Consider the following 57,472-nt stretch of genomic DNA (forward strand, 5'->3'; position numbering starts at 1 on the left):
TTGGCACGCTGTTGAGTTCTCAAGGTGCGGACGCTTCCTTCAGTCCCGTTTCCGGGCCCTCCGGGCGCTTCCTTCGTTTCCGACTCTATCAGATCTTTCCGATCCGATTTCCTCGGTGCTTTCCGGTCCCGATTCTTTTTCTTTCCTCGGGGCCTTCCGGCGCTTTCCGACTTTATCAGAACCATTTCCGGCTACCTAATCGGCGGCTTTTCGTGATTCGAAGATGAGAATCGGAAGTGAGTCAGACTCTAGTTGATTGCTGCCGAGTTTGTCCAACTCCAGGCAACCACACGAATCTACCTCCCCACGCATGCCGTGTCAACGGCTTTTGTGGGTACTGGAGGACCCTAGCAGCTCGTCAGGGTGCCTCGCACATCGGGCGGCTCAGCCGGCCGGGGGAAAGTCGGGGGGAAAGACCGAGGGCGGGGTGTCGAGGTCTTCCAGTTCGATGCCGGGGGCCGCGAGGACGACGTCGCCGGCGATGTGAACGGTGTGCCGCTCCCCCGTGTCGAGGGTGTCGACCCGGTACTCGTCGACGGTCAGGGGGCCGGTGTCCGTGGGGTGCTCCGCGCTTTTCAGCAGGGTCCAGGACTGGTCGACCGTGAGGGGGGCGAGGACCGGGTCCGTGAAGGCGACCAGCCGGACGCGGGTTCCGGGGGAATCCGGGGTGAGGCGGAGGAGGCGGGTCAGGGCGACCAGGAAGGCCGGGGACGTACCGGTGAAGGCGTGGGCGCGGACGTTTCCCTCGGTGGCCTCGGCGCCGGTGGGGTCGGTGCGGACCCAGGTGACGCCGTCGAGGGCGGCGGCGCGGACCTGCCAGCCGCCGGACTGGAGTTCCAGGCGGATCGGGCGGCCCAGCCCGTCGATCGCCAGGTCGGCCGAGCCACGGTGTTCGCCGGCGGGGGTGGTGAGCCGGGAGACGTACCGCCAGCCGGAAGGGCCGGGGGCGCAGTGGAAGTGCTCCTCGCCGAGGGGGGTGTGGTCGTGCGGGTCGTGGAGCGAGTAGCGGCCGCGGGGCATGGGTCCTCGGGTGGGTCGGAGGGACGGGGCAGGCCCCCGGCACGGGGTGCCGGGGGCCTGCTGGGGTGCGCTGCGGAGATCCGGAGGGGATCAGTAGCGGTAGTGGTCCGGCTTGTACGGGCCCTCGACCTGGACGCCGATGTAGGCGGCCTGCTCCGGGCGGAGGGTCGTGAGCCTCACGCCGAGCGCGTCGAGGTGGAGACGGGCGACCTTCTCGTCCAGGTGCTTGGGCAGCGTGTAGACGTCCGTCGGATACTCCTCCGGCTTCGTGAAGAGCTCGATCTGGGCCAGCGTCTGGTCCGCGAAGGAGTTCGACATCACGAAGGACGGGTGGCCGGTGGCGTTGCCCAGGTTCAGCAGACGGCCCTCGGACAGGACGATCAGGACCTTGCCGTCCTCGAAGGTCCAGGTGTGGACCTGCGGCTTGACCTCGTCCTTCACGATGCCCGGAATCTTCGCCAGACCCGCCATGTCGATCTCGTTGTCGAAGTGACCGATGTTGCCCACGATCGCCTGGTGCTTCATCCGGGCCATGTCCGAGGCCATGATGATGTCCTTGTTGCCCGTGGTGGTGATGAAGATGTCGGCGGTCTCGACCACATCGTCGAGGGTGGCGACCTGGTAGCCGTCCATCGCCGCCTGGAGGGCGCAGATGGGGTCGATCTCGGTGACGATCACCCGGGCACCCTGGCCACGCAGCGACTCGGCGCAGCCCTTGCCGACGTCGCCGTAGCCGAACACCACCGCCGTCTTGCCGCCGATGAGGACGTCGGTGGCGCGGTTGATGCCGTCGATCAGCGAGTGGCGGCAGCCGTACTTNGGTACCGGCCTGCATCATCTCGTAGAGACGGTGGACGCCGGTGGTGGTCTCCTCGGTCACGCCGCGGATCTCGGACGCGAGCTGGGTCCACTTCTGGGGGGACTCGGCAAGGGTGCGGTTGAGGAGGCGGAGGATGTAGCCGTACTCCTCGCTGTCCGCGGTGGCCGGGTCCGGGGCGGCGCCGGCCTTCTCGAACTCGACACCCTTGTGGACGAGGAGGGTGGCGTCACCGCCGTCGTCCAGGATCATGTTCGGGCCGCCGGTGGGGGTGTTCGGCCAGGTCAGGGCCTGCTCCGTGCACCACCAGTACTCCTCCAGGGTCTCGCCCTTCCAGGCGAAGACCGGGACGCCCTGCGGGTTCTCCGGGGTGCCGTTCGGGCCGACGGCGATGGCCGCGGCGGCGTGGTCCTGGGTGGAGAAGATGTTGCAGGAGGCCCAGCGGACGTCGGCGCCGAGGGCGACCAGCGTCTCGATGAGGACGGCGGTCTGCACGGTCATGTGCAGCGAGCCGGTGATCCGGGCACCGGCCAGCGGCTGCGCCGCGGCGTACTCGCGGCGGATCGACATCAGACCGGGCATCTCGTGCTCGGCGAGGGTGATCTCCTTGCGGCCGAACGTGGCCAGGGACAGGTCGGCGACCTTGAAGTCCTGCTGTGCGGCAGTCGTCATGACGGGTGCTGCTCCTCGTGGATCGGATGGGCGAGGGTCGGTCGGTGGCGCCTGACACCGCGGTCGAGGCACCTGCGGGCACACGAATGCCCGGGTGGTGCGCGGTGCAGTCGTCGGAGGCCCTCTCTCCCTCGGCCGGTCCCCTGGGGAACCGCCCGACCGCCATCAGCAGCGACGTCTGGCTCGTCTCGAATCTACACCGATCGGCCGCACGGACCACAGTCCGCACGGGTGAGGCCCCCGGGGCGGCGCGGTGCGCTCCGGGGGCCTCGGCCGGGTGTTCGGCGGGTGGTGCGGGGGTTCGTACGGGAGGCGTACGAAGGTCTGTGGGGTCCGTGGAGTCTGCGGGGTGTGCCGGGTGGCGGCGGGCTCAGTGGCCGGTGCCGCCGGGGCTCTTGGCCGGGTTGGAGCCGGTCGCGGCGGCGGAGTCGCTGTAGATGTCGGGCTCCAGGTAGATCACCCGGGCGATCGGGACGGCGGCGCGGATGCGGGCCTCGGCATCGTTGATGGCCTGGGCGACCTCGGTGGCCGAGTCGTCGTGCTGGACGGCGACCTTGGCGGCGACGAGGAGCTCCTCCGGGCCGAGGTGGAGGGTGCGCATGTGGATGAGGCGGGTCACGGTGTCGCCGTCGACGATCGCGTCCTCGATCTTCTTGACCTCGTCGAGGCCGGCGGACTCGCCGAGCAACAGCGACTTGGTCTCGGCGGCGAGGACGAAGGCGATGAGGACGAGCAGGACGCCGATGCAGAGGGTGCCGATGCCGTCCCAGACGCCGTCGCCGGTGGCGAGGGCCAGGCCGACGCCGCCGAGGGCGAGGACGAGGCCGATGAGGGCGCCGAAGTCCTCCAGGAGGACGACGGGCAGCTCGGGGGCCTTGGCGCGGCGCACGAACTCCTTCCAGGAGAGGTTGCCGCGGATCTCGTTCGACTCCTTGATCGCGGTGCGGAAGGAGAAGGACTCGGCGATGATCGCGAAGACGAGGACGCCGACCGGCCAGTACCAGGCCTCGATCGGGTGCGGCTCCTTGATCTTCTCGTAGCCCTCGTAGAGCGCGAACATGCCGCCGAGGGAGAAGAGGACGATGGAGACGAGGAAGGCGTAGATGTACCGCTCGCGGCCGTAGCCGAAGGGGTGCTGGGGGGTGGCCTCGCGCTGGGCCTTCTTGCCGCCGAGCAGGAGGAGGCCCTGGTTGCCGGAGTCGGCGAGCGAGTGGACGCTCTCGGCCAGCATCGACGACGAGCCACTGAAGAGGAACGCCACGAACTTGGCTACGGCGATCGCGAGGTTGGCGGCGAGGGCCGCCACGATCGCCTTGGTTCCGCCTGACGCGCTCATCGGTCTGCCTGTTCCCTTCGTCGGTGCTCCGGCCGGGCGGCCGTACGGCCGGTCATTGTCGCATCAGGCCACGACGGTGGCGCGGAACACCGTGCCCGCTCCGGAGAGTTCGACGGATTCACCGGCCGGGACGAAGACGGATTCGCCCGGTGTGAGGGGGATTGCCCCGGCGGTGGGGCGGCCCGCGGTGGCGAGCAGGATCTGCGGGGTGCCGGTGGTGAGGTCGGTGGGGGCGGCGCCCTCGGACCGTACGAAGCGGGAGAGGCGGAACTCGTCGATGGGGGTCTCGTAGACCTCTTCTCCCGTCGGGGACGCCTCTGGGCGGAGCACGGCGGGCTCGGCGGGGTCGAAGCGGACGATCCGGAGGAGTTCGGGGACGTCGACGTGCTTGGGGGTGAGGCCGCAGCGCAGCACGTTGTCGCTGTTGGCCATGATCTCGACGCCGAGGCCGGAGACGTAGGCGTGCGGGACGCCCGCGCCGAGGTAGAGGGCCTCGCCGGGCTGGAGCCGGATGTGGTGCAGCAGCATCGCGGCGATGACGCCGGGGTCGCGCGGGAAGTGGTGGGCGAGGACGGCGTACGGGGCGTGGGCGCCGCCGAGCCGGGCGGCGGCCTCGGCGGCCTCGGTGACGGTCCCGGCCATCTCCGCCGGGTCGGCGGTGAGCAGGGCGGTGAGGACCTCGCGGAGGGCGGCGTCCTCGGGGTGGGCGAGGAGGAGGTCCGCGTAGGGCTTGAGGGAGTCGACGCCGAGGGCGGCGAGGGTGTCGGCGGCGTCGGCGGGGGCGCGGAAGCCGCAGAAGCCCTCGAAGGGGGTGAGGGCGCAGATCATCTCGGGCTTGTGGTTGGCGTCCCGGTACGTGCGGTGGGGGGCGTCGAGCGGGATGCCTGCGGCCTCCTCCGCGGCGTATCCGGCACGGGCCTGGTCGAGGTCGGGGTGGACCTGGAGGGAGAGCGGGGCGCCGGCGGCGAGGACCTTGAGGAGGAAGGGCAGGCGGGGGCCGAACTTCGCCTCGGCGGCGGCGCCCAGTTCGCGTACGGGGTCGGCCTCGATCAGCTCGTCGAGCGGCCCGCGCGGGGTGAGGGAGGGACCGCCGGGGTGGGCGCCCATCCACAACTCGGCCTGCGGCTCGCCGGTGGGGGCGGTGCCGAGCAGCTCCGGGAGGGCCGTCGTGGATCCCCAGGCGTAGGGGCGGACGGTGTTGACGAGGCGGTCCATGGTGCCTTCCAGCTCCTCGGGGCGGGGACGGTGGTGATGACGGTGCCGGACGCGGCGGCGCGGTGCCGGGTCTGACGGTGTCAGACGCCAGGTGACAGGGGGCGGGTGACGGGCGGGGGTCCGGGACCTGGCGCGGGGGTGGCCGGGGGCGTGCGCGGGGGTGTGCGCACGGGTGCGGCCCGGGGGTGTGCGCGAAGGTGTCGCGCCTCGGGTTCGGTGTGCGGCGCGCCGTACTCCGTGCTCCTCCGGGGCCGGGGCCTGGTTCCCGGTGGCCGGTTTCTCCGGGCTCGGTGCCCGGTGGCCCGTTCCTGGTTCCCGGTGGGGTCGGCGGGGGTCAGGGGGCGGGGTGGGCCGGGGTGGCGAGGGAGAGGTAGACGGCGGCGAAGTCGGTGACGGCGAGGAGCTCCGCGAGGGTCTCCAGCGGGTCGCCCTCCTCCGGTTCCAGCTCGCTGAGCGCGGTGTCGTGGCCGAGGGCGAGTTCGCGGGCGGCGGGGGCGGCGCTGAGGCCGCCCGCCGGGCGGTCGCGGAGGAGGACGACGCGGGCGCGCAGGGCCTGGGGCTCCTCGACACGGTCGCGGAAGAAGTCGTCCGGGTCGGCCGCGGCGGCGTATGCGCCGGCGAGGAGGACGCCGTGGGCGGGGAGCGCCTCGGGAAGCTCGGCGGCGAGGGCCGGGAGGCCGGCGAGTTCGGCGAGGACGGCGGCGAAGCGGCGGCCGGCCGGTCCTGCGGCCTCGCCCTCGGTCCAGACGAGCGGGAGGGTCTCGGAGAGTTCGGTGGCGAGGGTCTTCGCCGGGTTGGAGTACGTGGCGATGGCCGGGCCGCAGCGTTCGGCGGTGCGGTCGAGGCGGTCGGCGACCCGCTCCAGGGCCTCGGGCGGCGCTTCGAGGAGGCCGACGCGGTCGAGGAGGGCGAGGAGCGGGGTGAAGAGGGCCCAGAGGGCGCCGGGGCTGGCGGCGAGGTTCTCGCCGTACTCGTCGGGCTGCTCGTGCGGGGCCATCGCCATGGGGACGAAAAGGCCGCGGGAGCCGCTGACGGCCTCGGAGAGGGGGCAGTCGCGGGGGGCGACGGCGACGACGGTGATGCCGCGGCGGTACGCCTGCTCGGCGAGGAGCGCGAGGCCGGGCTCGGAGCCGTCGGTGGTGGGGAGCAGCAGGAGGTCCACGGAGCCGGCCCAGCCGGGGAGGGCCCAGCGGAGGGCGCCGGCGGCGGGGGCGACGCCGGTGGGCGCGAGCCGTACGACGGGGGCGGAGGCTCCGGCGAGGGCCCCGATCAGGTCGGCGACGCCCGCGGCGGCGGTGCCGGGTCCCGCGACGAGGACGGCACGGGGGCGGCCCTCGGGGCGGAGGGCGGCGATGCCGGCCTCCGCGGCGTGGCGTGCGGCGGTCCTGACCCGGGCGCCCGCTTCGGCGGCGCCGCGCAGGAGGCCGCGGCGGTCGGCCAGGGCGAGGGCGTCCGGCGCGTCGAGCAGGGTCTCGTCCAGCATGGGGGCCTCCGGGGCGGGGTCCGGGTCGAGGATGTCCGGCCAGGGCGCCTGGTCCGGGGCCCAGGGTGGCTGGCCTGAGGGGTCGGCCGGGGTTGTCGGCCTGGATGTCCTGGTGCTGGTGGCCGGGCTTGGAGCCAGGATTTTGGATCCAAGGTCCGGGATCTCGGATCCAAAATCCAGGATCCAGGAGCTTGGATCCGGGATCCGGAATCCGAGGTCGTGGAACTTGGATCCTGAACCTTGGATCCACGATCGCGGATCTTGGATCCAAGACCATGGATCTGGAATCCAGGAGCCGTAATGCAGGATCCGGGATCCGGAGCATTGGATCCGGGATTCCGGACGCCGGATCCAGAAGTCGGGATCCGGGATCCAAAATCCAGTGGTCCGGAGCATCCGTCCGGCCGGGCCAGGGCCCCCGGTCAGGAGGGGCGGCGGGCCTCGTCGACGAGGAGGACCGGGATCGCGTCGCGTACCGGGTAGGCGAGGCCGCAGTCGGCGGAGGCGCAGACCAGTTCGGGGGTCTCGTCGGCCGTGCGGTCGTTCAGCGGAGCGTGGCAGGCCGGGCAGGCCAGGATCTCCAGGAGGCCGGCTTCGAGCGGCATGGGGTGTCCCTTCGTACCAGAGAACAGTGCTGGTCAGCCTACCGCCGGGGGCGGGGGGACGCGGCTCGGCGAGCGGTCTTCCCCCGGGGCCCCGGCGGCGGGCGGGTCAGGCGCGGACGAGGGCGAGGACCTCGTCGCGGACCGCGGTCATGGTGGCCTCGTCGCGGGCCTCGACGTTGAGGCGGAGCAGCGGCTCGGTGTTGGAGGCGCGGAGGTTGAACCACCAGTCGGCGGTGGTGACGGTGAGGCCGTCGAGCTCGTCGAGGGTGACGCCGTCGCGGTGCTCGTACGCGGCCTTGATCGCGGCGGTCCTGGCGGCCTGGTCGGCGACGGTGGAGTTGATCTCACCGGAGCCGGTGTAGCGGTCGTAGGCGGCGGTCAGCTCGGAGAGCGGGCCGGGCTGGCCGCCGAGAGCGGCGAGGACGTGGAGCGCGGCGAGCATGCCGGTGTCGGCGTTCCAGAAGTCCTTGAAGTAGTAGTGCGCGGAGTGCTCGCCGCCGAAGACGGCGCCGGACTTCGCCATCTCCTCCTTGATGAAGGAGTGGCCGACGCGGGTGCGGACGGGGGTGCCGCCGTGCTCGCGGACGACCTCGGGGACGGACCAGGAGGTGATCAGGTTGTGGATGACCGTGCCGCCGGGGTGCTTGGCCAGCTCGCGGGCCGCGACGAGGGCGGTGATCGCGGACGGGGAGACCGGCTCGCCGCGCTCGTCGACGACGAAGCAGCGGTCGGCGTCGCCGTCGAAGGCGAGGCCGAGGTCGGCCTCCTCGGCGCGGACACGGGCCTGGAGGTCGACGATGTTCTTCGGGTCGAGGGGGTTGGCCTCGTGGTTCGGGAAGGTGCCGTCGAGCTCGAAGTACATCGGGACGACATCGAGCGGGAGGCCGTCGAGGACGGTGGGGACGGTGTGGCCGCCCATGCCGTTGCCCGCGTCGACGACCACCTTGAGGGGGCGGATCGCGGTGAGGTCGACCAGCGCCTTGAGGTGGGCGGCGTAGTCGGCGAGGGTGTCCCGCTCGGTGACGGTGCCGGGGGTGGCGGCGGCCTCGGGGGCGCCCTCCTCCAGCCAGCGCTCGGCGAGGGCGCGGATGTCGGAGAGGCCGGTGTCCTGGCCGACGGGGGCGGCACCGGCGCGGCACATCTTGATGCCGTTGTACTGGGCCGGGTTGTGCGACGCGGTGAACATGGCGCCCGGCAGGCCGAGGCTGCCGGAGGCGAAGTACAGCTGGTCGGTGGAGCAGAGCCCGATGAGGGTGACGTCGGCGCCGAGGCGGGTCGCGCCGCGCGCGAAGGCGTCGGAGAGGCCGGGCGACGAGGGGCGCATGTCGTGGCCGACGACGATCGCGTCGGCTCCGGTCACCTGGACGAAGGCGGCGCCGAACAGCTCGGCGAGCCGCTCGTCCCACTGGTCCGGGACCACCCCGCGGACGTCGTACGCCTTCACGATCTGCGACAGATCGGCAGTCACGGATCCACCCTCCTGAGTTCTCGGCACGCGTGTGCGGCGCGCGTACGGAACGCCCAAACTACCCGGGGGCGGGACGGGGCACCCCGGCGGCGGTCCGCGGGGGCCGGTATCCGCCGTCGGTCGGCGGAGGAACGATCCCCCTGGCGGCGGATCGGAACGGGGCGCGGTCCCGTGCCGCGGAGGCGGACGGTGTCAGTTGTCGGGGGAGCGCAGGACGCGGAGGTGGCCCCGGCGACCCACTTCCATGGGGTCGCCGTTGCGTCCGGTGCCGGGTTTGCCGCCGGGCTCGGCGGCGCGCTCCTGGGGGCGGGCCGCTTCCCTGACCGCGTTGGCCAAGGCTTCGAGGTCGTCGCCGCTGGGGCGGCCGGGGGCGGATCCGTCGGAGAGCCGCACGACCTCCCAGCCGCGCGGGGCGGTGAGGCGCTCGCTGTGCTCGGCGCACAGGTCGTAGCAGTGGGGCTCGGCGTAAGTGGCGAGCGGGCCGAGGACCGCGGTCGAGTCGGCATAGACGTACGTCAGTGTCGCGACGGCAGGGCGGCCGCACGCGGTGCGCGAACAGCGACGTACAGGGCTCACGACGTTGGACGGTACCGCACTCTTGAGCGGGCCGCGACGACTCTCCCCCAGGTCACTCCACCGTGTCGCGGTGTGACGTCCGACACCCCCCTTCGGGTGAGGGCCGTTCCGACCTGCGGACGAGCGGTTCCAAGGGGGGTCGGGCGGAGGCCGATCCGGACAGCCGAACGAGGGTTTCCGGTCAGGCGCGGCCAGATGGCCGATCCTCGACCGCTCCCGAATCGTGCCCTTGACCGCCCGGATTGTTCAGGTTCGGACAGCGGGTGGCGGGGACCGGGGGCCGGAACCCGGCGTCCGGCGGGGACGCGCCACGGTGCGGAGTGACCCAGGAGAGTTACGCTGCGTCAGTGATGGACACTCCTGGGCCGCCCGTGCCGCCGAGCCCCCCGCAGGGCTCCGCGCAGCCTCCGGCCGAGCCGCGGGTCCGCCGCCGCGACCGGCACGGCCGCGGCATGCGGGGGCCGGTCGCACCGCCGCAGGTCCCGCTCTCCGTGAGCCGTGCGGACACCTTCCGCGATCTGGTCCTGGACTCGGTGGAGCGGCTGGAGCGGCGCTGGCCGCAGCTCCAGGACGTCGAGTTCATGATCATGGACGTGCCGCCGCCGGTGCCGGGCGAGTCGGTGCCGCTGGGCGGTTCGACGCCGGCCGAGAAGCGGGAGCCCGCCCGGGTGGTCGTCTACCGGCGGCCGGTCGAGCTGCGCTCCAAGACGCGAGACGAGCGTGCGGCGCTGGTCCACGAGGTCGTGGTCGAGCAGGTCGCCGAGCTGCTGGGCCTCTCCCCCGAGTCGGTCGACCCCCGGTACGGGCAGGACTGAGCCTCCCTCGGTACGGGACCCGGTACGGGTTCTGTCGGTACGGGAAGGCGCCGCACCTCGTGGCCGGGTCTCGTGACCGGACCCCGTGGCCGGGCCCTGTGGCCGGGTCTCGTGGCCGGGTCTCGTGAAGGGCCGAGCCCCGCGTCCGGTGCGGGCGCGGGGCTCGGGGGTGCGGACACCGGGCGCCGCGCGGGGGCGCGGGCCGGGCCGTCGGGGTCAGTCGAGGACGCCGAGGTTCTGGCGGGCGGTCGGGACCCGGACGGTGCCCCGGTCGTCGACGAGGTTCTGGATCGTGAACATCGGGACGCCCTCCTCCGTGACGGCGAGCATCCGCGAGCCGTGGACCGGGCCGCCCGAGACCGTCTCGACGGTGAGCGCGAAGCTGCCCTTGACGTCCTTGGGCGCCAGGTCCGCGAGGACGGTCGTGGTGCCCGCCTTGAGGTCGACGGTCCGGGTGGCGGGGGTGCCGCCCTCGGTGCCGGCCGAGGCGGTGACCTTCACCTGGGCGGCGGCGTCGGGGGCGCTGAGGACCAGGGTGGTGCCCTGGGCGCGGTTGTCGGCGAGCGTGGCGCGGGCGGTGACGGGCGCGGCGGCCGGCACGAAGGCCGTCTCCTGGGCCTCGCCCTTGCCCCGCAGGACCCGCAGCGCGGCCACGACCGGCACCGGCTTCTTGGGGTCGGCCGGGGTGAGCAGCAGGGAGCCGGCGGCGCCCCGGTTGAGCTCGGGCAGGTCGATCGAGGCGGTCATGCCCGCCTTGACGTGCAGCGAGTCCCCGGCGGCCGGGACGATCTTCCCGCTGGGGGTGACCAGCTGGATCTTCAGGTTGGCGTCGGACTCGCCGGGGGCGAGGGCCATCAGGCGGACGCCGGTGGCGTCGGCCGGGATGCCGGGGAGGACGGCGCTGGGCGAGGGGTCGGCGGAGGCGGCGAGCCAGTCGCTGCCGAGGCCGTCGGCGGCGGCGCCGAGGACGGCGCCGACCCGGCCACTGCGGGTGGTGACGTGGGCGGTGAGGATCTCCTGGGAGCCCTCGGCGAGGAGCGGGCCGAGGAGGACCGGGACGGTGGCGCGCGGCGGCACCTGGACGCCCTCGGGGATGGAGGTCTTCAGCTTGCCCTCGGGGCCGTACAGCTCGATGTCGGCGACGGCGAGGGTGTCGTCGGGGTTGGTGAGGTGGATGTAGTCCGCGCGGCCCTTGGCGGTGGAGGCGCCGGGGAACCAGAAGTCGGTGTCCGGGGCGGAGCAGGCGACGCCGAGGAGGCCGCGGGCGGAGCCGGCCGGGACGAGGGTGGTCTGCTGGACGGTCCAGCCGGGGGCGAGGGCGCCGGTGGCGGTGCCGGTGAGGCCGTGGGCGACGGGGCCGTCGGTCTTGGTGGAGACGGGCTTGCCGGGGGCGGTGACCGGGGCGGGGGCCTTCGGCTCCTTGGCCTTCTTGTCGTCCTTCTTCTTGTCGTCGGCGCCGGCGCCGCCGGCCGGGCCCGGGTTCGGCGCGGGGGTGAGGACGGCGGCGGACTTGGCGGCCGTGCCGTCGCCGCCCGCCGCCGGGGCGGTGCCGGGCGGGGTGTAGGCGGTGGTGAGGGTCTCGCCGACCTCGGAGGAGGTGGGCGCGGGGCAGAGCAGGGAGGTGCGCTCCACCGGGAGGCGGGCCGCCTGGGGGGCGGGTCCCGCGGCGGCCGCGGCGGGCTCCTCGGGGGCGGTCAGCGCGGCGAAGCCGGTGACGGCGGCGAGGGCCGTGGCGGCCGCGATCAGGGAGAGGGTGGTGCGCTTCACTGGTTGCTGCTCCCGTCGGGACGCTGCTCGGTCTCGTGGCCCTGGGGGTATCCGTAGCCGTAGCCGGCGTAGGGGTCGTACGCCTGCGGGTTCTGCGGGTCGTACGCCTGCGGGTCGTGGCCCTGGGCCGGGTCGTACCCCTGCGCGGGGTAGCCCTGCGGGTCGTAGCCCTGGGCGGCGCCGTAGCCGTCCTGGGGGCCGTAGCCCTGGTCGTAGCCCTGCTGGGGGTACGCGTACGCCTGCTGCTGGTACGGGTCGGCGGCGTACTCCTGACCGTATTCCTGGCTGTAGTCCTGGCCGTACGCCTGCTGGGCGTGGGCCGGGTCCTGGCCCGTGGTGTCCCACGCGTCCGGCTCGGCGGTCTGCTGCCCGGGGACGGAGGCGGGGACGGGGGCGGGCCCGGCGGGGTGCGGCGGGTCCTCCGGGTCGTCGGGGAGGGTCTCGGCGGCGGCTTCCGCCTCGGCGGCGGCGCGCAGGCGGCGGGCGCGGCGGCCGTCGCCGTCGGCCTGGGCCGGGAGGACGGCCTCCTCCTCGGGGAGGTCGTCGTCGATCTCGCGGCGGCGGCCGGGGAGGGCGAGGACCACGAGGAGGAGGGCGAGGCCGAGCTGGGTCCAGATCCAGACGGTGTGCGTGAACGGCTCGTCGTGGGTGAGGTCCAGGCGGCCGCCCTCGGCGGGGAGCTCGAAGCCCTGGGCCCAGCCGCCGACGGTGGTCGGGGTGAGGGCGGTGCCGTCCAGGGTGGCGGTCCAGCCCTCGTCGGCGCGGTCGGCGAGACGCAGCACGCGGCCGGCGGGGCCCGCCGGGATCTCGGTGTGGGCCTCGACCGGGCCGGAGGGCACCAGGACGGCCTTGGCGGCGTCCGCCCCGGCGGGGGCGGCGTCCTTGGCGGTGGGCGGGACGATCATGACGCGGGCGATCTCGCGGTCGACCCGCCACAGGGCGGCGCCGTCGAGCTGGCTGAGCCGGGAGAGGCCCGGGGTGGTGTCGAGGACGCGGCTCATCTGGCGCGGGGCGCCGTCCTTGACGAGCACGTACCGGATGGCGAAGCCGCTCAGCTCCTCGGTCTGGTCGGCGCCGGAGCCGGCGACCAGTTTGGCGACGACGGAGTCGAGGCGGGGGTCGGGGTCGGCGCCGGCGGTCAGCTCGGCGTCGCCGAGGCGGGCGCCGGAGCCGCGGACCAGGGTGTAGTCGACCTCGCCCGCGGAGGCGCCGGCGAGCACCAGGGTGCGGGGCTGGTCCTCCTGGCCGCTCTCCTCGGCGACGAAGGCGGGGACCTGGACGGGGTCGCGGCGGGTCAGCGGGCCGTCGGCGCCGCCGATCATCCAGCCGGCGGCGGCGACGGCGGGGCCGACGGCGCAGGCGAGGGCGATGAGGGCGGCGACGGGCTGGCGCCAGCCGAAGCCGTGGGCGGCGACGCGGGTGCGGCCGCCCTCGGCGCCGACCATGCCGGCGGCGATCAGGGCGGCGCCGTAGACGAGGGTGGCGGGGCCGGCCCAGCCGGTGCCGCCCGCGCCGTTGGCCAGGGCGGCGAAGAGGAGGCCGGCGAGGGCGGCGGCCCAGGCGACCAGGACCGGGAGGCGGCGCTCCTCGCGCAGCAGGGCGGCGAGCGCGGCGAGGACCAGGCCGAGGAGGAGGAGTCCGCCGGTGGTGCCGGGGCCGCCGGGGCCCGCGGCGAGCAGGTCGAGGGCGGAGGCGGTGCCGGTGCGCAGGTCCGCGCCGGCCTCGTGGAGGAAGCCGGAGGGGCTGGTCAGCAGGGAGAGCGACCAGGGGGCCAGGACCAGCATCGGGGTGCCGGTGGCGGCCAGGAAGCGGAGCCCGTACGCGGTGATGTCGTCGCGGCGGACGGCGAGGACGCCGAGGCCGAGGAGGACCGCGAGCGGCCACACGATCGGGGTGAAGGCGGTGGTGGCGGTGAGCAGCAGGGCGTACGCCCAGGTGGCGCGCCAGCTGCCGCGGTCGGGGCGGTTGAAGCCGTGGGCGGCGACGGCGGCGCGGGCGAGCAGCGGGAGCAGGACCGCGAGGACGGCGGTGCCGAGGCGGCCGGTGGCCAGCGCGCCGGTGGCGGCGGGCAGGAAGGCGTACGCGACGGCGCCCCAGGCCAGCAGGAGGCGGGAGCCGACGAGGCCGCGGGCGGCGAAGTAGGCGGTGCAGCCGGCCAGCGGGACCGAGCAGACCAGGAGGACGGTCAGCGCGGTGGAGGTGGAGCCGAGGAAGAGGGCGGAGAGCGCGGCGAGGACGCCCAGGTAGGGCGGGGCGGCCTGGGTGCCGCCGGTGCCGAGCGCGTGCCACGCGTCCGCGTACCGGTTCCACAGGTCGGAGACGGTGTCGGGGGCGGGCAGCAGGACGCCGCCCGCGAGGGAGCCGCCGGCGAAGAGGTTGCGGCAGGCGGCCAGGGAGACGAGGAGGAGGAGCGCGAAGAGGACCGGGCCGGGCCTGCGGGCGATCTTCTTGAGCCGGGCGAACTGCTCGATCTCCAGGAAGTCGGCGTCGTCGCCGCCGGGGCCCGACTCGACGGCGCCGTGGCGGGATCCTGAGTCGGCCTCGTCGCCGCCGAAGTGGGAGGCGAGCTGTTCGGCGGCGGCGCGGACGGTGGCGCCGGGCGGCGGGAAGAGGGGGCGGAGCTCGCTCGCCTCGACCGCCGGGTTCTTCCGGCGCTTGCGGGCGGCGAGGATCTTCTCGGGGCGCAGCAGGGTGGCGAGCAGGCCCATGATCTCGTCGACGGCCTGGCCGGGGGCCTTGCCGAGGAGGAGGCCGAGGGTGCGCAGGACGGTGCCGACGACGAGCCGGAGCAGGACGTACGGCAGGGCGGCGCCGCGGGTGTTGGCGAGGAGGGTGTAGACGGCGCCGGCCTTGTCGACGCGGTGCGGGCTGGCGGCGGTGCGGCCGACGCAGTCGACGGAGCGGCGCTCGCGGGCGGACGCCTCGGCGTGCCGCAGGACGGCGTCGGGGGCGACGAGGACGCGGTGGCCTGCGGCGTGGGCGCGCCAGCAGAGGTCGACGTCGTCGCGCATGAGGGGCAGGCGGCGGTCGAAGCCGCCGAGCTCCTCGAAGACGTCGCGGCGGATCAGCATGCCGGCGGTGGAGACGGAGAGCACGGAGCGGATCTGGTCGTGCTGGCCCTGGTCCTGCTCGCGGCGGTCCAGGCCGGTCCAGCGGCGTCCGCTGCGGGCGATGCTGACGCCCGCTTCGAGGAGCTGCTTGCGGTCGTACCAGCCGCGCAGCTTGGGGCCGATGACGGCGGCGTCCGCGTCGGAGTCGGCGACGCGGAGGAGTTCGGCGAGGGCGCCGGGCTCGGGGGCGCAGTCGTCGTGCAGCAGCCAGAGCCACTGGACCGGTTCGCCGTGCGGGAGGTCGGGGAGGTCGTACGCCTCGTCGTTCCAGGTGCGGCTGACGGGGTCCCAGCCGCTGGGGCGCTTGAGGTAGGGCAGGTCCTCGGGTCCGAGCAGGGGCGCGGTGCGGGCGGCCTCGTCGACGGCGGCGCCGAAGCCGGTGCGGCGCGCGAGGTGCAGGACGCGGTCGGCGCCGAGGGCGTCGGCGGCGAGCTGTGCGGACTCGTCGGCGCTGCCGGTGTCGGCGGCGACCGCGGCCTGCACCGGGCGCTCCTGGGCGAGCAGCCCGGAGAGCGCGTCCGGCAGCCAGCGGGCTCCGTCGTGGGTGACGAGCACGGCGGTGACGACGTGCCTGGGGAACTCAGGAGTTGAGGACATCGAGCTACGGGCCCTCCGGCCGGGGTCGCCCGCGGGGGGCGTGGGGAGCGTCTCGGACGGAGGCCCACACTAACGGCTGTGCGCGGAGGGGTCCGCCCCTGTGGATGACGGCCTGTGGACAACGGCGGCGCGGGGGCGGGGCGCGGGCACGCCGGAGCCGGGGGCGCGGACCGGGGCCCGGAGCCGCCGGGACCGGGGTCCGAACCGGCTGCGGACCGGGCCTCGGACCCGGGCTGCGGACCCGGCCCAGCCCCGGGCCGAGGCCGGGTTCGGGGGGCGGGGCCGGGGCCGGGTCCCGGGCGGACCGAGGCCGGGGTTCCCGGGGGGGGAACGGGCCCGCCCCCGCGAGGGGCGGGAGGAAAGGGTGGCGGGGGCGGGGCCGGAGAGCCAGGGAAGCGCCCGGAGGGAAAGGCGGAGGAAGGGAAAGGGAGAGCCGGGGGAAACCCGAAGGAAAGAGGGAGGAAAGCGGGGGCGCGGCAGCGAACCCGACGCGGGCGGCGGAAGCGCGGCAGCCCGGCGGCGCGGCCGTTCACGCAGAACGGTCCGTCGCCCGCTTGGTGTGCGGGGGACGGACCGTCGGGGGTCTTCGCGGGGGTTTTCGGCGGGAGTTCCTCACGGGCCGGCCGCCGGCCGGGCGCCGGTTCAGACGGCGGCCTTCTTGAGCCGGCGGCGCTCCCGCTCGGAGAGGCCGCCCCAGATGCCGAAGCGCTCGTCGTTCTGGAGCGCGTACTCCAGGCATTCGGAGCGGACTTCGCAGGCGAGGCAGACCTTCTTGGCCTCTCGGGTCGAGCCGCCCTTCTCGGGGAAGAAGGACTCGGGGTCGGTCTGCGCGCAGAGTGCGCGCTCCTGCCAGCCGAGTTCCTCGTCCGCGTCCTCGACCAGCAGTTCCTGGAACAACTCGGTCATCTGCGCCCCTCGTCTGTCTTGTGCGTCCCGTGGTGTGGCCGTGATCGAGACGGCCGAACGACACGAGTGAAATTACAAGTTTGTGCTCTGTGCGAGTCAAGCCGAGATCTGCTATTGGGCCCCGTATTCACTCTGCGGAACCAAGCGTATGCGGAAAGTGTTCATATCGCCAAAAACCGTGACACATGCCGCAGGCGATTCCCATGACGTCCTCCGTCTGCCCAGAAGGACGTACGGGACGCGGATCTTGTTGCGATCCGGCGGGGGAAGCGATCCGGATCACAGTCAGGTCACGGAGGCGCGGACCGGTCCGGGTGGCGCACCCTCGCCCACGGATGCGGCTGTGGCGCCATGTTGCCTGGTCCGGGGGCGAACAAACCTTTCTTCGGCCAGGGCAACCGGATGAGGTGAAACATTACCCCCAAATCGGTCATTGAGTTGACAGTCGGGTACCCCTCCCGCCACTTTGGTGGCATGCCAGCGACCGCAGCGCCCGCCGCGACCCACGCCCGTGGGTTCCGCCGCGCTGTCCAGGACCGCTGTTGCTGTTGTTGTTCCAGCTGTTGATGCCCTCGCGCTCCGGCTTCCCCCAGCGTCACCCAGAGTCACCGAGTCGCCCCGTGCCCTCCCGTGCCGTGGCCCCCCACCGCTCTACGTTTCTGCCGAGGAACAACCCGCCCATGAACATGGACAGCGACCTTCAGATCGCCGGCGACCTCATGGAGGTCCCGCACCTGCTCCAGCCCGAGCGCGAGCACCCCGCCACCGTGGCCGAGTTCGCCGGGCTGGCCCGCGAGATCGCCGCCGACCGCGCCCGCTGGGCCCCGTACGTCGAGTACGACGCCACCACCCGCTGGTACCACCGCCTGCGCACCGGCCCCGGCTACGAGGTGTGGCTGCTGTCCTGGGTGCCCGGCCAGGGCAGCGGGCCGCACGACCACGGCCGCTCCTCCGGCGTCCTCACCGTCCTGCGGGGCGAGTTGACGGAGCGTACGGACCGGGGCGCGCGCACCCTCGCCCCCGGCGGCCAGCGGGTCTTCGCCCCCGGCCACGTCCACGAGGTCGTCAACGACTCGCTGGAACCCGCCGTCAGCCTCCACGTCTACTTCCCCGGCCTCACCGAGATGCCGATGTACGAGGCGCACCAGGGGCGGTGCGCCCCCGCCGGGCCTCCCGCCCCGGGCGCCCCGGCCGCCCCGGAGGCCGTCCCCGCCTGACAGACTGCCGTCCATGCGCATTGTGGTTCTGGCAGGCGGCATCGGCGGTGCCCGTTTCCTTCGTGGTCTCCGGCGGGCCGTGCCCGACGCGGAGATCACCGTCGTCGGCAACACCGGTGACGACATCCACCTCTTCGGGCTGAAGGTCTGCCCCGACCTGGACACCGTGATGTACACCCTCGGCGGTGGCATCCACGAGGAGCAGGGCTGGGGCCGCGAGGGCGAGACCTTCGCCGTCAAGGAGGAGCTCGCCGCGTACGGCGTCGGGCCCGAGTGGTTCGGCCTCGGCGACCGGGACTTCGCCACCCACATCGTCCGCACCCAGATGCTCGGCGCCGGATACCCGCTGAGCGCCGTCACCGAGGCGCTCTGCGCCCGCTGGAAGCCGGGCGTGCGGCTGCTGCCGATGACCGACGACCGGGTCGAGACGCACGTGGCGATCGACGTCGACGGCGAGCGGCGGGCCGTGCACTTCCAGGAGTACTGGGTGAAGCTGCGGGCCTCCGTCGACGCCCTGGCGGTCGTGCCCGTCGGCGCGGAGGCCGCGAAGCCCGCGCCCGGCGTCCTCGACGCGATCGCCGGGGCCGACGTCATCCTCTTCCCGCCGTCCAACCCGGTGGTCAGCGTCGGCACCATCCTCGCCGTGCCCGGCATCCGCGAGGCCGTCGCCGCCGCCCCCGCGCCCGTCGTCGGCCTCTCCCCCCTCGTCGGCGGCGCGCCCGTGCGCGGCATGGCCGACAAGGTGCTGGCGGCCGTCGGCGTCGAGTCCACCGCGCAGGCCGTCGCCCGCCACTACGGCGCGGACCTGATCGACGGCTGGCTGGTGGACACCGTGGACGCGGACGCCGTCGCCGCCGTCGAGGAGGCCGGCATCGCCTGCCGCGCGGTGCCGCTGATGATGACCGACGAGGACGCCACCGCCGCGATGGCGCGGGCGGCGCTCGCGCTGGCCGAGGAGGTCCGGGCGTGACCGACGCGCCCCCCGCGTCCCCCGCGTACCGCGTGTGGGCGGTGCCCGGCCTGCCCGAGGTCGCGCCCGGCGACGACCTGGCGAAGCTGATCGCCGCCGCCGGGCCCGGCCTGGCCGACGGCGACGTGCTGCTCGTCACCTCCAAGATCGTGAGCAAGGCGGAGGGGCGGATCGTCGCCGCCGACGACCGCGAGGCCGCCATCGACGCCGAGACGGTCCGGGTGGTGGCCCGGCGCGGCACGCTGCGGATCGTCCAGAACCGGCAGGGCCTCGTCATGGCCGCCGCCGGGGTGGACGCCTCCAACACCCCCGCCGGGACCGTGCTGCTGCTGCCCGAGGACCCGGACGCCTCCGCCCTGCGGATCCGCACCGGGCTGCGCGAGGCGCTCGGCGTGGACGTCGGCGTCGTCGTCACCGACACCTTCGGGCGGCCCTGGCGGTCCGGGCTGACCGACGTCGCGATCGGCGCGGCGGGCGTGCGGGTCCTGGACGACCTGCGGGGCGTCACCGACTCCCACGGCAACGAGCTGAACGTGACCGTCGTCGCCACCGCCGACGAACTCGCCGCCGCCGGTGACCTGGTGAAGGGCAAGGCGACCGGTCTGCCGGTCGCCGTGGTGCGCGGCCTGCCGCACGTCGTCGCCGACGACGCGGAGCCGGGCGCGCGGGCGCTGGTGCGGCCCGCCGAGGGCGACATGTTCCGCCTGGGCACCTCGGAGGCCGTACGGGAGGCGGTGGCGCTGCGGCGGACGGTGCGGGAGTTCACCGACGAACCCGTCGACCCGGGGGCCGTACGGCGCGCGGTCGCGGCGGCCGTCACCGCGCCCGCCCCGCACCACACCACCCCCTGGCGGTTCGTCCTCCTGGAGTCGGCGGAGTCCCGGCTGCGGCTGCTCGACGCCATGCGGGACGCGTGGATCGCGGACCTGCGGCGGGACGGGAAGTCCGAGGAGTCGATCGCGAAGCGGGTGCGGCGCGGGGACGTGCTGCGCAAGGCGCCCTTCCTCGCCGTGCCCTGCCTCGTCATGGACGGCGCCCACCACTACGGCGATCCGCGCCGGGACGCCGCCGAGCGCGAGATGTTCGTCGTCGCGGCCGGGGCCGGGGTGCAGAACTTCCTGGTGGCGCTGGCCGGTGAGCGGCTGGGCTCGGCCTGGGTCTCCTCCACGATGTTCTGCCGGGACGTCGTCCGGGACGTCCTCGGGCTGCCCGACGGCTGGGATCCGATGGGCGCGGTCGCCATCGGCCGCCCGGCGGCGGAGCCCCGGGAGCGGCCGGGCCGGGACCCGGAGGACTTCCTGGTGGTGCGCTGAGGCGCCCGGCCGGGCTCAGAGGCGGGTGATGTCGCCCGGGGCCCGGCGCGGGGCGCGGCGCGGCGGCACCCGGCCGCTCAGCAGGAGCAGCCGGGCGGCGCGGTGCCGCTGGCCCGCGTAGGGGGCGAGGAGCTCCAGCATCGCCGCGTCGTCGGCGGCCCGGTCGCCGGCCAGCGCCCAGCCGACGATGCCGGGCAGGTGCAGGTCGCCGGTGGTGACCTCGTCGGGGGCGCCGTGGCTGCGCTGGACGGTCTCGGCGGAGGTCCACGGGCCGATGCCGGGGACCAGTTCCAGGCGGCGGCGGGCGGCCGGCGGGTCCATGAGCGCGGCCTCCTCCAGGCGGGGCGCCACCCGGGCCGCGCGGACGATCGTCGCCGCGCGCCTGCCGTCCACGTTGGCCCGGTGCCACTCCCAGGACGGGATACGGGCCCAGGTGCGGGCGTCGGGCATCACGCCCATGCCCTCGGGGGCCGGGCCCGGGGCCGGTTCGCCGTACCGCCGCAGCAGCGCGCGCCAGGAGCCGTACGCCTCCGCCGTGGTCACCTTCTGCTCCAGGACCGACGGGACCAGCGACTCCAGGACCAGGCCGGTGCGGGTGAGGCGGAGGCCGGGGCGGCGGCGGTGGACGGCGAGCACCAGCCGGTGGCGGGGGACGAAGGAGGCGGGGTCGTCGGCGGCGCCGAGGAGGTCGGGGAGCCGGTCGCGGAGCCAGTCGGCGCCGGGCCCCCAGGCGTCCGCCTCGACGCCGTCGTCCCCGGCCCGCACCCGGAGCGTGCCGGGGCCGTGCGGGGTGCGGCTGGCGCGCCAGAAGGAGCCGTCGTCGGTGATCCGGAAGGCGGGGTCGCCGGGGCCCCGGCGGAGCGGGCCGAGGGTGAGCCGGAGGTCGACGGGACGGCCGTCCGCCAGGGTGGGGCGGGTGGGTCTGGGGGTGAAGCGGCCGGCCATGGTTCCGAGCGTAGCCGGACGGGCCCGGCGGGGTCCCGGACGCGGCGGGACCCCGGGGGCGGGCGGGCCTACTGGTCCGAGGAGAAGCGGATGGCGGCGGCCGGGAGGGTGGCGCCGCACCAGACCCGGACGCCGTCGCGCAGCTCGTTGTCGGCCCCGACGTGGGCGCCGTCGCCGATGACCGCGCCGGTCAGGACCGTACGGGCGCCGATGCGGGCGCCCGCGCCGATCAGGGAGTCGGTGACGACCGCGCCGGGTTCGACGACGGCGCCCGCGAGGACGGTGGAGCCCGCGATCCGGGCGCCCTCGCCGATCGTCGCGTCGGCGCCGACGACGGTGCCGCCGGTCAGCTTGGCGTCGGGGGCGACCCGGGCGGAGGGGAGGACCAGGCGGTCGCCGCAGCGGCCCGGGACGGCCGGGGACGGGGCGCGGCCGAGGACGAGGTCGGCGGAGCCCCGGACGAACGCCTGCGGGGTGCCGAGGTCCAGCCAGTACGTGGAGTCGACCATGCCCTGGAGGTGCGCGCCGGCGGCGAGCAGCTCGGGGAAGGTCTCGCGCTCGACGGAGACCGGGCGGCCGGTGGGGATGGTGTCGATGACGGAGCGGCGGAAGACGTACGCCCCCGCGTTGATCTGGTCGGTGACGATCTCCTCGGGCGTCTGCGGCTTCTCCAGGAAGGCGGTGACGCGGCCGGTGTCGTCGGTGGGGACGAGGCCGAAGGCCCGGGGGTCGTCGACCCGGGTGAGGTGGAGGGAGACGTCGGCGCCGGAGTCGGCGTGCGTGGCCACCAGGGCGCGGATGTCGAGGCCGGTGAGGATGTCCCCGTTGAAGATGAGGACGGGGTCGTCCGGGCCCGAGTCCAGCCGGGAGGCCACGTTGCGTATCGCGCCGCCGGTGCCGAGCGGTTCCTCCTCCGTCACGTACTCCAGGCGCAGGCCGAGGTCGGAGCCGTCGCCGAAGTGCGGCTCGAAGACCTCGGCCAGGTAGGAGGTGGCGAGCACGATGTGCTCGACGCCGGCGGCCCGGGCCCGGGCGAGCTGATGCGTCAGGAAGGGGACGCCCGCCGCCGGGACCATGGGCTTGGGCGTGTTGACCGTGAGCGGTCGCAGCCGTGTGCCCTTGCCACCGACCAGGAGGATCGCTTCTGTCACCTGTCGTCTCTGCTTCCTGTCCGGGGCCGGTCAGCGCGCCCGTTTCGGCCGTCCGTGCGATATGACCGGTCAGTTTATGCAGATGGTTGACTCCGTGCCCCCATCAGCGCCGTCCCTGGTACTTCGCCGAGGAGGCGCGCGCGGTACCGAGCTTGCCGTAGAGACGTCCGCCGGGACAGTCCGTGGCGAATCCGTCGCGGTGTCCGGCGATCGTGTGGAAACGGACTTTGCTGCCCTTCTTGTAACGATTGCCACCGCCGGAGACGAGGGTCTGGGTGCCCTCGGGGTTGATGCCGTGCAGGCCGAGCTTCCACGCCGTCAGGCGGGAGACGGCGGTGACGGCGGCGGCCGGCGGGGTGCTGTTGGTGAAGGTGCCGAGGACGACGACACCCATGCTGTTGGTGTTGAAGCCGAGGGTGTGGGCGCCGAGGACCGGCTTGCCGACGCCGCCGGCGCGGCCCTCGTAAATGGTCCCGCACTTGTCGACGGCGAAGTTGTAGCCGAAGTCCCGCCAGCCGCTGCTCTTGACGTGGTAGCGGTAGATGCTCCGCAGGACGGAGGGGGCCTGGGCGCACGTGTAGTTGTTGCCGGTGGCGCTGTGGTGGACGAAGGCCGCCTTGATGGTCTTCGTATAGACGAAGGTCTTCTCCCGCATCCGCTCGTCGGCGCCCCAGCCCTTGCGGGTGACGATGCGGGGGCGGGGGCCGATGAAGGGCTGCTTCTTCGCCGCCGCGGCCCGGACGCCGACCGGTGCGGTGCGGTCGGGTTCCGCCTCGATGACGGTGGCGCCCTCGGGGGCGTAGGCGCGGTTGACGGCGCTCGCGGCCCGTTCGGCGGCGGCGTCGAGGGCGGCGGAGGCGGCGGCCGTACGGGCTCCGGGGGCGGCGGGGGCGGCATCGGTGCCGGTCTCCGGGTCCGCGCCGGGGTCGACGAGTTCGAGGCGGAGTCCGGCGGGGAGCGGGGCCGTACGGGCTCCGCCGTCCCCGGCCACCGCGCCCTCCTCCGTACCGTGTCCGGTTTCCTCCCCGGGGTCCGCCGCGCGGACGCGGACCTCCACGCCGTCCGAATCGCCCACCCACAGCGGGGCGGTGGAGCCGCGCAGCGTCCGGGCGGTGCCCTCGGCGGTGGCCGGGTCGGCGCCGTGCTCCTCGTTGTGGGTCTCGACGTCCTGCCAGGGCGACCAGGAGCCGTCGGCGGTGGCGCGGGTGCGGACCTGGACGGTGCCGCGCAGGACGGCCTCCGGGTCGTCCCAGACCACGCCGACGAGGGAGAAGGGGCGGACGTCGCGCCGGGTCAGGCCCTGGGCGCGGGACGGGTCGGCGGCGGTGCCGAAGGCCCGTGCGGTGGGCCCGTCGAGGGGCCCGAGGGGCAGTGAGCGGGTGGAGCCCGGCGGCTCGTCCCGCTGGGGTGGCGGAACGGTCGCCGCCGGACGCGCGGTGGCCGCCGCGGGGGCGGCGAGGGTGACCGGCAGGGCGAGCGCAGCCGCGCAGGCGACGGCGATCGTGGAGGCGAGTGAGGCACGCATGGGCCGATCGTGCGGAGCCCGCGGGCCGGACGCGCGCCGGGGGAACGGCCGGAACGGCGCGGCGCGTCGGGCCGCCCGGGGGACCCCGTCACCGGTACGGCCCAGGGCGGCGCGGCGGCCCGCGTACCCTGTGCGGCGTGAACGCCAGCGACCGCACCCCCGCCGACCTGCTGCGATCCGCGCTCGCCGCGGACCCCGCCCGTCCCCTGGTCACCTACTACGACGACACCACCGGCGAACGGGTGGAATTGTCCGTCGCCACCTTCGCCAATTGGGTGGCGAAGACCGCGAACCTGCTCCAGGGCGAGCTGTCCGCCGAGCCCGGCGACCGGCTCGCGCTGCTGCTGCCCGCGCACTGGCAGACCGCCGTCTGGCTGCTCGCCTGCTCCTCCGTCGGCGTGACCGCCGAGGTGGGCGGCGATCCGGCCGGCGCGGACCTGGTGGTGGCGGGCCCGGAGTGCCTGGAGGCGGGCCTGGCCTGCTCCGGGGAGCGGATCGCGCTCTCCCTGGCGCCGCTGGGGCGCCGTTTCCCGTCGGCGCCCGCCGGATACGCGGACTACGCGGTCGAGGTCCCGGGCCAGGGCGACCGGTTCGCCCCCTTCGTCCCGGTCGATCCGGACGCGCCCGCCCTCGCCGTCGGCGGTGCGGAGCTGACCGGGGCCGAGCTCGTCGAGCGGGCCCGGCTGGACGCGGCGCGGCTGGGGCTCGGCCCCGGCTCCCGGCTGCTGTCCGGGCTGCCGTACGACTCCTGGGAGGGGCTGGCGGCCGGGCTGTACGCGCCGCTGGCGGCGGGCGGTTCCGTGGTGCTGTGCCGCGCCCCGTCCGCGCTGGCCCCGGAGGCGCTGGAGAAGCGCGTCGAGAGCGAGCGGGTCACCGCGACGGCGCTCTGACGCGCGGCGGCCTGACGGCGCGTCGGGTCCGGCGCGGACGTCCCGCGCGGGGCCCGGCGCTCCCGCGCGGGACGTCCGGACCTCCGGTGCACCCGTTCAGCGGATCGACGCGCCGCGTACCCGCGTCCGCGCCGCGAGTCCGGTGGATGATCGGCCGGGGAGAGTCGTCTCCCCCGCACAACCACCCGTCGGGTTCGGCCGTCTCCTTCTGCGACGCCGGGCGCCGACGCGCCGCCGACGCACCGAAGGACGGACTGACGACGTGACGGACCGCGCTGGCACCCCCGACGCACCGGAGCCCGGACCGGAGCAGGAGCCGGACCGGGAGCGGGAACCGGACGGGCGGCAGGAGCCCGGAGGGGCCGTCCCGGGAGAAGCCGCTCCCGACGGCGCCGCCGCCGAAGAGGACTCCGCCGCCGAAGCCTCCGGAGCCGCCGCCGTCCCCGCGCGCCGGCGGCACTGGCTGCGCTGGACGGCGCTCGGGGTCTCGGTGGCGCTGCTGGGCGCGGCCGGCACGGGCTGGTGGTTCTACCGCAAGCTCGACGGCAACATCACCACGGACACCACCGCCGAGGCCGAGCTGCGCCGGTACGAGAAGGAGCGCCCGGCCACCGTGGCGACGGCGGCCCGGAACGTGCTGCTGATCGGCTCCGACACCCGCTCCGGCGAGGGGAACCGCAGGTACGGCCGGGACGAGGGCAGCCAGCGTTCGGACACCGTGATCCTGCTGCACCTGGCGGCGGACGGGAGGTCGGCGACGGCCATGTCGATCCCCCGGGACCTGATGGTGACGGTCCCGAGCTGCCGCGCGCCGGACGGGAAGCGGACCCGGGAGCGGCTGGCGCAGTTCAACTGGGCCTTCGAGTGGGGCGGGACGGCGTGCACGATCCGTACCGTCGAGAAGCTGACCGGGATCCGCGTCGACCACCACATGGTGATCGACTTCCGGGGCTTCAAGAAGATGGTGGACGCGGTCGACGGGGTGGAGGTCTGCCTCAAGGAGCCGGTGGACGACCCCGACGCGAAGCTGAAGCTGCCCGCCGGGCGGCAGAAGCTGAACGGGGAGCAGGCGCTGGGCTTCGTACGGGCCCGCAAGTCGCTCGGGAACGGCAGCGACACCGAGCGGATGGACCGCCAGCAGATGTTCCTCGGGGCGCTGGTGAACAAGGTGCAGAGCGACGGGGTGCTGCTGAACCCGACGAAGCTGTACCCGGTGCTGGACGCGGCGACGAAGTCGCTGACGACCGACCCGGGGCTCGACTCGCTGCGCGACCTGTACGGGCTCGCGCGCGCGATGCGGTCGATCCCGACGGAGAAGGTGCAGTTCCTGACGGTGCCCCGGCGCCCGTACACGTACAACGCGAACAGGGACGAACTGGTGCAGCCCGCTGCAAGCACTCTTTTCCGGCAACTCCGCGAGGACAGACCGATCGTGGTGGCTCCGGCGGAACCGGAACGGGACCGGAACGCATCCTCCGACGGGAAGCCGGACGACGCGGACACGCCCGTCCCCTCCGCGACGCCGACCTTCACCGGCCGGAACGCCGCGGAGGGCACGTGCGCGGGTTGACCGGAGGGACCCGGAGGAGTGAAGGGCGGGGCGTGGAGGGGCCGGTGGGTAAAGCGAGAACCAAGGGCAAGGCCATGACCGATGCGGTTTGGGCAAATTGCCCGGTTGTAAGGGGCGTGGAATTTGTCACTGGCGTCGCCCCGCGCTGAACTGGGCGGATAGTGTGACGCGATCCGGTGCACCCCGACCGCGTGGTCGCACTCAATCAGGATCGAAACGATCGAGCGGCGCCCACTGGGGGAGGCGCCCCGCGTGGCACCGACGGAGGACAGGAACCGTGGACGCGCACAGCCGTGGACGGGCGGACGAGGTGGATCCCGCCGACCAGTGGGTGCTCAACCCGCAGACCGGCAACTACGAACTGCGACTGGACCACTCCGCTGAGCAGCGGCGGCCTTCCTCCCGCACCGACGGACCCGCTTCCGGTACCCATGGTTCCGCTACCCGCTCCGGCGGGCCTCGAACCCTCCCGGGCGAAGCTCCCGTCCCCGGCCAGCGGCGCCGCCGCCCCGCCGGGCCGGACGCGCCCGCCGGCGGTGGCGGGCGCGTGCCCGCGCAGAGCCGCCGCAAGCGCAAGCAGGGCACGAACCGCAAGAAGAAGGCCCTGCTGTGGACCGGCGGCACGATGGCCTTCGTCCTCGTGGGCGGCGCGGTCGGCGCGTACGCGCTCTACAACAAGCTCAACGGGAACATCCACGTCGTCGAGCCCGTCGGGAAGAAGGGCGCCGGCTTCCGCAAGGGCGAGGCGTTCAACATCCTCGTCATCGGCACCGACAAGCGCACCGGCGACGGCAACGGCGGCTACGGCGACAAGAACAGCGCCGGCCACGCCGACACCACGATCCTCTTCCACGTCTCCAAGGACCGGACGAACGCCACGGCGGTCTCCATCCCGCGCGACCTGGTCACCACCATCCCGGAGTGCCAGACCCGGCAGCCCGACGGGAAGATCCTCACCATCCCCGGGCAGCGCAAGGAGCGCTTCAACGTCAGCCTCGGCCAGGCCGGCCGCGACCCCGGCTGCACCATGCGCACCGTCGAGGAGATCACCGGCCTCGCCATGGACCACTTCATGATGGTCGACTTCAACGCCGTCAAGGAGCTGACCACCGCCGTCGGCGGCGTGAAGGTCTGCGTCGACAAGCCGGTGGACGACCCCAAGTCGCACCTGAAGCTCCCGGCCGGCGAGTCGACCGTCCAGGGCGAGCAGGCCCTGGCCTTCGTCCGCACCCGCTCCAGCTTCGGCAACCGCAGCGACCTGGACCGGATCAAGATCCAGCAGCAGTTCCTCGGCTCGATGATCCGGCAGATGAAGTCGAACGAGACGCTGACCAGCCCGACGAAGCTGTACGACCTCGCGTCGGCGGCGACCAACGCCCTCACCGTCGACAAGGGCATCGGCTCCCTCGGCAAGCTCCAGGACCTGGCCGGCGAACTCGCCGGGATCGAGACGAAGAACATCGCCTTCACCACCCTGCCGGTCAAGGACAATCCCGACGAGCCCAAGCCCGTCACCGTGGTGCTGGACGAGACCAAGGCGCCCCAGCTCTTCGCCCTGCTCCAGAGCGACACCTCGCTCACCGAGGTGAAGAAGAAGGAGCAGGACGCCAAGAGCGCCCAGGCGAAGGCCGAGGCCGCCCTCCTCCAGGGCGAGCGGGCGCCCGCCGTCGAGGTCCGCGTCGACGTCTACAACGGCAGCGGCGTCCAGGGCGCCGCCCAGTCGACCATCAACTGGCTCCAGAACGAGCAGGGCGTGACCCGCTCGACCAACAAGAGCAACGCCCCCGAGAAGGCGGCGAAGACGACTCTGGAGTACGCACCGAACCAGGCCGATCAGGCCCGCGCGCTCGCGGACATGATGGGTCTTCCGGCCACGGCCCTCAAGCCGGGCACCGTCGACGCCGCGGAGCGCGCACCCATGACGCTCGTGCTCGGCGCCGACTTCAAGGGCGCGGGGGTGCCCATCACCGGAGCGGCAAAGGCGCCGCAGGATCTGGGACAAGTAGCAGCGGACAAGCAGGTGTGCGCCAAGTGACCCGGAAACACCGGCGTCCGGCGCGCGTCTGACCGAAGAGGGGACCAGGGGTGGGACAGAAAAGCGTGCGACGGGAGGGGACGCGTCCGAGCGTTCCGCACGCCCGGGAACGGGGATGGGACGACGACCTGCACGGCGCCGGCACGGCGACCGGCGCGGGCGGCGCCCCCGACGTCCCGGGCGAGGCATCCGACGGGGCCGGCCCGGCGGGCGGCCGGGCCGCGCGCCGGCGCGGCGGTGACGGCGGCGGTACGGACACGGGGACCGGCGCGGGCGGCGCGGCCGGCCGGGCGGCGGCCCGCAAGCGGGCCAAGAAGGCCGGCAAGCGCAAGGCGCTGCGCTGGTCCGCCATCGCCATGTCCGTCCTGATACTCGGGACGGCCGGCGCCGGATACCTGTACTACCAGCACCTCAACGACAACATCCGCAGCGGCGGCCGGGCCGGCGGCGAGAGCGGCGTGAAGAAGGCCGCGCCCAACGCGCTCGGCGACACCCCGCTGAACATCCTCCTCATCGGCTCCGACAGCCGGAACGACGAGAAGAACATCAAGCTCGGCGGCGGCCGGAACGACAAGGACCGCAAGCCGCTCGCCGACGTGCAGATGCTGCTGCACGTCTCCGCCGACCGGCAGAACGCCTCCCTGATCTCCATTCCGCGCGACACCGTCGTGCGCATCCCGCAGTGCAAGAGCGAGGACGGCCGCGAGACCTTTCCGGCCACCGACAACCAGCCCATCAACACCTCGCTCCAGCGCGGCGGTCCGGGTTGCACGCTCACCACCTGGGAGAGCCTCACCGGCGTCTACATCGACCACTGGATGATGGTCGACTTCGCGGGCGTCGTCGCCATGGCCGACGAGGTCGGCGGCGTCCCGGTCTGCGTCAACACCGGCGTCTGGGACAAGTCGACCGCCATGCAGAAGGGCGGCTCCGGGCTGAAGCTGCCCGCGGGCACCACCGACGTCAAGGGCGAGCAGGCCCTCCAGTGGCTGCGCACCCGGCACGCCTTCGGCAGCGACCAGGCCCGCGCCAAGGCCCAGCACATGTACCTCAACGGCATGCTGAAGCGGCTCCAGGAGCAGAACGCCTGGACCGACACCGGCCGGCTGATGGGCCTCGCGGAGACCGGCACCCGGTCGCTCCAGGTCTCCGACGAGATCAGCACCGTGGCCAAGCTGTTCGAGCTCGGCATGCAGCTGAAGAACGTGAAGGTGGACCGGCTGTCCACCATCACCATTCCGACCAAGGAGTACCCGCAGCGGCCCAACGAGTGGCTGGAGCCGGTGAAGTCGTCCTCGGACAAGATCTGGGGCATGCTCCGCGACGACGTGGCCATGGACAAGAACGGCGGCAAGGCCCAGGCCAAGCCGACCGCGACGGGCTCCCCGGAGCCGAAGAAGACCGCCGCGGCCCCGGCCTCGCTGGCCGTCACCGTCATCAACGGCACCGACGGCAACGACGAGCCGGCCGTCGAGGGCCGGGCGAAGAAGATCGCCACCGCCCTCCAGGAGAAGGGCTTCACGCAGGCCACCTCCTCGCCGGACGGCAAGCCGAGCAAGGGCACGGTCGTCGCCTACCCGAAGTCCGGCGGCGAACAGGCGCGCGCCGACGCCGAGTCCGTGGCCGCGGCCCTCGGGCTGCCGGCCGCCACCGTCCGCGGCGACGACAAGGTCACCGGCATCACCCTGGTCGTGGGCGCGGACTGGCGCGAGGGCACCGCCTACGAGAAGCCGAAGCAGGAGGCGGGCGACCTGCCGGAGGGCGCCGACGACAAGGTCGGCTGCATGGACGTCTACTCGGTCTACAAGTGGGACGGCAAGAGCTGACCCCTGTCCTCTCCGCACGCGCGACGGCCGGGCTCCCCACGACGGGGGCCCGGCCGTCGGCGTTCGTAACGGAAACACGGGAAGTACCGGAAGCACGGGAAGTACGGGAAACACGCGAAGTACCGGAAGCGCGGCGGCGGGACGGTGCGGGCCCGCGCGGACCGGCCGCATGATCGCGGACGCGGCGGCGGGGCGCCGGGCGACCGGGCACGTTAACGCGAACGGGGGACAGCGGCGCGCGCCACCGGGGGCGGGTCCCCTCCCAGCTGATCGTATGGGCCTACGGTGCTACACCGTCCCCCTGTCACACCCGCGGAGGTGTCCGTCCGTGCCCACACCGCCCCGCACTCCCCGTCCGCCCCACCGGGCCGGGACTCCGGACCGCCGCCCGGCCCCCCGGCGCGCCGGCCCCGTCCCGGCGCGCCGGCCCCGGCGGCGGCCCCGGTGGGGGGCGCGGATGGCGACCGCGCTGTCGGTGGCGGTGCTGGCGGCGGGCGGGATCGGGCACGCGGTGGTCTCCGGCCTGGACACCGGGATCACCCGGGTCGACCCCTTCAAGGACATGAAGAACCGCCCCCAGGACGGGAACGGCATGAACGTGCTGGTCGTCGGCACCGACGGGCGCGACCGGATCACGCCCGAGGAGAAGAGGAAGTACCGGCTGGGCGGGGCGCCCTGCCACTGCACCGACACCGTCCTCCTCGTGCACATCTCGGAGGACCGGGAGCGGGCCAGCGTCGTCAGCCTGCCCCGGGACTCGTACGCCGAACTGCCCGCGCACACCGACCAGAACAGCGGCGAGAAGCACCACGCGCACCCGGTGAAGCTGAACGCGGCCTACGCGGAGGGCGGGCCGTCGCTGACCGTGCGGACGGTGGAGGCGATGACCCGGGTCAAGATCGACCACTATCTGGAGGTCGACTTCACCAGCTTCATGCGGACCGTGGACGCGGTCGGCGGGGTGCAGATCTGCACGACCCGGCCGCTGAAGGACGCGTACACCGGCCTGGACCTGGCGGCCGGCACCCATGAGCTGGACGGCGGGCAGGCGCTCCAGTACGTGCGCTCCCGGCACATCGACGGGGCCGCGGACATCGGCAGGATGCAGCGGCAGCAGAAGTTCCTGGCGGCGGTCGTGGAGCGGCTGACCAGCGGGGGCGTGCTGTTCAACCCGGTGCGGTTCCGGGAGGTGGCGACGACGATGCTCGGCTCGGTGCGGGCCGACGAGGGCTTCGGGACGGACGAGCTGCTGTCGCTGGCGAAGGCGATGCGCGGCTTCACCCCGGCGTCGTCCGAGTTCGTCTCCGTGCCCATCGGCGACATGGACTTCCCCGTGAAGGGCATCGGGTCGACCGTGAAGTGGGACGCGGAGAAGGCGCAGAAGCTCTTCGCGGCGCTGCGCGAGGACCGGCCGCTCGCCGCCCGCCCGGCCGCGCCGGAGAAGAAGGAGGCGCGGGCCGTGGTGGTGGACGTGGACCCGAAGTCGGTCCGGGTGCAGGTCTACAACGGGACCCGGATCGACGGCCTCGGCCGGAAGGTCGACGACGCGCTGCACGGCACCGGCTTCGACACCACGCGGGCGCCGGCGACCGGGACGGGGCCGGAGCGCGAGCGGACCCTGATCGAGTACGACCCCCGCTGGGACCGGTCCGCGAAGTCGCTGGCGGCGGCGCTGCCGGACGCGGAGCTGAAGGCTGTGCCGGGGCGGGGCGGGACGCTGCGGGTGGTGGCGGGGACGGCGTACCGGGGGGTCACGGCGGTGCGGGCGGAGACCGCGGCGGCGCGGGGGCCGTTCGAGGCGGTCACCGGGGACCAGGTGGTGTGCCCGTGACCCCCGGGCGCGCGGCCGTACGGAGGGGACCGGCGGGGGCTCAGTCGGTGTAGCCCTCCGCGGCCCGGCGCTCGCGCAGCTCCTTGATGGCCTGGCGGCGGGCGAGGCGGTGGGTGCGGCGGATCTGGGCCTCCTGGTAGCGCCGCTTGTCGCGCTCGGTCTCCGGGACGACCGGCGGGACCCGGCGGGGCCTGCCGTCGGCGTCGACGGCGGCGAAGACCAGGTAGGCGGAGCCGACCTGGGTCGCGGGGGTCGACTCGTTCCAGCGCTCGGCCATGACCCGGACGCCGACCTCCATGGAGGACCGTCCGGTCCAGTTGACCTGGGCCTTCACGTGAAGAAGGTCACCCACGCGGACGGGCTCCAGGAAGGCCATCTCGTCCATGGAGGCGGTCACGGCGGGACCGCCGGAGTGGCGGCCCGCGACCGCGCCGGCGGCGTCGTCCACCAGCTTCATGATCACTCCGCCGTGCACCGTGCCCAGGAGGTTGGTGTCGTGGCTGGTCATGATGTGGCTGAGGGTGGTGCGCGAGGCCGAGGTGGGCTTGCCGGGGATGTCGACCTGTTCTGTCATGCCCTCCACCTTATGCCGGGTATCGACGCTGTCCGCTTTGCATCAGCTTGGCAACAGCACCGGTCCTATCGTCGACCCGGCCTGTCGCGCGCGGAGCCCTGCCCGGCACACTGGTCCGCATGAATGACTGGCCTGAGCAGCCCGACGGTGCCCGCCCCATGGGGCGCGCGCAGCGACGACCGCAGTCTCCGCAGTACCAGCAGGGGTACGAGCAGGGCCAGGCGTACAACCCGAACTTCACCCAGGCCCAGGCCCAGGGGTACGACTCCGGCTACAGCAGCGGCCAGGTGTACGGCGGCGCCCCGCAGGGCGGCGGCCCGGGAGGCCCCTCGGGCCCCGGCGGCCCCGGCGGCTACGGCGCCCGCCCCTCCGGCCCCGCGCCGGACTGGCGCAAGCGGATCAAGATCGGGTCGATCGTGCTCGCCGTCGGCGCCCTCGTCTGGGGCGTGGGCACCTATGCCTGGGCGAGCTCCCAGATGCGCAACGAGGTCGACCTCTCCAAGGTCATCGAGCGGCCCGCCGAGGGCGACTGCACGACGTACCTGATCGTCGGCTCCGACAGCCGCGAGGGCATGACGGCCGAGGAGAAGAAGAAGCTCCACACCGGCTCCGCCGAGGGCAAGCGGACCGACTCGATGATGATCCTGGCGGCCTGCTCCAGCGGGAACACGATGATCTCGCTGCCCCGCGACTCGTGGGTGACGATCCCGAGCTTCGCGGGCTCCGAGTCCGGCAAGACCTATCCGGCCCGCGGCGGCGCCAAGCTGAACGCGGCCTACGCGATGGACGGACCCGAACTCCTCGTCCGTACCGTCGAGTTCAACACCGGGCTGCGGATCGACCACTACGCGGAGATCGGCTTCGCCGGCTTCGCGAACATCGTGGACGCGCTCGGCGGCGTCGAGCTGAACATCGAGCAGGGCTTCAAGGACAAGAAGTCGGGCGCCGACTTCCAGGCCGGCACGCAGACCCTCGACGGCGAGCAGGCCCTCGCCTTCGTCCGCACCCGCTACGCCTTCGCCCAGTCCGACCTCCAGCGGACCAAGAACCAGCAGAAGTTCCTGTCCGCCCTCGCCCACCAGGCGGCGACCCCGGGCACCATCCTCAACCCCTTCCGCCTCTACCCGACCCTGGGCGCCGGCCTGGACACCCTGATCGTCGACAAGGACATGTCCCTGTGGGACCTGGGCCAGATGTTCTTCGCGATGAAGGGCATCAGCGGCGGCGACGGCAAGTCGATGAACATGCCGCTCGCGGGCAGCGCGCCCCAGAACTCCCTGAAGTGGGACATGCCCAAGGTCAAGCAGCTCGTCGACCAGATCAGGAACGACCAGAAGGTCACCGTCGAAGCCGACCGGTGACCCTCACGGGCCCCGGCGGCGGCTCCCGCCGGGGGCCGCCGCCGGGGCCCGACTATGCTCGGGCAGGCAGTTCGCCCGACGTTCACTGGAGTCCCGCATGGCCCTGAAGATCACCGTGATCGGCACCGGATATCTCGGCGCCACGCACGCCGCGGCCATGGCGGAGATGGGCTTCGAGGTGCTCGGCCTCGACGTGGTGCCCGAGAAGATCGAGATGCTGGCCGCCGGGCGGGTCCCGATGTACGAGCCGGGCCTGGAGGAGCTGCTCGCGCAGCACGTGGCCGGTTTCGAGGGGTCCAGCGGGCGGCTGCGCTTCACCACCTCCTGGGAGGAGCTGGAGTCCTTCGGCGGCGACGTCCACTTCGTGTGCGTCAACACCCCGCAGAAGCGCGCCGACTACGGCTGCGACATGAGCTACGTCGACTCCGCCTTCGCCGCCCTCGCCCCCCGCGTCCGCGCCGGTTCGCTGGTCGTCGGCAAGTCGACCGTGCCGGTCGGTTCGGCCGAGCGGCTGGCCGGGCTGCTGCCCGAGGGCGTCGGGCTGGCCTGGAACCCGGAGTTCCTGCGCGAGGGCTTCGCCGTCCAGGACACCCTGCACCCGGACCGGATCGTGGTCGGCGTCCGCCCGGAGGACGGCGAGCGGGCCGAGAAGCTGCTGCGCGCGGTGTACGCGGCGCCGATCGCCGAGGGCTCGCCCCTCGTCGTCACCGACTTCCCCACCGCCGAGCTGGTGAAGACCGCCGCCAACTCCTTCCTCGCCACCAAGATCTCCTTCATCAACGCGATGGCCGAGGTGTGCGAGGCGGCCGGCGGCGACGTCGTCCGGCTCGCCGAGGCCATCGGGTACGACGAGCGGATCGGCGACAAGTTCCTGCGGGCCGGCATCGGCTTCGGCGGCGGCTGCCTGCCCAAGGACATCCGCGCCTTCATGGCCCGCGCGGGCGAGCTGGGCGCCGACCAGGCGCTGACCTTCCTCCGCGAGATCGACTCCATCAACATGCGGCGGCGCGGCCAGATGGTGGAGATGACCCGCGAGATCCTCGGCGGGAGCTCCTTCCTGGGCCGCCAGGTCGCCGTCCTCGGCGCGACCTTCAAGCCGGACTCGGACGACGTCCGCGACTCCCCCGCCCTCAACGTGGCCGGGCAGATCCACCTCCAGGGCGCCCAGGTCACCGTCTACGACCCCAAGGGCATGGACAACGCCCGCAAGGTCTTCCCGACGCTCTCCTACGCGGACTCGGCGCTTGAGGCCGTGCGCGGCGCCGACGTGGTGCTGCACCTGACGGAGTGGCGCGAGTTCCGCGAGCTGGACCCGGCGGAGCTGGCCGCGGCCGTCGCCTCGCCGGTCCTCCTCGACGGGCGCAACGCGCTGGACGCGGAGCGGTGGCGGGCGGCCGGCTGGACCTACCGGGCGATGGGCCGCCCGCGCGCCTGAGCCGTACACCGAAGGGGCGCCCCCGGGCCGGGGGGCGCCCCTTCGCCGTGCCGTACGCGGGCGGGTCAGGCGGCGACGGGCCTGATCCGGTTCGTACGGGAGAGGAACTCGGTCTCGCGCAGGGCGCGGGTCGCGTTCCCGTGGGCCAGGCCGACCAGGTCGCGGGCCGGCCAGTCGCGGCGCAGCAGCTCCGCGACGAGCGGCACGTACCCCTCGGCCCCCTCGGTCAGGTGGGAGAGGCCGGTGGAGCCCGGTCCCGCCAGCTCCCGCACCCGGTCCAGGACGTCGGCGGTGGCCGCCGGGTCCGGGCCGACCGCGACCATGCAGACCGCGCCGTTCTCCCCGAGGAGCCGCAGCACGTCGTCCGGCAGCGCCTCCGGCACCGCCCGGGTGAGCAGGGCCGGGGCGCGGGTCACGTCGAGGACCCGGCGGACGGTGTCCCGGTCGGCGCCGGAGAGGTCGACGGCCAGGCCGATGCGGTTCATCTCGCGGACCGCCTCGCGGGCGAAGCGGTCGAAGCGGGTGAGGTTCACGGCCCGGACGCCGAGGGCGTGGTAGGCGCGCAGGGTGGCGGCGGAGCCGCCGAGGGCGGTCCAGCCGACCGGTCCGAGGAGGGCGGCGACCCGGCCGCAGTTGCGGGCGTGGGCCGTCTCCGAGGTGGTGTGCGCCAGGCGCAGGTCGTCGGGGCAGGCGGCGACCAGGGCGCGGATGGTGTCGAGGCGGCGGAGGGTGCCGACGACGCCCTCGTCGGAGTCGACGAGCAGGGACCAGAACTGGGCGCCGGCCTCCGGGGCCCGGGCGGGCGGGAGGTCCTCGGGGTCGAGGAGCGCGGGGAGTTCGGTGTGGCCTTCGAGGACGGGCTGGGCGGCGAGCAGGGCCCGTGCGCGGGCCGTCTCGTCGAGCGGCGCGGGGGGTGGTGGCTCCGGGGGTTCCAGCGCGCCGACGGCGCCGCCGGAGGAGGCAGAGAAGGGGGGATGATCGTCTAGATCTGCCATGGCAGTACTCCGAACTCGGTGATGCAGTACTACCCCGCCGGGGAGGCGGGGCAGTACCGTCCACCGTGCCGGAGGCCCCCGTCCGGGGCCCGCCGGACTGCGCCGTACGGGTGAGGCCGGGGCGCTCGCCCCGACGCCCGGTCAGACGCCGTCGAGCTGGGCGATCGTGGCGTGCGAGGCGGGGGTGCGGGCGGTCAGGTCGCGGGCGACCGCCTCCGCGTCGCGCAGCACGCGGACCGCGTTCGACCAGGTCAGCTTGGTGAGGTCGGCGCGCGACCAGCCCCGGTCGAGGAGTTCCGCGATCAGGTTCGGATAGCCGGAGACGTCGTCCAGGCCGGCCGGGGTGAAGGCGGTGCCGTCGTAGTCGCCGCCGATGCCGATGTGGTCGACGCCCGCGGCCTCCCGCATGTGGTCGAGGTGGTCGGCGACGGTGGCGGCGGTGGCCACCGGGCGCGGGTGGTCCGCCTCGAAGGCGCGGTGCAGGGCCATCGCCGCGTCGCCGGTGTCGAGGTGGTGGAAGCCGTGCGCGCGGAGGTTGTCGTCGGCGCGGGCCGTCCACTCGACGGCGGCGGGCAGGATGAACTTCGGCACGAAGGTGGCCATGGCGACGCCGCCGTTGGCGGGCAGCCGCTCCAGGACGTCGTCCGGGACGTTGCGCGGGTGGTCGCAGACGGCGCGGGCCGAGGAGTGCGAGAAGACGACCGGCGCGGCGGTGGTGTCGAGGGCGTCGCGCATGGTGGTGGCGGCGACGTGCGAGAGGTCCACCAGCATGCCGGCGCGGTTCATCTCGCGGACGACGGCGCGGCCGAAGGCGGTGAGGCCGCCGTGCCGGGGCTCGTCGGTGGCCGAGTCGGCCCAGTCGTTGTTCTGGTTGTGCGTGAGGGTCATGTACCGCACGCCGAGGGTGTGCAGGGCGCGCAGGGTGGCCAGCGAGTTGTCGATGGAGTGGCCGCCCTCGGCGCCCTTGAGGGAGGCGATCCGGCCCTCGGCGCGGGCCTTCTCCATGTCGTCGGCGGTACGGGCGGCCACGAGGTCGGCCGGGTAGCGCTCGACGAGCCGGTCGACGGCGTCGATCTGCTCCAGGGTGGCGCTGACCGCGTGGTCGCCGGCGAGCGTGCCGGGGACGTACACGGACCAGAACTGGGCACCGACCCCGCCGGCGCGGAGCCGGGCGAGGTCGGTGTGGAGGGCGGCCGAGCAGTCGCCGGAGATGTCCAGCGCGTCGAGGTCGTAGCCGCAGCGGTGGCGCAGCGCCCACGGGAGGTCGTTGTGCCCGTCGACGACGGGGGCCCCGGCGAGGAAGGCGCGGGCCTCGGCGAGCCGCTCGGCCGCGCTCACCGGGCGAATCCGAAGGACTCGGTGCCCTCGACCTTGGCGCGCAGCCGCTTGCCCTTCTCGGTGGCCTGCGCGTTGAGGTCCTGGAGGAACTCCTCCATGCGGGCCTGGAGCGCGGGGTCGGCGGCGGCGAGGATCCGGACGGCGAGCAGGCCCGCGTTGCGGGCGCCGGCGACGGAGACGGTGGCGACCGGGACGCCGGCCGGCATCTGCACGATGGAGAGCAGCGAGTCCATGCCGTCGAGGTACTTCAGCGGCACGGGGACGCCGATGACCGGGAGGGGGGTGACGGAGGCGAGCATGCCGGGCAGGTGGGCGGCGCCGCCCGCCCCGGCGATGACCGCCTTCAGGCCGCGCCCGGCGGCCTGCTCGCCGTACGCGATCATCTCGCGCGGCATGCGGTGCGCGGAGACGACGTTCACCTCGTACGGGATCTCGAACTCGTCCAGGGCCTGGGCTGCGGCCTCCATGACGGTCCAGTCGGAGTCGGACCCCATGGCGATGCCGATGACCGGGTTACTCAACGATCGTCCCTCGCAGGTAGTCGGCGGCGTGGCGGGCGCGCTCCAGCACCTCGTCCAGGTCGTCGCCGTAGGTGTTGACGTGGCCGACCTTACGCCCGGGCTTCACGTCCTTGCCGTACATGTGGATCTTGAGCTGCGGGTCCCGGGCCATGCAGTGCAGGTACGCGCCGTACATGTCGGGGAAGTCGCCGCCGAGGACGTTGCACATCACGGTCCAGGGGGCGCGCGGGCGGGGGTCGCCGAGCGGCAGGTCGAGGACGGCCCGGACGTGGTTGGCGAACTGGCTGGTGATCGCGCCGTCCATGGTCCAGTGGCCGGAGTTGTGCGGGCGCATCGCCAGTTCGTTGACGAGGATGCGGCCGTCGGCGGTCTGGAACAGTTCGACGGCGAGGTGGCCGACGACGCCGAGCTCCTTGGCGATGCGCAGGGCCAGCTCCTGGGCCTGCCCGGCCAGCTCCTCGTCGAGGTCGGGGGCGGGCGCGATCACGGTGTCGCAGACGCCGTCGACCTGGCGGGACTCGACGACCGGGTAGGCGACGGCCTGGCCGTGCGGGGAGCGGACGATGTTCGCCGCGAGCTCGCGGACGAAGTCGACCTTCTCCTCGGCGAGGACGGGCACGCCGGCCCGGAAGGGCTCCTCGGCGTCCCGGGCGGTCCGGACGAACCAGACGCCCTTGCCGTCGTAGCCGCCGCGCACCGTCTTGAGGATGATCGGGAAGCCGTCGCCCTCCTCGGCGAAGGCGACCGCGTCCGCCGGGTCCGCGACGATGCGGTGCCGGGGGCTCGGGGCGCCGATCGTGTCGAGCCGGGCCCGCATGACGCCCTTGTCCTGGGCGTGCACGAGCGCGTCGGGGCCGGGGCGGACGGGAATGCCGTCGGCCTCCAGGGCCCGCAGGTGCTCGGTGGGGACGTGCTCGTGATCGAAGGTGATCACGTCGCAGCCGCGCGCGAACTCACGGAGCGTGTCCAGGTCCCGGTAGTCGCCGATGACGACCTCCCCGGCCACCTGGGCCGCCGAGTCCTGGGGGGTGTCGCTGAGGAGCTTGAACTTGATGCCGAGGGGGATGCCCGCCTCGTGGGTCATGCGGGCGAGCTGCCCGCCGCCGACCATGCCTACTACCGGGAACGTCACCCTCTTAGGGTATCCGCACCACCTGCGGACACCCGTCCGGCTGTGGCTTGGCACAAGGCACGACGGCGTCCGGGGGGTTCTTCCGGGGTTTCCCGGCGGTTTGCGGACTACCCGGGCGGGTGACGGGGGGTGCTGGTTAGCATGAGTGGGTTGACGCCACCCGGGCGTCACCCGACGGACGGACCGGCCCCCCATGAGCGAACCCGGCGCGCTGCGCACGCGCCTCGTCCTCCTCGGCCGCGAGGTCGCCAAGTTCGGCGTGGTCGGCGGCCTGGGCGTGCTGGTCAACCTGCTGGTCTTCAACCTGGTCCGGCAGACCACCGAGCTGCCGATGGTCCGGGCGAGCATGATCGCGACGGCCGTCGCGATCGCCTTCAACTACCTGGGGTTCCGCTACTTCACGTACCGCGACCGCGAGCAGTCGGGCCGTACCAAGGAGATGTCCCTCTTCCTGCTGTTCAGCCTGGTCGGCATGGTCATCGAGAACGGCGTGCTGTACGCGGCGACGTACGGGCTCGGCTGGGACGGGCCGCTGGCCAGCAACTTCTTCAAGTTCTTCGGCATCGGTCTGGGCACCCTCTTCCGCTTCTGGTCGTACCGCACCTGGGTCTTCCGGGCGCTGCCCGCGAAGGAGGCGGTGCAGACCGCGGAGTCCTTCCTGGAGCGGACGGAGCCGGCGCCGCCCCGGCAGTCCCGCCGCCGCCAGCCCGACCACGTGTAGTCGCCGGTACGCGCGTTCCCGGCCGGCGGTACGGCTCTGATGGCCACGGCTCCGGCCCGTACGGCTCCGACGGCCCGGGGTCCGCTCAGCGGACCGGGCTCTCCCGGGGCTCCCGGGCGGGGGCGGGGGCCTCGCGGCCCAGGAAGAGCGCGAAGACCGGCGGGTGCTCCTTGAGCAGTTCCAGGCGCCCGCCGTCGGCCTCCGCGAGGTCGCGGGCGACGGCGAGGCCGATGCCGGTGGAGCTGCGGCCGCTGACCGCCCGCTCGAAGATCCGCGCGCCGAGGTCGGCGGGGACGCCGGGGCCCTCGTCGGTGACCTCGATCACGGACTGGTTGCCGGTGACGCGGGTGCGCAGGGCGACGGTGCCGCCGCCGTGCATGAGCGAGTTCTCGATGAGCGCGGCGAGGACCTGGGCGACCGCGCCGGGGGTGCCGACCGCCCGCATGCCCTGCTTGCCGGAGCGGACGACGGCCCGGCCGGCGCTGCGGTAGGCGGGCCGCCACTCCTCGATCTGCTGCTTGACGACCTCGTCGAGGTCGAAGGTGACGGCGGAGCCGGTGCGGGGGTCGCGGGAATTGGTGAGGAGCCGCTCGACCACGTCGGTGAGCCGCTCGACCTGGGTGAGCGCGATCGTCGCCTCCTCCTTGACCGTGTCCAGGTCGTCGGCGAGCGCCACCTCCTCCAGTCGCATGGAGAGCGCGGTGAGCGGGGTGCGGAGCTGGTGGGAGGCGTCGGCGGCGAGCCGCCGCTCGGCCGTGAGCATCCGGGCGATCCGCTCGGCGGAGGCGTCCAGCACGTCCGCGACCCGGTCCAGCTCGGGGACCCCGTACCGCTTGTGCCGGGGGCGGGGGTCGCCGGAGCCGAGCCGCTCGGCGGTCTCGGCGAGGTCGGTGAGCGGGGAGGCGAGCCGGTTGGCCTGGCGGACGGCGAGGAGGACGGCGGAGAGGATCGCGAGGACCGCGACGCCGCCGATGATCAGGGCGGTGCTGCCGACCTCGGCGGTGACGGCGGACCGGGACTCCTCGACGATCACGGTCTCGCCGCGCTCGCCCTCCGCGTAGCCGCGGATGACGCTGTCGGTGGGCCGGACGCCTATCTCGATGGGCGGCCGGCCGGGCATGGTGACCAGGGCGTACCGCTTGGCGCCGCTCTGTTCGATGAGGATGTCCGGGGTGACCGGCTCGCCGCCGATGAGCCGGCTGTCCACGATGGACACGATCCGCAGCGCCTCGGCGTCGACGCTCTCCTGGGCGCTGCTGGTGATCGTGCGGGTCTCCACCAGGACGAGGGAGACGCCGAAGACGGCGATGACGACGAGCACCACGGCGAGCGTGGACGTGATGAGGCGGCGGCGCACTGGCCCTCCGGGCGGGGTACGGGAGACTCCCACCGAGCCTACGTCCCGGGCCGGGGGCGCGCCGGGGGTGCACCGGAGCCCGGCCGCCCCGCGCCGGGCGCCCCGCGCCGCAGGGGGCGGGGGTCACGCGGGGGCCGCGCGGAACGGAGGCCTTCCTCCGGGCCCCTTCTCCGTCAGCTCTTCTCGAAGCGGAAGCCGACGCCGCGGACGGTGGCGATGTAGCGGGGGTTGGCCGCGTCGTCGCCGAGCTTCTTGCGGAGCCACGAGATGTGCATGTCGAGGGTCTTGGTGGAGGACCACCAGGTGGTGTCCCAGACCTCCCGCATCAGCTGGTCGCGGGTGACGACCCGGCCCGCGTCCCGGACCAGGACCCGCAGCAGGTCGAACTCCTTCGCGGTGAGCTGGAGCTCCTCCTCGCCCATCCACGCCCGGTGCGACTCGACGTCGATGCGGACGCCGTGGGTGGCGGGGGCGGGGGCGGGCTCGGTGGCGCCGCGCCGGAGCAGGGCCCGGACCCGGGCCAGCAGTTCGGCGAGGCGGAAGGGCTTGGTGACGTAGTCGTCGGCGCCGGCGTCGAGCCCGACGACGGTGTCCACCTCGTCGGCGCGGGCGGTGAGGACCAGGATCGGCACCGCGTGGCCCTCGGCGCGCAGCCTGCGGGCGACCTCCAGGCCGTCCATGCCGGGCAGGCCCAGGTCCAGGACGACCAGGTCGACGCCGCCCTGGAGGCCGGTGTCGAGCGCGGTCGGCCCGTCCTCGCGGACCTCGACCTCGTACCCCTCTCTCCGCAGGGCGCGGGCCAGCGGTTCCGAGATGGATGCGTCGTCCTCGGCGAGCAGTACACGGGTCATGGGGTGATGGTAGTCCGGCCGGGTGCCGGGCCGGGGCGGGATCACCAGGCGCCCGGAGGCGCCTCCGAAGCAGGGCGCGTACTCTCGTTCCCGCCTTCGAAAGATCGTCGTTGGTTCCTCGTTCACCTGTGATCCATCTCTCAAGTCCTTCCATATCCGACAGTGTCGTGGCGTATGGTGGCGAGACGTCTGTAGCGGTAAACGGGGACCTTTGAACTGCTTCGTCAGTCAAGGTCCTCTTTTCTGCGGGAGGTTGGCACCGCCGGCCCGGCACGACGAATGACCTGTGGGCCGGGTCCCGCGGCGCGGACATCGCGCGGCGGGGCGTGGATCCCGGACGGGGTGCGAGCGCTCCGGCCGGTGCCGGCCACCCCCCACCGGGCGCATCACGCTCACGAGGCGTCGCGTCCCGACAGAGCAAGGATCGACATGGCGGCAACGACCGTTCCCGCGGGTTCGGAGAAGACCTTCTTCGGGCATCCCCGCGGCCTCGCCACCCTCTTCATGACCGAGATGTGGGAGCGCTTCTCCTACTACGGCATGCGGGCGCTTCTCGTCCTGTACCTGGTCTCCGGCGGCGCCGACGCGGCCACGGGCAGCCAGGGTGGCGGACTGGCCATGACGGCCGCGACGGCCACGGCCATCTACTCCGTGTACGTGTCGATGGTCTACCTGATGGCCATGCCGGGCGGCTGGTTCGGCGACCGCGTCTGGGGCGCGCGCAAGACCGTCGCGATCGCCGGTTTCGTGATCATGGCCGGTCACCTGTCGCTGGCGCTGCCGGGCCAGGCGATGTTCTTCGTCGGCCTGGCGCTGGTCGCGGCCGGTTCCGGTCTGCTGAAGGCCAACATCTCGACGATGGTCGGCCACCTCTACGACGGCCCGGACGACCCGCGCCGCGACGGCGGCTTCACCCTCTTCTACATCGGCATCAACCTGGGTGCCTTCGTCGCGCCGTTCGTCGTCGGCACCGTCGGCGAGAAGGTCAACTGGCACCTGGGCTTCGCGCTCGCCGCGGTCGGCATGGGCGTGGGCCTGGTCCAGTTCCTGCTCGGCACCAAGCACCTGAGCGCCAAGAGCAACGTCGTCCCGAACCCGCTCTCCCCGGCCGAGCGCAAGACCGTGCTGGTCAAGGTCGCGGTCGTGCTGGTCGTCGCCGCCGTCTTCTACGGCGTCGTCGTCGCCCTGGGCATGTACACCCTGAACTGGGCGATCGTCCCGATCACCCTGGCCGGTCTGATCATCCCGGTCGCCGTCCTGGTCCGCATCAAGCGCGACAAGGACCTGTCGAAGACCGAGCAGTCGAAGATGACCGGCTACATCTGGTTCTTCGTCGCCGCCGCCGTCTTCTGGATGATCTACGACCAGGGCGGTTCGACGCTGTCGCTGTTCGCCGACGGCAAGACCGCCGACACCGTCTTCGGCTTCGGCTTCCCGGCCACCTGGTACCAGTCCCTCAACCCGCTCTTCGTGATGGCGCTGGCCCCGGTCTTCGCCTGGCTGTGGCTGTGGCTGGCGCGCAAGAACCAGGAGCCGAACACCATCGTGAAGTTCGCGATGGGCCTGGTCCTGGTCGGCGCCTCCTTCTTCGTCTTCGTCGTCCCGATGAACATGGCGGGCGACGGCACCAAGGTCTCCCCGATGTGGCTGGTCTCGATCTACATGATCCAGACCATCGGCGAGCTGTGCCTCTCCCCCGTGGGCCTCTCGGTCACCACGAAGATGGCGCCGCAGAAGTACGCCTCCCAGATGATGGGCGTCTGGTTCCTCGCCGTCACCGCCGGCGACTGCACCACCGGCCTGCTCTCGCTGGCCGGTGTGGACCTGAACGGCACCGGGATCATCGCCATGGAGGCGAGCCTGGCCGTCGTGGCCGGTCTCGCGGTCTACATGTACCGCAAGAAGGTGCAGGCCCTCATGGGCGGCGTGCACTGACCCGCGCCCCCACGCGCACCGGGACGGCCCGGCACCTGCTCCAGGTGCCGGGCCGTCCCGTTCTCTTCACGGGGGGTCAGCGGGTGCGGCGGGCCAGGCGGCGCCACGGGGTGAAGGTGAAGACCGCGCCGCCGAGGAGGATCGCGGTGCCCGCGACCAGGCCGAGGGCGCGCAGGGTGCCGTCGTCCTCGGCGCCGGTCTGGGCGAGGTCGCCCCCGCCGCCGGAACCCGAGCCGGAGCCCGAACCGGAACCGGAGGGGCCGGTCGCGCCGCCGTCGCCGGAGCCGGAGGCGCCGCCGGACTGGGCGGTGGTGTCGAGGGTGAGGGAGGCGGTGGCCGCGCCCTTCACCGTGCAGGGGATCTTGATGGGGTCGGCGCCCGGGGCGAGGGTGACGGTGATGGTGAGGGTGCCCGGCGAGAGGGTGGCCCTGCCGGTGGCGCCGGGCCGGTAGGTGCCCTTCATGTCGGTGAGGCTCACCGGGTCGTTCATCTTGAGCGCGGTGGGGTTGGGGGCGCCGGTGACCTTGACGGTGCCGCTGTCGCCGCCGCCGATCGTGATGTCCATGCTGGGCGTGAGGGCCTTCGCGGGCAGCGGTGCCGGGCTCGGCATGACGCCCTTGGCCGTCTTGACCGTGAGGTCGTACGCGCCGCCGTTCTTCTTCGCGTTGATGATCACCTTGGACTGGATGGCCTCCGGTCCCGGCGAGGTGCAGGCGAAGGCCACCGCGACCTCCTTGCCCGGGAAGTCGGTCTGCCCGCCGGAGCCGCCGCTCGTGGAACCGCCGCTCGCGGAGCCGCCGGAGGCCGTGGAGCCGCCGCCGTCCGAGCCGCCGCCGGAGCCTCCGGCCGCGCTCACCTTGATGGTGGCGCCGACCGGGACCGCCCCCTTGGGGGTGCACTTGGTGTCGGTGGAGATCGGCTTCGACACGTTGATCTTGTACGCGTCGGGCGTCAGCGTGACGTCGCCGGCCCGGGTCAGCTTGAGGGAGCCCTTCATCTCCGACAGCCGCATGTCGGTGTTCTTGGGGATCGGCGGATTGCTGCGGGGGCCCTGCACGGCGAGGGTCCCGCTCTGCGCGCCGCCGACCTTGACGGTGCCGCTGGGCTGGACGGTGTCCGCCCCGAGGTCGATGAAGCCGGGGTTCTTGGAGGCCGGTTTCACGGTCTTCCACACGACCTCGACGGTGTCGCCGACCTCGGCGGTGGCGGGGGCGGTGACCAGGACGGTCGTGGTGCCCTGGACCGGCGGCAGACCGGAGACCGACGGCGGGACGCACTCCGTCGGGAACGAGATCTGGGCGGCCTGCGCGGGACCGGCGGAAAGCAGGATCCCCGCGCCGCCGAGCATCAGCGCGATCCCGGCCGCGCTCATCCTCCGTTGCGTGCTCACGAATGTCCCTTCGTCGTCGTCTGACTGTTCTCGAACGGTGCGGAGTCGGGGAGGAACCACGGCAGGACCGCCGTGGCCGTCCCGGGGCCGTCCGCGTCCGCTCGCGCGGGTACGGGGACGGGGTCTCGGTTCCGGCCGCCGGCGCGGTCGACGAGGACCATGCCGATCCGGAAGAGGGCGGCGGGCACGACCACGGCGAGCAGGATCCAGAAGAGGACCACGCCCCAGGGCCGGCCGACCCGCCAGGGCTGTTCGGCCAGGAGCTTCCCGTCGTGCGAGACGGTGACCCGGTAGGCGCCGTGGGCACCGGCGGAGAGCTCGACGGGCAGCTCGATCCGCGCCTTCTGCCCCGGCTGGACGGTGCCGCGCCACCGGCGCTCCTCGTCGGTGGCGGCGAGCACGCCCTCGGCGGTGCCGACCAGGAAGACGGGGTCGCGGACGGGGGCGGAGCCGAGGTTGCCGACGGTGAGGACGAGGGTGCGCGAGGGCGGCGAGCCGAACCAGGTCAGGAGCCCGCCGGAGCCTTCGAGGCGGGCGGCGGCGAGGAGGGCGAGGCGGCCGGTGCCGGCGCCTTCGGGGAGCGGGGCGGTGGGGTGCCCGGTCACCGTGAGGGCGGCGTCCACGACGTCCTGCTGTCCTGTCACGCCGGAGACGTGCACGACGCAGGGGCAGGGCTTGGGCGGGGCGGCGACCGGCAGCTTGACGCTGAAGGCGCCGCGCGGGTCGACGGTGGCGGCCCGGCCGTCGGTGTTGGCGCAGGAGTTGGTGCCGCCGACGACGCCCTTCTCGGGCGTGCCCTGCCCGCAGAGCAGCACCATCAGCAGCGCGCCGGCCTTCCAGCCGGTGCCGCTGACGGTGATCTCGCCGCCCTTCGGCGCCTCGCCCCGCGAGACGGCGACGGCCGGACCGGCGGCGGCCGTGGCGGGCGCCGCCGGGAGCACCGGCAGGAGGACGAGGGCGAGCGCCGCGAGGAGGGCGGCGAGGCCCTGTCCGGCGGAGATCCGCCGGACAGGACCCAGGGCCGTACGGGGACGGGCGGCCGTGCTCATGCGGGGGCTCCCTTCGTACGGACCCGGATCCGGGCGCGGCGCCGGCCCGGGTCCCGGCGGCGCGCCGCGCGCACCCCGGCGGCGGCCGCCGCGAGGAGCAGCGCGCCGCCGCCGGCGAGGGCGGGCGCGGAGGCGAAGACGGCGCCGGTGGCGGCGGTGGCCGGGGCGGCGCCGGGGACGGTGGCGGTGAGCCGGACCGTGACGGAGTCGAGGGCGGGCGGGTCGGGCCAGGGCTCGGTGCGGTCGGCGCGCTCGCCGGGGCGGAGGGTGAGCGGCAGGGCGCGGGCGGGGCGGTCGAGGAGGGTGCCGAGGAGGCCGTCGGCGCGGACCGCGAGGCGGGGGGCTTCGAGGACGGTGCTGCCCCGGTTGACCAGGGTGTAGTGGAGGGTGCCGGTGGCCCGGTCGACACGGGCGTCCTCGACGGCGAGGGCGGCGAGGCGGGCGCCGCTGACCTTGAGCCGCAGGGCGACCTCGGTCCGCCGGCCGGCGGCCGACGCCCGTACCGTGCCCCGGTGGTCGCCGGGCGGGGTGTCGGCGGCCACGGTGACCGCGAAGGGCACGTCGGCGCGGGTCCGGGCGGGCACGGTGACGGTGCGGGCGGCGAAGGAGACGGCGGCGGGGCCGGTGGCGGTGAGGGTGACGGTGAGCGGGCCGGGGCCGGGGTTGGTGACGGAGAGCGCGTCCTCCAGGACGCTCCCGGCGGGCCCTTCGAGGTAGGCGTACGGCCGTCCGGCGGCGGGCGCGGCCGTCCAGCCGGGGGCGGCGAGGGCGGGGGCCGGGGCCAGTGCCGGGAGGGCGAGGGCGGCGAGGGCGGCGGCGAGGAGGGCGGGGCGGCGGGCGGTCATCGGCGGGCCGGGCGGGGGCGTCGGGTGAGCCAGAGGAGGCCGCCCGCGCCGCCGAGGAGGACGGTGCCGCCGAGGAGGCCGAGGGCGGTGGTGGCGGAGGTGCCGCCGGTGCGGGGGAGTTCGCCGCCGGGCAGGGCCCCGGGCGCGGCGGGCGGGTCGGCCGAGACGCCGGTGACGGTCAGGGAGAGGGAGGGCGCGGGCTTGTCGCCGGGGGTGCACAGGGCGGCGTCCATGCCGAGGGCGTGGACGGTGAGGAGGCCGGCGGTGAAGGTGACCGTGCCGTCCTTCTTCGGCGTGTAGGTGCCGGTGAGGGTGCCGATCCTGATGGGGGTCATGGCGGGGATCGCGGCGGCGTTGGGGGTACCGGTGACCTTGACGGTGCCGCTGTCGGCGCCGCCGAGGACGAGTTCGGCGCGGGGGGTCATGACGCCCTTGGGGAGTTCGACGGGGCTGTCGGAGACGCCCTTGTCGAAGGTCATGGTGATCGCGTAGCCGTTCCCCCGGCGCTCGGCCGTGATGTCCACGGGCGAGACGGCGTTCCGGTCGCCGATCTTGGTCTTGCAGCGGTACGCCACGTCGACGACCTCGGCACGGGCGGCCGGGGCGGCGGCCAGGCCGGCCGGTCCCCAGACCGCGACGGCGGCCGCGAGCACGGCGGCCGCCCTCCTCCGGTTCGGCTTCTTGGACACCCTGGACCCCTCACCGCACGGAACTGACGGTCTTTCAGATTGGGCGTCAAGGTACGCCCGGGGTCCCGCGGAGGGAAGAAGGGCGACGGTGAAAGTCCTGCGGGGGCGGCGGCGGACCGGGCGGCGAGGGGCGCCGCGCGGGCGAACGGCCGGGCGGGGCGGGGGCCGGGGCGGCGAACGGCCGGGCGGGGGCGGGCGTCGTACGGGCGAGCGCGGGAGCGGGCCGGGCGGGACCGCGAACGGTCAGGCAGGAGCGGAGAGTTCGGCCCAGACCGTCTTGCCGGGGGCGCCCGGGACGCGCTCGACGCCCCAGTCGCGGCAGAGCCGCTGCACGATGAACATGCCGTGCCCGCCCGGCCGTCCGGCCCGGTGCGGGGTGCGCGGGGCGGGCTGGCCCGCGCCCCGGTCGGTGACCTCCAGGCGGACGGTCCCGGGCAGCCGGAGCACCCGGAGCCGCTCGGGCCCCTCGGCGTGCAGGCAGGCGTTGGTGACGAGTTCGGAGACGACGAGGAGGACGTCCTCGGCGACGGCCCGGCGGTCGGCGGTGGCGGCGGGCAGCCAGCCCCACTCGGTCAGGGCGGTGCGGGTGAAGTCGCGGGCGAGGGGCACGGTGCCGCTGGTCTCGCCGAGCGCGAGCGTACGGACGTCGGAAGCCAGGTCCATCAGCGTTTCACCTCACCGGTCGACGAGACAGCAGGGGCGGGGAAGGGAGGGGCGGGTGCGGGCGGTGCGGGAGGGCGCGTCAGCCGGAGCCCGGCAGGGCCGTGGCGAGGGTGTCGTGCACGGTGAAGACGGCCTCCGCGCCGGTGATCCGGAAGACCCGGGCCACGGCGGGCCGCATGGCCACCAGGTGGACGGAGCCGCCGGCGGCCTCGGCCCGCAGCCGGGCGGCGAGGAGCACGTTGAGCCCGGTGGAGTCGCAGAAGCCGAGTCCGGCGCAGTCGACGACGAGCCGGCTGCGGCCGGCGTCGAGGGCCGCGTCGAGGGGCTCGCGCAGCAGCTCGGCGGTGTGGTGGTCGAGTTCGCCGACGGGGGCGACGAGCACCGCCCCGGTCCCGGCGTCCGAGGTCCCGACGCGCAGGCGCGCGGGCTGCGCGCTGCCGATGTGCTCGCGGTCCATGACCCTCCTCGCTCGACTCGGTCGAACCCTACCGGCGACGCCGCTTCCGGCGCACACAAGCCCCATACAGAACCACCCATACCGGATAATTGCCACTTGCAACGATCGCCGCCGACCAGGTAGGGCTAGTAAGGAACACCCGATCCAGCCGGCTTTGGAGGCGCCGCACACCGCACCGGACACCCGCCCGAGGAGGAGACTCATGTCACCCCGGCTCGACGCCCCGCGCACCCCCACCGCGCCGTCGACACCAGCCCTTCCCCGCTTCGACGACCCCATGCCCGACCCGGTCCCGGCCCTGGACGGCCCCCTCGACAAGGTCGCCCCCGCCGACGCGCGCGCCCTGTCGAAGGACCTCTTCGCCCGCCTCGCCGCACTGGAGGAGGGCACCCACGAGTACGCGTACGTCCGCAACACCCTGGTCGAGCTCAACCTGGCCCTGGTCCGCTTCGCCGCCGCCCGCTTCGGCACCCGCAGCGAACCCATGGAGGACATCGTCCAGGTCGGCACCATCGGCCTCATCAAGGCCATCGACCGCTTCGAGCTCGCGCGCGGCGTGGAGTTCCCCACCTTCGCGATGCCGACCATCATCGGCGAGATCAAGCGCTTCTTCCGCGACACCTCCTGGTCCGTGCACGTGCCCCGCCGGCTCCAGGAGCTCCGCCTCGACCTGGCGCGCGCCCGCGACACCCTCTCCCAGCGGCTCGACCGCTCCCCCACCGTCGCCGAACTCGCGGCCGAACTCGGCCGCACCGAGGACGAGATCGTCGAGGGCATGGCCGCCAGCAACGCCTACACCGCGGCCTCGCTCGACGCCCAGGCCGAGGAGGACGACGGCGGACCGCACGAGACCGCCCTCGCCGACCGCCTCGGCTACGAGGACCACGGCCTGGCCGGCATCGAGTACATCGCCTCCCTCAAGCCGATGATCGCCTCGCTGCCCGAACGCGAACGGCTCATCCTCTCCCTCCGGTTCGTCACCGGGCTCACCCAGTCCGAGATCGGCGCCGAGCTCGGCATCTCCCAGATGCACGTCTCCCGGCTGCTCTCCCGCACCCTCGCCCGGCTGCGCCGCGGCCTGACCCTGGAGGAATGACCCCCGCCGGTCCGGGAGTCCGTCCCGCCCCTCTGGAGGAATGACCTCCACCGCACCGCCGGAGACGCCAAAATGGCGGTGGAAAGGGCCCGTTCGCGGTCTTCGACCCGGGCGGGCCCTTCCGCGCGACCACCAGAAGGGGCACCGGGCCCGTGGATTCAGGGGGGAATCTCATGGCTGCCGCCTACGCGGAACTGGAAGAACGGATGCGCGACCGGCTCGGCGGCCGGGAGTGCCTCTACGTGCCGTCCTGCCGCCTCGGCCTCTACCTCGCACTGCGCCACTGGTGCCCGCCCGGCGGCCGGGTCCTCATGTCGCCCGTCAACGACGACGTCATCTTCTTCGTCGTCCTCGCCGCCGGACTCCGCCCCGTCCAGGCGCCGCTCGACCCGCGCGACGGCTCCCTCGACCCGGCCGCCGTCCCCGACGCCGTCTGGTCCGGCCTCTCCGCCGTCCTCACCACCAACCTCTACGGCAACCCCGACCCCGCGCCCGCGCTCCGCGACCGCTGCGACCGCCTCGGCATCCCCCTCCTGGAGGACGCCGCCCACGCCATCGGCAGCACCGTCGGCGGCCGGCCCGTCGGCGCCTGGGGCGACGCCGCCGTCTTCAGCCTCTCCAAGCACACCGGCGCCAAGACCGGCGGCTTCCTCGCCGTCGCCGACCCCGCCCTGCGCACCGGCCTCGCCGCCGAGCGCGACCGGCTGCTCCGCCCCGCCCGGCTCACCGGCGAACTCGCCTACCTGGCCCGGCCCCGCGCCGAGGCCGCCGCCCGCGCCCTGCGCGTCACCCCCGCCGTCCACGCCGCGCTGCGCGCCCTCGGCCGCCACGAACGGCCCGGCATCCGGATGCCGCTGCGCCCCGGCGAACTGGCCCGGGCCCTCGGCGCCGCCCCCGCCCTCGACCCCTTCCACTCCTGGATCCGGGTCGACCTGCACGACTACCGGCTCCGCCCCGGCGCCGCCCGCCTCGGCCGGGTCCGCCGCCGGCTGGCCGCCCTCGACGCCGTCCTCGACGCCCACCGCGCCGGCACCGCCCGCCTCCTCGCCAGCGAGTACGCCGGCCCGCCCGCCGGGGGCGCGGTCCAGCCCCTCTTCCGCGTCCCGCTGCTCGTCGAGGACCGGGACGCCGCCGTCGCCGCCCTCGCCCGCCGCCGGATCCCTGCCGGCTACCTCTACGACCCGCCGCTCGACGCCTACGCCGGGGAGACCTTCACCGACCCCTCCCCCGCCCCCGGGCCCGCCGCCTGGTTCGCCCGGCACGCCCTGCCCGCCGACCCGCGCCGGGCCGCCGAGGTCCTCGCCGCGCTGCGCGCCGCCGGCATCCGGCCCGCCGCGTCCGCGCCCGCCCTCGGCGGCACCCGGTGAGCAGGGCCCCGAGCTCCCCGGCCGCCCCGCCCGCCACCGGCGCCGAAGCGCCCGGGACCGGCGGCGACGGCGAGGACTCCCTCTTCCGCAACGCCTACGCCCTGATGCTCTCCACCGGCGTCTCCGCCGCCCTCGGCCTCGGCTTCTGGCTCGTCGCCGCCCGCTACTACAGCGAGGACGCCGTCGGCCAGGGCTCCGCTGCCATCGCCGCCCAGCGGATGCTCGCCTCCCTCACCGCCACCACCCTCTCCGGCGCCGTCGTCCGCTACGTGCCCCGGGCCGGCCGCGCCACCGGCCCCCTCGTGCTGCGCCTCTACCTCTTCAGCACCCTGGTGGTGGCCGCCGCCTCCGGGGTCTTCCTGCTCACCCTGGACTGGTGGGGACCCTCGTACGCCCCCCTCGGCACCGTCTCCGCCGGGATCTTCTTCACCCTCTCCGCCGTCGGCTGGGCCCTGCTCACCCTCCAGGACGGCGTCCTCACCGGCCTGCGCGAGGCCGTCTGGGTGCCCGTCGGCAACGCCGTCTTCTCCGCCGGGAAGCTGGCCCTGCTCGTCGTCCTCGCCACCGCCCTGCCGGTCCTCGGCGTCTTCGTCTCCTGGTCGGCGGCGATCGCCCTGTCCACCCTCCCGCTCGGCTGGCTGGTCTTCCGCCGGCTCATCCCCCGGCAGGCCCGCGCCGACCGGGACCGCGAGCCGCCCACCCTGCGCGAGATCGGCCGCTTCGTCGCCGGGGACTCCGTCGGCGCCTTCTTCAGCCTCCTCATGATCAGCCTGCTGCCGGTCATGGTCGCGGTCCGCTTCGACTCCGCGCACAACGCCTTCTTCTACACGGCGTACACCGTCGGCGGCACCATGGAGTTCATGGCCATCAACATGGCCTCCTCGCTCACCGCGCACGCCTCGCACAGCCCCGACTCGCTCGCCGACGGCGTCCGGGGCGCCCTGCGCCGGATGGCGCTGCTCCTCGTCCCCGTCGTCCTCGTCCTCGTCGTCCTCGCCCCGCTGATCCTCGCCCCCTTCGGCCGGGGCTACGCCGAGAACGGCTCCCTGGTGCTGCGGCTGCTGGCCGCCGCCGCGCTGCCCCGGGTCGCCGTGGAGCTGTACATCGGCGTGCTCCGCGTCCAGGGCAGGACCGGGATGCTCGCCGCCGTCCAGGGCGGCATGTGCGTCCTGGTCCTCGGCGGCGCGGCCGTGCTGATCGGGCCGTACGGCATCGGCGGCGCCGGGATGGCGGTGCTCGGCGGCATGACCCTGGTCGCGCTGGCCTGCGTGCCGGGGCTGCGGGCCGTCCTCAGGGGCCGCGCCCCGGCCGCCCCGGACGACGGCTACGGCACCACCTGGGCCCGCCGGTCCGCCTCCCTGCGCGCCGGCGCCGCCGCCGACACCGTCACCCCCGCCCTGGGCATCCCCGTGTACGTCCCCGGCCCGCGCCCGCCCGGCACCGGCCCCGCCCGGCCCGCACCGCCACCACCACCGCCGACAGCCGGGAAGGACCGGGCGGGGCCGGTGCTGTGGGGGCTGCTCGCGGTGGCGGCGGCGGCGTTCTGGCCGCCGCTGGCCGCCGCCGGGCCGCTCGGCGCGGACCGGGTCTCCGGCCCCGGGCTGCTCGTCTCGCTGCCCGCGCCGACGCTGGCCGCCGGAGTGCTGCTGGTGCTGCTCCAGGGCGCGGCGGTCGGCACCCGCGCCTTCCGCGCCGGCTTCGCGGTCGCCGTGCCGCTCGTCACCTTCCTCGCCCTGCACACCGCGCCGCCGCTGCTCGGGCTGGTGCCGCCGGCCGCCGCCGGGCCGGGTGCCGGGCCGCTGGGCGCGGGGACGGCCGCCCAGGTGGCGCCGGTGCTCACGCAGGCGCTCTGCCTGGTGCTCGCCGGGGTGCTGCTGCGGCTGTGCGGGGCGGGGCGGCGGGTCGCGGCGGGGGCGGTGTGGGTGCTGGTGTGGGCCGGGTGGGCGGGCCAGCACCTGTTCGCGGCCGCCCCGTTCCCGCTGGTGCTCGGGCTGGCCGGGGCGGCGATGGCCGGGTACGCGGTGCGCGGGCTGCGGGCCGGGCGGCGCGGCTGAGCCCGGGTCAGCGGGCGGGCAGCGGCTGGCGGAAGTAGGGGTCCCGTCCGGCGGTGCGGTACCCCTCCAGGGCCGGGCCCGCGTCGACGGTGAGGTCGCAGTCCGGGCCGGGGACGGCCCGGTTCCAGTGGACGTACGCCTTCGCCGCCGGAAGGTCCGGCGCGGTCTCGGGGATGCGGGCGTACCAGTCGCGCTGCCGGTCGGGCCGCCGGGGGTCGGGGGCGGTGGCGAACTCGGCGAACATGAGCGGCTTGTCGGCGGAGATCCGCGCCCGCAGCCACTCGTAGGAGGGGCGCTGGCTGGACTCGAAGTCGAGCCAGCTCGTGCTGTCGTGGCAGAGGTAGTAGTTGTACTGGTCCATGCCGATCCAGTCGACGTGGTCGTCGCCGGGGTAGAGCCGCTCCATGCGGTCGGCGGCGCCGAGGTAGCCGGAGACCGTCCACACCCAGACGACGTTGTCGGCGCCGAGCGCGCGGAACCGGTCGCGGAGGTGGCGGTAGGCGGCGACGTACTCCTCGGGGGTCCCGGCGCCCTCGTCGACGCGGGCGTCCGCCTCCTGGTCGAAGGAGAGGAAGACCCGCTTGCCGTACGCCTTCACGCGGCGGATCTGCGGGTCGATGATCTCGGCGTCGTACTTCCCCGAGGCGAGGTCGCGCCAGCCGAGCTGGGTCTCGGTCCAGTTCTCGTGGTGCGGCTCGGTCCAGACGGTGGACTCCCAGGCGAGCATGAGCATCCGGTCCCGGCCCAGGACCTTCTCGTCGTCGGTGAGCAGGGTGCCGTCCAGCCCGGTGCCGGACATGTCGTGGTACGTGTACACGAGGTCGAGGCGGCGGCCGATCTTCCGCTCGAAGGCGCGCACCGGCCGGACCAGCGAGCCGTCCCGGTCGTAGGGGACGTACGCGCCCCACCAGGCGCCGCAGGGGGCGACCAGCCGCGCGTCGGGCAGGCAGTCGTCGCCGCTGCCGGTGACGGTCGCCCACACCCCGATGCCGGCGGTCAGCGCGCCGACGGCGGCCAGCGCCACCGCAAGGCGTCCGGTGGCCCCGCCCCGGGAGCGCCGCCCGCTCACCCCCGCTCCCTGGCCGGTCCGGCGGCGCCCCGGGTGGCGGCGGGCAGCGGCAGGCCGGGCAGCAGGGCGGCGACCGTGGTGAAGGCGGCGAGCGGGACGAGGAAGGCGGGCACGGAGAAGGCGCCGAGCAGGAAGAGGACGGTGGCGGCGAGGGAGGCGAGGGCGAGGCTGAGCGGCGCGGCGAGCGCGAAGGACTCCAGCCGGGCGCCGGGCCGCAGCCCGCGCGGCTGCGGGTGCAGCAGGGCGAGGCCGGGGCCGAGGCAGACGAAGAGGAGGACGGGCGGCCAGCGCGGCACGGAACCGTCGGGGAGCAGGGTCGCGGCGAGGGCCAGCCAGCCGGAGGCGGCGACGGCGGCGCGGGCCGCCCGGCGGGCCGGGGAGGTGCGGGCGGGGGTCCGGTGGGTGGTCACGAGGCACCGCCAGGCGTGGTGGTGGGCGGGGTGTAGGCGAGGACGATCCCGTACGGCCGCTCCTCGACGACCCGGAACAGCGGGGACGCCTTGAGGCGGTCGCGCAGCAGGGCGAAGCCGCCGGGGGGCAGCAGGCCCTCGCCGGCCGTGTAGACGTCCTGGGTGCGGGTGAGGACGACGTGGGCGGCGGTGCCGGGCGGCAGCCGGTCGGCGAGGTAGCGGGCCGGGTCGGCGAGCATCTTCTCGTTCTCGGGGAGCTCCTGCTCGCAGAACCACCAGTGCTCGACCCGGTCGTAGCGGTGCAGGGCCTGCGGGAAGGAGCCGGAGGTGGCGAGGAGGAGGCCGCCCTCGGGGATGCGGTCGATGGCGCGGGTGACGAGCGCGGACTCGGCGGGCGGGGTGTAGTACATGGCGTCCTTGCCGTAGTAGGCGGGCAGGAAGCCGGCGGTCAGGACGAGGAGCACGGCGGGCAGGGCGACGGCGGCGAGCCGGCGGCGGACCCGGGCGGCGTGGCTGCGGCGGGCCCCGGCCGCGGCGGGCAGCAGCGCGGCGGCGGCGAAGAAGGCGGCGCCGGGGAGGCCGAAGAGGTAGACGCGGAAGAGCATCTCGCCGCCGTAGTCGTTGACGGCGAAGAGGGGGACGGGGGCGGCCGAGGCGAGCAGCAGCGGCAGGGCGCTGCGGGTGAGCCGGCGGCGGACGAGGACGGCGATCCCGGCGCAGAGGACGACGGCGAGGGCCATCGCGATGGCCGCCCGGCCGGCGAGTTCGGGTCCGGGGCCGGTGAGCTGGCCGGCGTATCCGGCGCGGGAGTTCTGGGTGAGCCGGCCGAGGGACTCCTTGAGGGTGCCGAGGGTCTCCAGGAAGAGGGGGCGGCCCATGGTGAGGTCCCAGGCCAGCATGATCAGGCCGGTGACGGCGAGGAGGCCGAGGTTGCGGTAGCGGCGGGTGAGGCAGAGGGCGGCCAGGACGACGCAGAGCATCACCGGGGTGAGCTGGTGGATCGCGTTGACCGCCAGGATCAGCGGGGAGAGGACCAGCACGCCGACGGCCCGCTGGCGGGTGGTGGTGGCGGGCGGGACGGTGGCGGCGGCGGGGTCGAGGGCGGTCCGGTCGCGCAGCCGGCCGGCCGAGCCGGGGCGGACGAAGTGCCGCAGGACGACGGCGAGCACGGTGAGGTGCAGGACATAGGCGAGGCCCTGGGGGGCGAGGTAGTCCTGGCCGACCCAGTTGGCGAGCTGGAAGATCCACACGGCGGTCCACACCAGCCGCCAGTCCTCGGTGAAGGTGCGGTAGAGCAGGACGAGGACGGGGATCAGGACCAGGCCGAGGACGATCGGCGCCCAGTTGAGGTAGGCGGCGGTGGACTCGACGCCGAAGGCGCGGACGAGGGCGGCGTTGAGGGTGAAGAAGCCCGGCCACTGGTCGTAGGCCGACATGTTGCCGGAGAGGGCGGCGTGCGGGCGGAGTTCGCCGGTGCCCAGGAGGGTGGTGACGACGGCGTCGTGCTTGGACGCCCACGGGTAGCGCACCGCGTCGTAGAGGACGGCGGGGCCGGCCTTGAGGGCGACGAGGAGACCGGCGCAGTAGGCCGACGGCCAGACCGGGGCGGTGCCTGCGCGGCGCAGGGCGACGAGGAAGCCGGCGGTGAGGACGGCGAGGGAGGCGTAGAAGACGGGCGGCAGCCGGTCGAGGAGCCCGTAGTCGGCCATGGTGCGGAAGTCGGTCAGGGGCAGTGAGGCGCCCCACAAGCCCAGGCCGAGGACCAGCAGCGCGGGCGTCAGCCAGGTGAGGGCGGAGCCGGTCCGGCGCGGCGCGCGGACGGCCCGGTCCGCCGGGTCCGCGCGGTCCGGCGCGGCCGTCCCGGCCGGCACGGCCGCTTCCTGGTGCTGCTGTGGCACGACGCCTTCTCCCCCACGGTGACGGTGGCTTCTTCGGTCTGTCCGGTACTGCTCCGGGGCGCTCAGCCCGCGAACTCGGGGCCCTTCAGGAGGGCCCGCGCCCGGCGGTAGGCCCGCCAGCCGATCGTGGGCAGCGCGTCCGGGAAGGGGGCGGCGCGGGCGCCGCGCCCCTCCATCCACTCCGCGACGTCGGCGGCCGTGTGGTCGTGGCGGACGATGAGCCGGGCGATCCGGAAGGGTTCGTCGGCCTCGGAGCTGAGGGCGTGCCGGACGGCGGCGGCGGAGGCGTATCCGGCGGCGCGGGCGGCCCGGCGGACGCCGGGGCTGTTGTAGCCGTGCGGGTAGGCCAGGTGGCGCACCTCGTGGCCGAGGACGTCCTCCAGTTCGGCCTTGGCGTCGCGCAGTTCGCGGCGGAGCGCGGCGGCGCCGAGGGTGTCGAGCTGGGCGTGGCTGACGGTGTGCGCGCCGACCTCCAGGCCGTACCGCTCCAGCCGGGGCGCCTGGGCCAGGGTCATCATCGGGGCGGGCGGCAGGAGGCAGGGCCGGCCGGGGGTCAGCGCGCCGGTGGTGAGGTACGCGGTGGCCGGCAGGCCCCGGGCGGCGAG

At 74.3% G+C, this 57,472-nt stretch carries 46 protein-coding genes and 1 pseudogene (1 of these 47 cut by a window edge); 16 read left to right on the plus strand and 31 right to left on the minus strand.

All coding sequences use genetic code 11. The features are described 5' to 3' along the window. Positions 1-384: 384 nt before the first annotated feature. The 8 genes and pseudogenes from IE219_RS20820 to IE219_RS20855 all read right to left on the minus strand — a co-directional run bounded on the left by IE219_RS20820 (position 385) and on the right by IE219_RS20855 (position 9,243). Positions 385-1,020, minus strand: a complete 636-nt coding sequence (locus IE219_RS20820) for a hypothetical protein (RefSeq protein ID WP_189979683.1) — start codon at positions 1,018-1,020, stop codon at positions 385-387. 90 nt (positions 1,021-1,110) lie between these two features. Then, positions 1,111-2,509: pseudogene (gene ahcY, locus IE219_RS20825) on the minus strand (adenosylhomocysteinase). Between the two features lie 370 nt (positions 2,510-2,879). Further along, complete coding sequence (locus tag IE219_RS20830) at positions 2,880-3,845, minus strand: cation diffusion facilitator family transporter (RefSeq protein ID WP_189979684.1); 966 nt, start codon at positions 3,843-3,845, stop codon at positions 2,880-2,882. Positions 3,846-3,908: 63 nt separating this feature from the next. After that, entirely contained in the window at positions 3,909-5,060 is a 1,152-nt protein-coding gene (manA, locus tag IE219_RS20835) for a mannose-6-phosphate isomerase, class I (protein ID WP_189979685.1), read from the minus strand. 334 nt (positions 5,061-5,394) lie between these two features. After that, positions 5,395-6,543, minus strand: coding sequence for an SIS domain-containing protein (locus IE219_RS20840; RefSeq protein WP_189979687.1), 1,149 nt, complete (start codon positions 6,541-6,543; stop codon positions 5,395-5,397). Positions 6,544-6,965: 422 nt separating this feature from the next. Next, positions 6,966-7,148 (minus strand): Trm112 family protein, encoded by a 183-nt coding sequence (locus IE219_RS20845; RefSeq protein WP_189979689.1) that lies wholly within the window; start codon positions 7,146-7,148, stop codon positions 6,966-6,968. A 106-nt stretch (positions 7,149-7,254) separates the two neighbouring features. Further along, positions 7,255-8,616, minus strand: coding sequence for a phosphomannomutase/phosphoglucomutase (locus tag IE219_RS20850; protein ID WP_189979691.1), 1,362 nt, complete (start codon positions 8,614-8,616; stop codon positions 7,255-7,257). Positions 8,617-8,808: 192 nt separating this feature from the next. Then, positions 8,809-9,243 carry a DUF3499 domain-containing protein gene (locus IE219_RS20855; RefSeq protein ID WP_189980028.1) on the minus strand — a complete coding sequence of 145 codons (435 nt, stop codon included), beginning with the start codon at positions 9,241-9,243 and terminating at the stop codon, positions 8,809-8,811. Between the two features lie 299 nt (positions 9,244-9,542). Here IE219_RS20855 and IE219_RS20860 point away from each other — a divergent pair, with 299 nt between their 5' ends. Continuing rightward, positions 9,543-10,007, plus strand: coding sequence for a metallopeptidase family protein (locus tag IE219_RS20860; protein WP_189980029.1), 465 nt, complete (start codon positions 9,543-9,545; stop codon positions 10,005-10,007). Positions 10,008-10,223: 216 nt separating this feature from the next. Here the strand turns inward: IE219_RS20860 and IE219_RS20865 are convergent, their stop codons facing one another. The 3 genes from IE219_RS20865 to IE219_RS20875 form a co-directional block, all read right to left on the minus strand. Then, positions 10,224-11,774 carry a DUF5719 family protein gene (locus tag IE219_RS20865; protein ID WP_189979693.1) on the minus strand — a complete coding sequence of 517 codons (1,551 nt, stop codon included), beginning with the start codon at positions 11,772-11,774 and terminating at the stop codon, positions 10,224-10,226. Then, positions 11,771-15,481 carry a glycosyltransferase family 2 protein gene (locus IE219_RS20870; RefSeq protein WP_189979695.1) on the minus strand — a complete coding sequence of 1,237 codons (3,711 nt, stop codon included), beginning with the start codon at positions 15,479-15,481 and terminating at the stop codon, positions 11,771-11,773. Before IE219_RS20870 ends, IE219_RS20865 begins: the two co-directional genes overlap by 4 nt. 642 nt (positions 15,482-16,123) lie before the next feature. Next, on the minus strand, positions 16,124-16,387 hold the full coding sequence (locus IE219_RS20875) for a WhiB family transcriptional regulator (protein WP_015033978.1): 264 nt from the start codon (positions 16,385-16,387) through the stop codon (positions 16,124-16,126). 680 nt (positions 16,388-17,067) lie between these two features. Here IE219_RS20875 and IE219_RS20880 point away from each other — a divergent pair. Genes IE219_RS20880 through IE219_RS20890 form a run of 3 tightly spaced genes read left to right on the plus strand, consistent with a single transcriptional unit; the run spans position 17,068 to position 19,887 of the window. After that, entirely contained in the window at positions 17,068-17,604 is a 537-nt protein-coding gene (locus IE219_RS20880; protein ID WP_189979698.1) for a cysteine dioxygenase, read from the plus strand. A 13-nt stretch (positions 17,605-17,617) separates the two neighbouring features. Then, on the plus strand, positions 17,618-18,574 hold the full coding sequence (cofD, locus tag IE219_RS20885) for a 2-phospho-L-lactate transferase (protein ID WP_189979700.1): 957 nt from the start codon (positions 17,618-17,620) through the stop codon (positions 18,572-18,574). Continuing rightward, positions 18,571-19,887: a coenzyme F420-0:L-glutamate ligase gene (locus IE219_RS20890; RefSeq protein WP_189979702.1), complete on the plus strand. Its 1,317-nt coding sequence runs from the start codon at positions 18,571-18,573 to the stop codon at positions 19,885-19,887. The genes cofD and IE219_RS20890 overlap by 4 nt, the downstream gene beginning before the upstream one ends. Positions 19,888-19,902: 15 nt before the next feature. Here IE219_RS20890 and IE219_RS20895 read toward each other — a convergent pair whose 3' ends face one another. From IE219_RS20895 to IE219_RS20905, 3 genes are all read right to left on the minus strand, one after another. Next, entirely contained in the window at positions 19,903-20,832 is a 930-nt protein-coding gene (locus IE219_RS20895) for a DNA-3-methyladenine glycosylase family protein (RefSeq protein ID WP_189979704.1), read from the minus strand. Between the two features lie 68 nt (positions 20,833-20,900). Beyond that, positions 20,901-21,983 carry a mannose-1-phosphate guanylyltransferase gene (manB, locus tag IE219_RS20900; protein ID WP_189979706.1) on the minus strand — a complete coding sequence of 361 codons (1,083 nt, stop codon included), beginning with the start codon at positions 21,981-21,983 and terminating at the stop codon, positions 20,901-20,903. A gap of 103 nt (positions 21,984-22,086) precedes the next feature. After that, entirely contained in the window at positions 22,087-23,508 is a 1,422-nt protein-coding gene (locus tag IE219_RS20905; protein WP_189979708.1) for a peptidoglycan recognition protein family protein, read from the minus strand. A gap of 137 nt (positions 23,509-23,645) precedes the next feature. On the opposite strand from IE219_RS20905, the gene IE219_RS20910 reads away from it, so the two are divergent. From IE219_RS20910 to IE219_RS20930, 5 genes are all read left to right on the plus strand, one after another. Beyond that, on the plus strand, positions 23,646-24,398 hold the full coding sequence (locus tag IE219_RS20910) for a TIGR03089 family protein (RefSeq protein ID WP_189979711.1): 753 nt from the start codon (positions 23,646-23,648) through the stop codon (positions 24,396-24,398). Positions 24,399-24,660: 262 nt separating this feature from the next. Beyond that, on the plus strand, positions 24,661-25,968 hold the full coding sequence (locus tag IE219_RS20915) for an LCP family protein (protein WP_229849901.1): 1,308 nt from the start codon (positions 24,661-24,663) through the stop codon (positions 25,966-25,968). A 277-nt stretch (positions 25,969-26,245) separates the two neighbouring features. Beyond that, the gene (locus tag IE219_RS20920; RefSeq protein ID WP_189979713.1) at positions 26,246-28,003 is read left to right on the plus strand and encodes an LCP family protein; all 1,758 of its coding nucleotides are present in this window, start codon (positions 26,246-26,248) and stop codon (positions 28,001-28,003) included. A gap of 356 nt (positions 28,004-28,359) precedes the next feature. Beyond that, entirely contained in the window at positions 28,360-29,829 is a 1,470-nt protein-coding gene (locus tag IE219_RS20925; RefSeq protein ID WP_229849924.1) for an LCP family protein, read from the plus strand. A gap of 328 nt (positions 29,830-30,157) precedes the next feature. After that, positions 30,158-31,660: an LCP family protein gene (locus tag IE219_RS20930; RefSeq protein WP_444545647.1), complete on the plus strand. Its 1,503-nt coding sequence runs from the start codon at positions 30,158-30,160 to the stop codon at positions 31,658-31,660. A gap of 40 nt (positions 31,661-31,700) precedes the next feature. Here IE219_RS20930 and IE219_RS20935 read toward each other — a convergent pair whose 3' ends face one another. Continuing rightward, the gene (locus tag IE219_RS20935) at positions 31,701-32,234 is read right to left on the minus strand and encodes an acyl-CoA thioesterase (RefSeq protein WP_189979718.1); all 534 of its coding nucleotides are present in this window, start codon (positions 32,232-32,234) and stop codon (positions 31,701-31,703) included. A gap of 119 nt (positions 32,235-32,353) precedes the next feature. On the opposite strand from IE219_RS20935, the gene IE219_RS20940 reads away from it, so the two are divergent. Continuing rightward, complete coding sequence (locus tag IE219_RS20940) at positions 32,354-33,595, plus strand: LCP family protein (protein ID WP_229849903.1); 1,242 nt, start codon at positions 32,354-32,356, stop codon at positions 33,593-33,595. Between the two features lie 97 nt (positions 33,596-33,692). Continuing rightward, complete coding sequence (locus IE219_RS20945) at positions 33,693-35,030, plus strand: UDP-glucose dehydrogenase family protein (protein ID WP_189979720.1); 1,338 nt, start codon at positions 33,693-33,695, stop codon at positions 35,028-35,030. A 65-nt stretch (positions 35,031-35,095) separates the two neighbouring features. On the opposite strand, the gene IE219_RS20950 is transcribed toward IE219_RS20945, so the two are convergent. From IE219_RS20950 to IE219_RS20965, 4 genes are all read right to left on the minus strand, one after another. After that, positions 35,096-36,025, minus strand: coding sequence for a membrane dipeptidase (locus tag IE219_RS20950; protein ID WP_189979721.1), 930 nt, complete (start codon positions 36,023-36,025; stop codon positions 35,096-35,098). Between the two features lie 141 nt (positions 36,026-36,166). Next, positions 36,167-37,363, minus strand: coding sequence for a dipeptidase (locus tag IE219_RS20955; protein WP_189979722.1), 1,197 nt, complete (start codon positions 37,361-37,363; stop codon positions 36,167-36,169). Beyond that, on the minus strand, positions 37,360-37,857 hold the full coding sequence (purE, locus tag IE219_RS20960) for a 5-(carboxyamino)imidazole ribonucleotide mutase (RefSeq protein WP_189980032.1): 498 nt from the start codon (positions 37,855-37,857) through the stop codon (positions 37,360-37,362). The genes IE219_RS20955 and purE overlap by 4 nt, the downstream gene beginning before the upstream one ends. Positions 37,858-37,876: 19 nt before the next feature. Further along, positions 37,877-39,070, minus strand: coding sequence for a 5-(carboxyamino)imidazole ribonucleotide synthase (locus IE219_RS20965; RefSeq protein WP_189979723.1), 1,194 nt, complete (start codon positions 39,068-39,070; stop codon positions 37,877-37,879). A 139-nt stretch (positions 39,071-39,209) separates the two neighbouring features. Between IE219_RS20965 and IE219_RS20970 the strand changes: the two genes are divergently transcribed. Next, positions 39,210-39,737, plus strand: coding sequence for a GtrA family protein (locus tag IE219_RS20970; RefSeq protein WP_189979724.1), 528 nt, complete (start codon positions 39,210-39,212; stop codon positions 39,735-39,737). Positions 39,738-39,822: 85 nt separating this feature from the next. Here IE219_RS20970 and IE219_RS20975 read toward each other — a convergent pair whose 3' ends face one another. Both IE219_RS20975 and IE219_RS20980 read right to left on the minus strand, forming a co-directional pair. Further along, complete coding sequence (locus IE219_RS20975; protein ID WP_189979725.1) at positions 39,823-41,094, minus strand: sensor histidine kinase; 1,272 nt, start codon at positions 41,092-41,094, stop codon at positions 39,823-39,825. Positions 41,095-41,267: 173 nt separating this feature from the next. Further along, a complete protein-coding gene (locus IE219_RS20980) occupies positions 41,268-41,945 on the minus strand; it encodes a response regulator transcription factor (protein WP_189979726.1) in 678 nt (225 codons plus the stop codon). A 429-nt stretch (positions 41,946-42,374) separates the two neighbouring features. Between IE219_RS20980 and IE219_RS20985 the strand changes: the two genes are divergently transcribed. Further along, positions 42,375-43,880 carry a peptide MFS transporter gene (locus tag IE219_RS20985; RefSeq protein ID WP_189979727.1) on the plus strand — a complete coding sequence of 502 codons (1,506 nt, stop codon included), beginning with the start codon at positions 42,375-42,377 and terminating at the stop codon, positions 43,878-43,880. 76 nt (positions 43,881-43,956) lie between these two features. On the opposite strand, the gene IE219_RS20990 is transcribed toward IE219_RS20985, so the two are convergent. From IE219_RS20990 to IE219_RS21015, 6 genes are all read right to left on the minus strand, one after another. After that, complete coding sequence (locus IE219_RS20990) at positions 43,957-45,252, minus strand: hypothetical protein (protein ID WP_189980033.1); 1,296 nt, start codon at positions 45,250-45,252, stop codon at positions 43,957-43,959. A gap of 14 nt (positions 45,253-45,266) precedes the next feature. Beyond that, the gene (locus IE219_RS20995; protein WP_229849904.1) at positions 45,267-46,319 is read right to left on the minus strand and encodes a hypothetical protein; all 1,053 of its coding nucleotides are present in this window, start codon (positions 46,317-46,319) and stop codon (positions 45,267-45,269) included. Further along, complete coding sequence (locus tag IE219_RS21000) at positions 46,316-47,164, minus strand: COG1470 family protein (RefSeq protein ID WP_189979729.1); 849 nt, start codon at positions 47,162-47,164, stop codon at positions 46,316-46,318. The genes IE219_RS20995 and IE219_RS21000 overlap by 4 nt, the downstream gene beginning before the upstream one ends. Next, complete coding sequence (locus IE219_RS21005) at positions 47,161-47,853, minus strand: LPXTG cell wall anchor domain-containing protein (RefSeq protein ID WP_189979730.1); 693 nt, start codon at positions 47,851-47,853, stop codon at positions 47,161-47,163. The genes IE219_RS21000 and IE219_RS21005 overlap by 4 nt, the downstream gene beginning before the upstream one ends. A 243-nt stretch (positions 47,854-48,096) precedes the next feature. Then, positions 48,097-48,516, minus strand: coding sequence for an ATP-binding protein (locus IE219_RS21010; RefSeq protein ID WP_189979732.1), 420 nt, complete (start codon positions 48,514-48,516; stop codon positions 48,097-48,099). A gap of 79 nt (positions 48,517-48,595) precedes the next feature. Continuing rightward, positions 48,596-48,973: an STAS domain-containing protein gene (locus IE219_RS21015; protein ID WP_189979734.1), complete on the minus strand. Its 378-nt coding sequence runs from the start codon at positions 48,971-48,973 to the stop codon at positions 48,596-48,598. 202 nt (positions 48,974-49,175) lie between these two features. On the opposite strand from IE219_RS21015, the gene IE219_RS21020 reads away from it, so the two are divergent. From IE219_RS21020 to IE219_RS21030, 3 genes are all read left to right on the plus strand, one after another. Then, a complete protein-coding gene (locus IE219_RS21020; RefSeq protein WP_189979736.1) occupies positions 49,176-50,069 on the plus strand; it encodes an RNA polymerase sigma factor SigF in 894 nt (297 codons plus the stop codon). A gap of 173 nt (positions 50,070-50,242) precedes the next feature. Further along, the gene (locus IE219_RS21025; protein WP_189979738.1) at positions 50,243-51,436 is read left to right on the plus strand and encodes a DegT/DnrJ/EryC1/StrS family aminotransferase; all 1,194 of its coding nucleotides are present in this window, start codon (positions 50,243-50,245) and stop codon (positions 51,434-51,436) included. Further along, a complete protein-coding gene (locus IE219_RS21030; RefSeq protein ID WP_229849905.1) occupies positions 51,433-53,490 on the plus strand; it encodes a lipopolysaccharide biosynthesis protein in 2,058 nt (685 codons plus the stop codon). Before IE219_RS21025 ends, IE219_RS21030 begins: the two co-directional genes overlap by 4 nt. A 7-nt stretch (positions 53,491-53,497) precedes the next feature. Here the strand turns inward: IE219_RS21030 and IE219_RS21035 are convergent, their stop codons facing one another. From IE219_RS21035 to IE219_RS21050, 4 genes are all read right to left on the minus strand, one after another. Next, positions 53,498-54,559: a glycoside hydrolase family 26 protein gene (locus tag IE219_RS21035; protein WP_229849906.1), complete on the minus strand. Its 1,062-nt coding sequence runs from the start codon at positions 54,557-54,559 to the stop codon at positions 53,498-53,500. After that, positions 54,556-54,969 carry a hypothetical protein gene (locus IE219_RS21040; RefSeq protein WP_189979740.1) on the minus strand — a complete coding sequence of 138 codons (414 nt, stop codon included), beginning with the start codon at positions 54,967-54,969 and terminating at the stop codon, positions 54,556-54,558. The genes IE219_RS21035 and IE219_RS21040 overlap by 4 nt, the downstream gene beginning before the upstream one ends. Continuing rightward, entirely contained in the window at positions 54,966-56,867 is a 1,902-nt protein-coding gene (locus IE219_RS21045; RefSeq protein WP_229849907.1) for a hypothetical protein, read from the minus strand. Before IE219_RS21045 ends, IE219_RS21040 begins: the two co-directional genes overlap by 4 nt. 62 nt (positions 56,868-56,929) lie before the next feature. Then, positions 56,930-57,472 carry the 3' portion of a polysaccharide deacetylase family protein gene (locus IE219_RS21050; protein ID WP_189980036.1) on the minus strand. 234 nt of this gene lie beyond the right edge of the window, so the window shows 543 of its 777 coding nt (coding positions 235-777); its start codon lies off the right edge, out of view; its stop codon occupies positions 56,930-56,932.

It is taken from the genome of Streptomyces termitum (assembly GCF_014650175.1).
GTDB lineage: Bacteria > Actinomycetota > Actinomycetes > Streptomycetales > Streptomycetaceae > Streptomyces > Streptomyces termitum.

What these genes read in the sequence shown, in the direction of transcription:
- IE219_RS20925 (WP_229849924.1), top strand. Translation starts at nt 28,360, where the DNA reads ATGTCCGTCCTGATACTCGGGACGGCCGGCGCCGGATACCTGTACTAC.
- manA (WP_189979685.1), bottom strand. Translation starts at nt 5,060, where the DNA reads ATGGACCGCCTCGTCAACACCGTCCGCCCCTACGCCTGGGGATCCACG.
- IE219_RS21010 (WP_189979732.1), bottom strand. Translation starts at nt 48,516, where the DNA reads ATGGACCTGGCTTCCGACGTCCGTACGCTCGCGCTCGGCGAGACCAGC.
- IE219_RS20905 (WP_189979708.1), bottom strand. Translation starts at nt 23,508, where the DNA reads ATGCGTGCCTCACTCGCCTCCACGATCGCCGTCGCCTGCGCGGCTGCG.
- IE219_RS21015 (WP_189979734.1), bottom strand. Translation starts at nt 48,973, where the DNA reads ATGGACCGCGAGCACATCGGCAGCGCGCAGCCCGCGCGCCTGCGCGTC.
- IE219_RS21000 (WP_189979729.1), bottom strand. Translation starts at nt 47,164, where the DNA reads ATGACCGCCCGCCGCCCCGCCCTCCTCGCCGCCGCCCTCGCCGCCCTC.
- IE219_RS21020 (WP_189979736.1), top strand. Translation starts at nt 49,176, where the DNA reads ATGTCACCCCGGCTCGACGCCCCGCGCACCCCCACCGCGCCGTCGACA.
- IE219_RS20940 (WP_229849903.1), top strand. Translation starts at nt 32,354, where the DNA reads ATGAATGACTGGCCTGAGCAGCCCGACGGTGCCCGCCCCATGGGGCGC.
- IE219_RS20990 (WP_189980033.1), bottom strand. Translation starts at nt 45,252, where the DNA reads ATGAGCGCGGCCGGGATCGCGCTGATGCTCGGCGGCGCGGGGATCCTG.
- IE219_RS20995 (WP_229849904.1), bottom strand. Translation starts at nt 46,319, where the DNA reads ATGAGCACGGCCGCCCGTCCCCGTACGGCCCTGGGTCCTGTCCGGCGG.
- IE219_RS20950 (WP_189979721.1), bottom strand. Translation starts at nt 36,025, where the DNA reads ATGGCAGATCTAGACGATCATCCCCCCTTCTCTGCCTCCTCCGGCGGC.
- IE219_RS20895 (WP_189979704.1), bottom strand. Translation starts at nt 20,832, where the DNA reads ATGGCCGGCCGCTTCACCCCCAGACCCACCCGCCCCACCCTGGCGGAC.
- IE219_RS20970 (WP_189979724.1), top strand. Translation starts at nt 39,210, where the DNA reads ATGAGCGAACCCGGCGCGCTGCGCACGCGCCTCGTCCTCCTCGGCCGC.
- cofD (WP_189979700.1), top strand. Translation starts at nt 17,618, where the DNA reads ATGCGCATTGTGGTTCTGGCAGGCGGCATCGGCGGTGCCCGTTTCCTT.
- IE219_RS21025 (WP_189979738.1), top strand. Translation starts at nt 50,243, where the DNA reads ATGGCTGCCGCCTACGCGGAACTGGAAGAACGGATGCGCGACCGGCTC.
- IE219_RS20880 (WP_189979698.1), top strand. Translation starts at nt 17,068, where the DNA reads ATGAACATGGACAGCGACCTTCAGATCGCCGGCGACCTCATGGAGGTC.
- IE219_RS20945 (WP_189979720.1), top strand. Translation starts at nt 33,693, where the DNA reads ATGGCCCTGAAGATCACCGTGATCGGCACCGGATATCTCGGCGCCACG.
- IE219_RS20870 (WP_189979695.1), bottom strand. Translation starts at nt 15,481, where the DNA reads ATGTCCTCAACTCCTGAGTTCCCCAGGCACGTCGTCACCGCCGTGCTC.
- IE219_RS20875 (WP_015033978.1), bottom strand. Translation starts at nt 16,387, where the DNA reads ATGACCGAGTTGTTCCAGGAACTGCTGGTCGAGGACGCGGACGAGGAA.
- IE219_RS20845 (WP_189979689.1), bottom strand. Translation starts at nt 7,148, where the DNA reads ATGCCGCTCGAAGCCGGCCTCCTGGAGATCCTGGCCTGCCCGGCCTGC.
- IE219_RS20985 (WP_189979727.1), top strand. Translation starts at nt 42,375, where the DNA reads ATGGCGGCAACGACCGTTCCCGCGGGTTCGGAGAAGACCTTCTTCGGG.
- purE (WP_189980032.1), bottom strand. Translation starts at nt 37,857, where the DNA reads ATGGGGTCCGACTCCGACTGGACCGTCATGGAGGCCGCAGCCCAGGCC.
- IE219_RS20840 (WP_189979687.1), bottom strand. Translation starts at nt 6,543, where the DNA reads ATGCTGGACGAGACCCTGCTCGACGCGCCGGACGCCCTCGCCCTGGCC.
- IE219_RS20980 (WP_189979726.1), bottom strand. Translation starts at nt 41,945, where the DNA reads ATGACCCGTGTACTGCTCGCCGAGGACGACGCATCCATCTCGGAACCG.
- IE219_RS20820 (WP_189979683.1), bottom strand. Translation starts at nt 1,020, where the DNA reads ATGCCCCGCGGCCGCTACTCGCTCCACGACCCGCACGACCACACCCCC.
- IE219_RS20935 (WP_189979718.1), bottom strand. Translation starts at nt 32,234, where the DNA reads ATGACAGAACAGGTCGACATCCCCGGCAAGCCCACCTCGGCCTCGCGC.
- IE219_RS20830 (WP_189979684.1), bottom strand. Translation starts at nt 3,845, where the DNA reads ATGAGCGCGTCAGGCGGAACCAAGGCGATCGTGGCGGCCCTCGCCGCC.
- IE219_RS20860 (WP_189980029.1), top strand. Translation starts at nt 9,543, where the DNA reads ATGGACACTCCTGGGCCGCCCGTGCCGCCGAGCCCCCCGCAGGGCTCC.